General features: G+C 61.3%; 39 protein-coding genes and 1 tRNA gene (2 of these 40 only partly in view). 18 read left to right on the top strand and 22 right to left on the bottom strand.

Going from position 1 to position 57,671, the window contains the following annotated elements:
* The 4 genes from AC2A1F_RS01295 to AC2A1F_RS01280 all read left to right on the top strand — a co-directional run.
* Positions 1–269: the 3' end of an acyl-CoA dehydrogenase family protein gene (locus tag AC2A1F_RS01295; RefSeq protein ID WP_484208140.1), read on the top strand. Its footprint begins 910 nt before the window's first position; only the last 269 of its 1,179 coding nucleotides appear in the window; its start codon lies off the left edge, out of view; it ends in the stop codon at positions 267–269.
* An 83-nt stretch (positions 270–352) separates the two neighbouring features.
* A complete protein-coding gene (locus tag AC2A1F_RS01290) occupies positions 353–1,585 on the top strand; it encodes a CoA transferase (protein ID WP_484206975.1) in 1,233 nt (410 codons plus the stop codon).
* Positions 1,586–1,701: 116 nt separating this feature from the next.
* The gene (locus AC2A1F_RS01285; RefSeq protein ID WP_484206974.1) at positions 1,702–2,916 is read left to right on the top strand and encodes an acetyl-CoA C-acetyltransferase; all 1,215 of its coding nucleotides are present in this window, start codon (positions 1,702–1,704) and stop codon (positions 2,914–2,916) included.
* A complete protein-coding gene (locus AC2A1F_RS01280) occupies positions 2,913–4,082 on the top strand; it encodes an acyl-CoA dehydrogenase family protein (protein ID WP_484206973.1) in 1,170 nt (389 codons plus the stop codon). Before AC2A1F_RS01285 ends, AC2A1F_RS01280 begins: the two co-directional genes overlap by 4 nt.
* A 122-nt stretch (positions 4,083–4,204) precedes the next feature.
* On the opposite strand, the gene AC2A1F_RS01275 is transcribed toward AC2A1F_RS01280, so the two are convergent.
* The 3 genes from AC2A1F_RS01275 to AC2A1F_RS01265 all read right to left on the bottom strand — a co-directional run bounded on the left by AC2A1F_RS01275 (position 4,205) and on the right by AC2A1F_RS01265 (position 6,400).
* Complete coding sequence (locus AC2A1F_RS01275) at positions 4,205–4,636, bottom strand: DNA polymerase III subunit chi (protein WP_484206972.1); 432 nt, start codon at positions 4,634–4,636, stop codon at positions 4,205–4,207.
* Complete coding sequence (locus tag AC2A1F_RS01270) at positions 4,636–4,803, bottom strand: DUF2256 domain-containing protein (protein ID WP_484206971.1); 168 nt, start codon at positions 4,801–4,803, stop codon at positions 4,636–4,638. The genes AC2A1F_RS01275 and AC2A1F_RS01270 overlap by 1 nt, the downstream gene beginning before the upstream one ends.
* Before the next feature lie 136 nt (positions 4,804–4,939).
* Positions 4,940–6,400, bottom strand: coding sequence for a leucyl aminopeptidase (locus AC2A1F_RS01265; protein WP_484206970.1), 1,461 nt, complete (start codon positions 6,398–6,400; stop codon positions 4,940–4,942).
* A gap of 102 nt (positions 6,401–6,502) precedes the next feature.
* On the opposite strand from AC2A1F_RS01265, the gene AC2A1F_RS01260 reads away from it, so the two are divergent.
* The 5 genes from AC2A1F_RS01260 to AC2A1F_RS01240 all read left to right on the top strand — a co-directional run bounded on the left by AC2A1F_RS01260 (position 6,503) and on the right by AC2A1F_RS01240 (position 13,422).
* The gene (locus AC2A1F_RS01260; RefSeq protein ID WP_484206969.1) at positions 6,503–8,779 is read left to right on the top strand and encodes an LPS-assembly protein LptD; all 2,277 of its coding nucleotides are present in this window, start codon (positions 6,503–6,505) and stop codon (positions 8,777–8,779) included.
* Positions 8,780–8,905: 126 nt separating this feature from the next.
* Entirely contained in the window at positions 8,906–10,264 is a 1,359-nt protein-coding gene (locus AC2A1F_RS01255; RefSeq protein WP_484206968.1) for a peptidylprolyl isomerase, read from the top strand.
* A gap of 109 nt (positions 10,265–10,373) precedes the next feature.
* A complete protein-coding gene (gene yghU / locus AC2A1F_RS01250; RefSeq protein WP_484206967.1) occupies positions 10,374–11,240 on the top strand; it encodes a glutathione-dependent disulfide-bond oxidoreductase in 867 nt (288 codons plus the stop codon).
* A gap of 89 nt (positions 11,241–11,329) precedes the next feature.
* Positions 11,330–11,404, top strand: a tRNA-Gln gene (locus tag AC2A1F_RS01245).
* A gap of 269 nt (positions 11,405–11,673) precedes the next feature.
* Positions 11,674–13,422: a hypothetical protein gene (locus tag AC2A1F_RS01240; RefSeq protein WP_484206966.1), complete on the top strand. Its 1,749-nt coding sequence runs from the start codon at positions 11,674–11,676 to the stop codon at positions 13,420–13,422.
* A 235-nt stretch (positions 13,423–13,657) separates the two neighbouring features.
* Here the strand turns inward: AC2A1F_RS01240 and AC2A1F_RS01235 are convergent, their stop codons facing one another.
* Both AC2A1F_RS01235 and AC2A1F_RS01230 read right to left on the bottom strand, forming a co-directional pair.
* Positions 13,658–15,433, bottom strand: coding sequence for a sensor histidine kinase (locus AC2A1F_RS01235; RefSeq protein WP_484206965.1), 1,776 nt, complete (start codon positions 15,431–15,433; stop codon positions 13,658–13,660).
* 121 nt (positions 15,434–15,554) lie between these two features.
* Positions 15,555–16,217: a LuxR C-terminal-related transcriptional regulator gene (locus tag AC2A1F_RS01230; RefSeq protein WP_484208139.1), complete on the bottom strand. Its 663-nt coding sequence runs from the start codon at positions 16,215–16,217 to the stop codon at positions 15,555–15,557.
* A gap of 323 nt (positions 16,218–16,540) precedes the next feature.
* Here AC2A1F_RS01230 and AC2A1F_RS01225 point away from each other — a divergent pair, with 323 nt between their 5' ends.
* Positions 16,541–21,766: a beta strand repeat-containing protein gene (locus tag AC2A1F_RS01225; RefSeq protein ID WP_484206964.1), complete on the top strand. Its 5,226-nt coding sequence runs from the start codon at positions 16,541–16,543 to the stop codon at positions 21,764–21,766.
* 40 nt (positions 21,767–21,806) lie between these two features.
* Here AC2A1F_RS01225 and AC2A1F_RS01220 read toward each other — a convergent pair whose 3' ends face one another.
* Positions 21,807–23,789, bottom strand: coding sequence for a S41 family peptidase (locus tag AC2A1F_RS01220; RefSeq protein ID WP_484206963.1), 1,983 nt, complete (start codon positions 23,787–23,789; stop codon positions 21,807–21,809).
* 421 nt (positions 23,790–24,210) lie between these two features.
* On the bottom strand, positions 24,211–27,273 hold the full coding sequence (locus tag AC2A1F_RS01215) for a type ISP restriction/modification enzyme (protein WP_484206962.1): 3,063 nt from the start codon (positions 27,271–27,273) through the stop codon (positions 24,211–24,213).
* 411 nt (positions 27,274–27,684) lie between these two features.
* Between AC2A1F_RS01215 and AC2A1F_RS01210 the strand changes: the two genes are divergently transcribed.
* From AC2A1F_RS01210 to AC2A1F_RS01200, 3 genes are read left to right on the top strand one after another with little or no spacing between them, the layout of a single operon-like run.
* Positions 27,685–29,277 carry a flavin monoamine oxidase family protein gene (locus AC2A1F_RS01210; RefSeq protein ID WP_484206961.1) on the top strand — a complete coding sequence of 531 codons (1,593 nt, stop codon included), beginning with the start codon at positions 27,685–27,687 and terminating at the stop codon, positions 29,275–29,277.
* Between the two features lie 12 nt (positions 29,278–29,289).
* On the top strand, positions 29,290–29,748 hold the full coding sequence (locus AC2A1F_RS01205; RefSeq protein WP_484206960.1) for a c-type cytochrome: 459 nt from the start codon (positions 29,290–29,292) through the stop codon (positions 29,746–29,748).
* A 25-nt stretch (positions 29,749–29,773) separates the two neighbouring features.
* Positions 29,774–30,328 carry a RidA family protein gene (locus AC2A1F_RS01200; protein ID WP_484206959.1) on the top strand — a complete coding sequence of 185 codons (555 nt, stop codon included), beginning with the start codon at positions 29,774–29,776 and terminating at the stop codon, positions 30,326–30,328.
* Positions 30,329–30,342: 14 nt separating this feature from the next.
* On the opposite strand, the gene AC2A1F_RS01195 is transcribed toward AC2A1F_RS01200, so the two are convergent.
* The 6 genes from AC2A1F_RS01195 to AC2A1F_RS01170 form a co-directional block, all read right to left on the bottom strand.
* Entirely contained in the window at positions 30,343–30,795 is a 453-nt protein-coding gene (locus AC2A1F_RS01195; protein WP_484206958.1) for a tRNA (cytidine(34)-2'-O)-methyltransferase, read from the bottom strand.
* A 472-nt stretch (positions 30,796–31,267) separates the two neighbouring features.
* Complete coding sequence (locus tag AC2A1F_RS01190; RefSeq protein WP_484206957.1) at positions 31,268–32,890, bottom strand: alpha-amylase family glycosyl hydrolase; 1,623 nt, start codon at positions 32,888–32,890, stop codon at positions 31,268–31,270.
* A complete protein-coding gene (locus AC2A1F_RS01185) occupies positions 32,887–34,707 on the bottom strand; it encodes an alpha-amylase family glycosyl hydrolase (RefSeq protein ID WP_484206956.1) in 1,821 nt (606 codons plus the stop codon). Before AC2A1F_RS01185 ends, AC2A1F_RS01190 begins: the two co-directional genes overlap by 4 nt.
* Positions 34,704–36,149, bottom strand: a complete 1,446-nt coding sequence (locus AC2A1F_RS01180; RefSeq protein WP_484208138.1) for a tryptophan halogenase family protein — start codon at positions 36,147–36,149, stop codon at positions 34,704–34,706. Before AC2A1F_RS01180 ends, AC2A1F_RS01185 begins: the two co-directional genes overlap by 4 nt.
* A gap of 183 nt (positions 36,150–36,332) precedes the next feature.
* A complete protein-coding gene (locus tag AC2A1F_RS01175; protein WP_484206955.1) occupies positions 36,333–39,134 on the bottom strand; it encodes a TonB-dependent receptor in 2,802 nt (933 codons plus the stop codon).
* Positions 39,135–39,358: 224 nt separating this feature from the next.
* Positions 39,359–40,051 carry a DUF6445 family protein gene (locus AC2A1F_RS01170; RefSeq protein WP_484206954.1) on the bottom strand — a complete coding sequence of 231 codons (693 nt, stop codon included), beginning with the start codon at positions 40,049–40,051 and terminating at the stop codon, positions 39,359–39,361.
* Positions 40,052–40,162: 111 nt separating this feature from the next.
* Here AC2A1F_RS01170 and AC2A1F_RS01165 point away from each other — a divergent pair, with 111 nt between their 5' ends.
* The 3 genes from AC2A1F_RS01165 to AC2A1F_RS01155 all read left to right on the top strand — a co-directional run bounded on the left by AC2A1F_RS01165 (position 40,163) and on the right by AC2A1F_RS01155 (position 44,265).
* Positions 40,163–41,191 (top strand): LacI family DNA-binding transcriptional regulator, encoded by a 1,029-nt coding sequence (locus AC2A1F_RS01165; protein ID WP_484208137.1) that lies wholly within the window; start codon positions 40,163–40,165, stop codon positions 41,189–41,191.
* Between the two features lie 169 nt (positions 41,192–41,360).
* Complete coding sequence (locus AC2A1F_RS01160; protein WP_484206953.1) at positions 41,361–42,887, top strand: MFS transporter; 1,527 nt, start codon at positions 41,361–41,363, stop codon at positions 42,885–42,887.
* Positions 42,880–44,265 carry an alpha-amylase family glycosyl hydrolase gene (locus tag AC2A1F_RS01155; protein ID WP_484206952.1) on the top strand — a complete coding sequence of 462 codons (1,386 nt, stop codon included), beginning with the start codon at positions 42,880–42,882 and terminating at the stop codon, positions 44,263–44,265. Before AC2A1F_RS01160 ends, AC2A1F_RS01155 begins: the two co-directional genes overlap by 8 nt.
* Before the next feature lie 29 nt (positions 44,266–44,294).
* Here the strand turns inward: AC2A1F_RS01155 and AC2A1F_RS01150 are convergent, their stop codons facing one another.
* Entirely contained in the window at positions 44,295–45,086 is a 792-nt protein-coding gene (locus tag AC2A1F_RS01150) for a helix-turn-helix transcriptional regulator (RefSeq protein WP_484206951.1), read from the bottom strand.
* Positions 45,087–45,177: 91 nt separating this feature from the next.
* Here AC2A1F_RS01150 and AC2A1F_RS01145 point away from each other — a divergent pair, with 91 nt between their 5' ends.
* On the top strand, positions 45,178–45,942 hold the full coding sequence (locus tag AC2A1F_RS01145; protein ID WP_484206950.1) for a phytanoyl-CoA dioxygenase family protein: 765 nt from the start codon (positions 45,178–45,180) through the stop codon (positions 45,940–45,942).
* Here the strand turns inward: AC2A1F_RS01145 and AC2A1F_RS01140 are convergent.
* From AC2A1F_RS01140 to AC2A1F_RS01115, 6 genes are all read right to left on the bottom strand, one after another.
* Positions 45,905–46,756 (bottom strand): class I mannose-6-phosphate isomerase, encoded by an 852-nt coding sequence (locus tag AC2A1F_RS01140; RefSeq protein WP_484206949.1) that lies wholly within the window; start codon positions 46,754–46,756, stop codon positions 45,905–45,907. The genes AC2A1F_RS01145 and AC2A1F_RS01140 overlap by 38 nt on opposite strands.
* A gap of 3 nt (positions 46,757–46,759) precedes the next feature.
* Complete coding sequence (locus AC2A1F_RS01135) at positions 46,760–47,656, bottom strand: ROK family protein (RefSeq protein WP_484206948.1); 897 nt, start codon at positions 47,654–47,656, stop codon at positions 46,760–46,762.
* Complete coding sequence (locus tag AC2A1F_RS01130; RefSeq protein ID WP_484206947.1) at positions 47,649–48,935, bottom strand: MFS transporter; 1,287 nt, start codon at positions 48,933–48,935, stop codon at positions 47,649–47,651. Before AC2A1F_RS01130 ends, AC2A1F_RS01135 begins: the two co-directional genes overlap by 8 nt.
* Positions 48,911–50,179 (bottom strand): MGH1-like glycoside hydrolase domain-containing protein, encoded by a 1,269-nt coding sequence (locus AC2A1F_RS01125; protein WP_484206946.1) that lies wholly within the window; start codon positions 50,177–50,179, stop codon positions 48,911–48,913. The genes AC2A1F_RS01130 and AC2A1F_RS01125 overlap by 25 nt, the downstream gene beginning before the upstream one ends.
* A complete protein-coding gene (locus AC2A1F_RS01120; RefSeq protein ID WP_484206945.1) occupies positions 50,176–51,411 on the bottom strand; it encodes a glycerate kinase type-2 family protein in 1,236 nt (411 codons plus the stop codon). The genes AC2A1F_RS01125 and AC2A1F_RS01120 overlap by 4 nt, the downstream gene beginning before the upstream one ends.
* An 82-nt stretch (positions 51,412–51,493) precedes the next feature.
* On the bottom strand, positions 51,494–53,989 hold the full coding sequence (locus AC2A1F_RS01115) for a TonB-dependent receptor (protein ID WP_484206944.1): 2,496 nt from the start codon (positions 53,987–53,989) through the stop codon (positions 51,494–51,496).
* Between the two features lie 145 nt (positions 53,990–54,134).
* Between AC2A1F_RS01115 and AC2A1F_RS01110 the strand changes: the two genes are divergently transcribed.
* Positions 54,135–55,274, top strand: a complete 1,140-nt coding sequence (locus AC2A1F_RS01110) for an ROK family transcriptional regulator (RefSeq protein WP_484206943.1) — start codon at positions 54,135–54,137, stop codon at positions 55,272–55,274.
* 104 nt (positions 55,275–55,378) lie between these two features.
* Here the strand turns inward: AC2A1F_RS01110 and AC2A1F_RS01105 are convergent, their stop codons facing one another.
* Together AC2A1F_RS01105 and AC2A1F_RS01100 are read right to left on the bottom strand one after the other, a co-directional pair.
* Positions 55,379–56,068 (bottom strand): response regulator, encoded by a 690-nt coding sequence (locus AC2A1F_RS01105; protein WP_484206942.1) that lies wholly within the window; start codon positions 56,066–56,068, stop codon positions 55,379–55,381.
* Positions 56,065–57,671, bottom strand: partial view of a DUF4118 domain-containing protein gene (locus AC2A1F_RS01100; RefSeq protein ID WP_484206941.1) — the 3' portion only. 1,066 nt of this gene lie beyond the right edge of the window; 1,607 of the gene's 2,673 nt are visible here — the last part of the coding sequence; its start codon lies beyond the right edge, outside the window — the gene reads right to left on this strand; its stop codon occupies positions 56,065–56,067. Before AC2A1F_RS01100 ends, AC2A1F_RS01105 begins: the two co-directional genes overlap by 4 nt.

Below are 57,671 nucleotides of genomic sequence, written 5' to 3'. Positions count from 1 at the left end.
CCGATGCATGCGCGCGGGCCGACCGGGGCGAGAATATTCAGCGCAAGGCGGCGGCGGCCAAGCTATTCTCGTCAGAGGCCTGCGGGCGCGTGGTGGACCGTTGCGTGCAGGTGTTTGGCGGGGCGGGTTATCTGGCCGAATATCCGGCGGAGCGGTTCTTCCGTGATGCGCGGATTTTGCGGATTTACGAAGGCACGAGCCAGATCATGCAGTTGCAGATCGCCAAGAGTTTGTTGCGTGAGTTCGCCAGCGAAGGGGCGGTTTGGTGAACTGCCGAGGGTGCTCCTCCACCATGCTGCGCATGGTCCCCCTCCCTCCCCGCCTTCGCGGGGACAGGCTGGGGAGGAATTAGGTGTACCAACTGCTGGGCGGCCTATCAATTGTCGAGGTGTCGTCGTTCGTCGCCTCGCCCAGCGCAGGTCTTTACTGCGCGCAGTTGGGGGCCGAGGTGATCCGCGTCGATGACCGCCGCGGGGGGCTGGATTACAAGCGTTATATGCTGACGCGCGAGGGGCGGTCGCTTTCGTGGGAGAACCTGAACCGCGCGAAGAAAAGCGTGGCGCTGGATCTGCAATCACCCGAGGGGCGGGAATTGGCGGTGGAGCTGGCGCGCAAGACCGGGCAGGTCATCACCAACCTGCCGACAGACAGCTTCATGGCGCATGACCGGATCGCGGCGGGGCGGGCTGATCTTGTCTCGGTGCGGATCATGGGCTGGCATGATGGGCGGCAGGCGATGGACTTTACCGTCAACGCCGCCACCGGCTATCCGCTGATGACCGGGCCGGAGGAGTGGGACACTGATGCCGCTCCGCCGGTAAACCAGATCCTGCCGGCGTGGGATTTCATCACCGGGGCATATTGCGCGTTCGCCTTGCTGGCGGGGCTGCGGCACCGCGATGTAACGGGCGAAGGCAGCGAATTGCGCGTGCCGCTGGGCGACGTGGCGATTGGCACGGCGTTCAACGCAGGGGCTGCGCCCGAAATGCTCTATCGCGGGGCGGACCGGGAGCGGATTGGCAATGCCATATGGGGCGCGTTCGGGCGCGATTTCCTGAGCCGCGATGGCCAGCGCTTCATGATTGCGGTGCTGACAGCCAAGCAATGGCGGGCGACGGTAGAGGCCTTCGGGCTGACCGAAGATGTGGTGGCGCTGGAGGCCGAACTTGGGGTGAGTCTGGCGGACAGCGACCACTGGCGCTTTGTGCATCGGCACCGCCTGTTTTCGATGTTTCAGGAGGTGGCTGAGCGGTTCGACTATGCCGACATGGCCGCGCGCCTGACGCAGGCGGGGGCAACGTTTGAGCGATATCGCACGATGTTTGAAATGGCGCGCGACCCGGAACTTGTGGGTAATAACCCGCTGTTCGGTCCCTCGCCCGCCAATCCCAGCGGTTTTGAATATCCCGCGCCGCGCAGCTTTGCGAATATTCCCGGCCGAGATGCTGGAGACCCGGCTGCTGCGCCGTATCTGGGAGAGCATAGTGAGGTAGTGCTGGCCGAGCGGCTGGGGATGGCTTCGGGCCAGATCGCGGCGCTGATCGACCGGGGCGTGGTGGGGACGAGCGATCAAAATTCACAATGATCCAATCCCCAACCCCGCTCAGCCTGAGCTTGTCGAAGGCCGCCAAGGAGGCTTGTTCATCATGGGGCTTCGACAGGCTCAGCCTGAGCGGGATTTAGGGGAAGAGAGGTGAGAGCATGACCCTTCGTAGAGCCGCCATCGTCGCCCCCATCCGCACTGCTGTCGGCAAGTTTGGCGGGGCGCTTTCTGCGCTGACTGCTGGCGAACTGGGTGCGGTAGTCCTCAGGGCGCTGATGGAGCGTACACGGATCGATCCAGCGCGGGTGGATGATGTGGTCTTTGCGCAAGGCTATGGCAGCGGGGAAGCGCCGTGCATTGCGCACTGGTCTTGGTTGCTGGCGGGGCTGCCTGAAGCGGTGCCGGGGTATCAGTTGGACCGACGCTGTGGGTCGGGGCTGCAGGCCATCGTCAATGCGGCGATGATGGTGCAGACGGGGGTTTCCGATGTGGTGGTGGCGGGCGGCGTGGAGTCCATGTCCAACGTGGAACATTACACCACCGATGTGCGCAAGGGCGTGCGGGCAGGGTCGCTGACGCTGCATGACCGGCTGACGCGCGGGCGGGTGATGAGCCAGCCGGTGGAGCGCTATGGCGTGATCAGCGGGATGATCGAGACGGCGGAGAATCTGGCGAAAGACTTCGGCATCAGCCGCGAGGCTTGCGATGCTTATGCCGCGCGCAGCCATCAACGTGCGGCGGCAGCTTGGGCTGGCGGGTTGTTTGATGATGAGCTTGTGCCTGTGCCGGTGCCGCAGAAGAAGGGCGATCCGGTGCTGTTCGCGCATGACGAGGGCTATCGCGCAGATGCTACGGCGGAATCGCTGGGCAAGCTGCGTGCGCTTGAAGGTGGCGTCGTTACTGCGGGGAATGCCAGCCAGCAGAACGATGCGGCAGCCGCCTGTCTGGTCGTGGCAGAGGACAAGCTGGACGAGCTGGGGTTGGAGCCGATTGCGTGGTTTCATTCGTGGGCAGCGGCGGGGTGTGATCCATCGCGCATGGGCTATGGCCCGGTGCCTGCGACCGAGCGGCTGTTTGCGCGCAATGGGCTTTCATGGGGCGATATCGATCTGATCGAGCTGAACGAGGCCTTTGCGCCGCAAGTGCTGGCCTGCCTGAAAGGCTGGGGCTGGTCGGATGATGATGGTCGTCATGCCATGCTCAACGTCAACGGATCGGGCATTTCGCTGGGGCACCCCATCGGGGCTACCGGCGGGCGTATTCTGGCCAACCTGACGCGCGAGTTGCAGCGGCGCGGCGGGCGCTATGGGCTGGAGACGATGTGCATTGGTGGCGGGCAAGGGATTGCCGCCGTGTTTGAGGCGGCGCGATGATCCTTTCCCCCTATGACAGCGAAGACCATGGCGAAATCCGCGAAGGCGTGCGCAAATTGTGCGCGCAGTTTCCGGGGGAATACTGGCGCAAGCTGGATCAGGATCGGGAATATCCGACGGCCTTCGTAAATGCGCTGACACAGGCGGGTTGGCTTTCGGTGCTGATCCCCGAGGAATACGGCGGGTCAGGCCTTGGCCTTGGCGCGGCGGCGGCGATCCTTGAGACGATTCAGGCCGAAGGCGGCAATGGCGGGGCCTGCCATGCGCAGATGTACATCATGGGCACGATCCTGCGCCATGGGTCTGAGGCGCAGAAGCGGGCCTATCTGCCGAAAATTGCGAGTGGTGAGTTGCGGTTGCAGGCCTTTGGCGTGACCGAGCCGACCAGCGGGACCGATACCACCAGCTTGCGCACTTTCGCCCGACGCGAGGGCGATGAATACGTGGTCAACGGTCAGAAGATCTGGACCAGCCGCGCTGAACATTCGGACCTGATGCTGCTGCTGGCACGGACAACGCCCAAGGAGGACGTGGCCAAGAAGACCGAGGGACTATCGGTGTTCATCGTCGACATGCGCGAGGTGGTGGGCAAATCGCTGACCATCCGCCCGATCCGCACGATGATGAACCATGCGACGACCGAAGTGTTCTTTGACAACATGCGCATCCCGGCGGCAAACCTTCTGGGCGAGGAAGGCAAGGGTTTCCGTTACATCCTGTCGGGCATGAACGCCGAGCGCGTGCTGATTGCGGCGGAATGCGTGGGCGATGCCAAATGGTTTACACAGCGGTCGGTCGATTATGCCAAGGAGCGGCAAGTCTTTGGCCGCGCCATCGGAACCAATCAGGGCGTCGCCTTCCCCATCGCCAAGGCCTATGCCCAGATGCGCGCGGCGGAACTGATGGTGCGCGAGGCGGCGCGTATGTACGAGGCTGGGCTGCCAATGGGGGCGGAGGCCAACATGGCCAAGATGCTGGCCGCCGACGCATCGTGGGAGGCGGGCAACGCCTGCGTTCAAACGCACGGCGGGTTCGGCTTTGCCGAGGAATACGATGTGGAACGCAAGCTACGCGAGACGCGGCTCTATCAGGTGGCGCCGATCAGCACGAATCTGATTCTGGCGCATCTGGCGGAACATGTGCTGGGGTTGCCGCGTAGCTACTGATCTTCGCGGAGGTATTGAGAGGGCGGCTTGCGCCATAGGAAGCGGGCGCCCGGGGCAAGCACACCTCATCCACACAAGCCCGGGGTGACGGGATACGGTGGGGGATGTCATGATGAGAAGGACTATGGCCCCTCTTTCCACTTGCCCCCTTCCTGCCGCCAGTAGTGACGCTCTACGCCTTCGCGGGTGCCGAGCATGCGCCAGCAGCTGCGGGCGTCGTCGATCCGGGCGGGGGGGAAGAGCAGGAACACGCGGTCAAAATCGCCATCGCGCCATACGCCATCGGCAAGGGCTAGGTATTTTGCGCCATTGGTGGGATCGGGCGTTGCGGAGAGCAGGACGGGCTGGCGCGCGGCGTGGGGTTGATCGGCGTGGCCATTGGCGAGGAAAGTTTCGGGCAGGCGTGTCCACAGGGATTCGCTGATGCGTTTGCGCTGGGCGGAGTCATAGGAGACGACGAGCAGGCGCTGGTCTGCGCCAAGCGTATTGCGCGCAATCAGGGGGAGGACCTGTTCGGCGGGGTCATTGGTGAGCTGGTAGAAATCGACGCGCATCAGGTGCTCTTCCCCTCCCCCTTTGGCCCTTTCCCGCTGCGGCAGCGGTCGGAACAGAACTTCACATTGTCCCAGTCCCGCTCCCACTTCTTGCGCCAGGTGAAGGGTAGGCCGCAGGCGGCGCAAGTCTTCGTGGGTAAATCAGACTTGCGGCGCATTTTGGGCATTTTTGATTGATCCCTTCGGGATGCGCCATCCGCATCCGCGGCTTGCGGGCGGCACCGGCCCGCTCCCCAGGCCCGGCCACCCAGAGCCGACCTGCGAGGGTAGCCGGGCCGGGGGAGCGGGCCGGTGCCGCTGAGCTTATGCTTCCAACACGGTGCGGACGTACTGGTCGAGCAAGCGCACGCCGTAGCCCGTCGCGCCCTTGTCCCACGTCTGGCCGGGCTTGTCGGCCCAGACCATGCCCGCGATATCAAGGTGTGCCCAGGCGACGCCCTTGTCGATGTAGCGCTGCAAGAACTGCGCGGCGGTGATAGAGCCGCCGTAGCGGGGGCCGACGTTCTTCATGTCGGCGATGGGGCTGTCGATCAGCTTGTCGTAAGCCGCGCCCAATGGAAAACGCCACAGCTTGTCACCGCTGGCCTTGCCTGCGGCATCAAGTTTTGCCGCGAGGGCATCGTCATTGGTGAACATGCCGCCATATTCGTGGCCGAGCGAGACGATGATGGCACCGGTCAGTGTGGCCAGATCGATGATAGTTTTGGGCGCATATTCCTTTTGCACCCACGTGAGCGCATCGCATAGCACGAGGCGGCCTTCGGCGTCGGTGTTGATCACTTCGACCGTCTGGCCCGACATCGAAGTGACGACATCGCCGGGGCGCTGGGCATTACCATCGGGCATGTTTTCAACCAGACCGCACACGCCGATCACATCGGCCTTGGCCTTGCGCAGGGCAAGCGCCAACATGGTGCCAGCCACGGCCCCTGCCCCGCCCATGTCCCACTTCATGTCTTCCATGCCAGCAGCGGGCTTGATCGAGATACCGCCGGTATCAAAGGTGACGCCCTTCCCCACGAAAGCGGTGGGTTGGGCCGCTTCGGCACCCTTCCAGCGCATGGCGAGCAGCTTGGGTTCGCGCACCGAGCCTTGGGCAACGCCCAGAAGCGCACCCATGCCGAGGTCGGTCATTTCCTTGAGGCCGAGGACGAGGATTTCTACGCCGGTGCCTTCGAGGCGAGCCTTGCAGCGTTCGACGAAGCTTTCGGGGTAGATCACGTTGGCGGGTTCGGCGACGAGTTCGCGGGTGAATTCGATGCCTTCAGCCAGCGCCGATTCGGCCTCCCACGCAGCAGCAGTGCCTTCGGGCGCAGCGACAGCGATCACTTCGGTGAGCGAGGGCTTCTGATCATCGGTCAGTTTGGTGCGATAGACATCGTGCCGCCAGCCGCGCAGGCGTGCGCCGAACAGGACCGACGCTGCTTCTGCGCCGGTCAGGCCTGCACCTGAAAAATCAATGGCAAGCGCAGTTTCGCCCGAGGTAAGATACTTGGCGGTGAGCGCGGCTCCTGCCTTTTCAAGGTTGGCGGCACGATCATCACCAGCGTCGGCGCGGCCGGTTCCGGCCAGCGCAAGGCGTTTTACGCCGCCGTCTGCGGCCATAAAGGCTTCATAGGTCTGTCCAGCCTTGCCGGTAAAGCGCGCCACGGCAGCGCCATCGCGCACCACCGCATCAAGATCGGCCGGCAGCGCATCCTGCGCAACGAGGCGCGCGACGAGGCGGGGCTGCGGGGCATCGGCGGTGCGGAAAACGACCTTCATTCGGAACTCCTGTGGGTAATCGTGCAACGCTTCGACGCAAGGTGCCAAGAAGCGGTAAATGTGGAATTGCAGTTAGGGTGCACTGGTGCGATAGGCAAGCGCATGCAACCCGCCCGGCGGCCGCAGCCGCAAGCCCCTTATCGACGCTTGCGCCCAGCGCACATGTCCGCCGCCTCCTTCATCGTGGCGTTGGCATTGTCGGCACACCCTGCGCTTGCGCAAGATGCCCCTATGGCCTCGGCACCCGGGGAAGAGCCCTCGGTTGACGATGTGATGCGGTTCGAGGCGGACAAGGTTCGTTACGACAGCAAAGGCGAAAAGGTCTTTGCCGAAGGCAATGTGGTCCTGCGGCAGGATGCGCAGACCGTTCGTGCCGACAATGTGACATGGGACCGCGAGAGCGGCCAGATTCTCGCCAGTGGCAATATCCGTTTCGTCGATGATGATGGGAACATCGTCTATACCGATCAGGTTGAACTGACCGACAAGTTCAAGGCCGGTGCGATCGAGGATCTGCTGGTGGTGCTGCGCACAGGCGGGCGGCTGGCTGCAGAACGCGGAACGCGCGACGCAAACGGCAACATGACGCTCGAATATGCGGCCTATTCCGGCTGCGCGGTGGAAGACGAAAAGGGCTGTTCGAAAAAGCCGAGCTGGGAAGTGACGGCGGCGCGCGTCTATTTTGATGCAAAAGAAAAGCGCGTGAAGTATCGCGGTGCAACACTGCGTATGTTTGGCATTCCGGTGCTGCCGTTGCCCGGGCTTGGCCATACGTCCGATTTTCGCGCCGAAACCGGCCTGCTGATCCCCGACTTCCGGCTGGGCGCGGCCAACGGGGCTGAAATCAGCGAGACCTGGTATTGGCGCATCGCTGACAACCGCGATTTGTCGGTGACAGGCACGTTCTATACCGGTTCGCTGCCGATGCTGACGGCCAAATACCGGCACCTGACCAATCTGGGCGCGTTCCAGATCACCGGATATGCTACCCGATCCGGGCTGATCCCGCTGGGCGCGCCGATCAATACCGTGCCGGTTGGCGAGCAGCGCTTTCGCGGCTATATCGAATCCAACGGCAAGCTACAGTTTTCGCCCGAATGGAGCCTGACCGGCTATGGCCGTCTGGCATCGGACCGCACGTTCCTGCGCCGCTATGACATCAGCCGCGATGACCGATTGCGTTCTTCGCTCAATCTCGAACGGATTGATGATGACAGCTATTTTTCGCTGGCCGGGTGGGTGACGCAAACGGTGCGTGTAAACGATCCGCAGGGCATGGTGCCGTTGGCGTTGCCCTTGGTCGACTATCGCCGCCGGATCACGGTGGACGGAATACCGGGGCGGCTGGAATTGCAAGCCAACAGCCTGGCCATCGTGCGCACAGCAGGGCAAGACAGCCAGCGCGCTTTTGCCAAGGCGCAGTGGGACATGCGCACGATCACCGGGCTGGGGCAGGAAGTGACTCTAACCGGGCTGGTGCGCGGCGACGTGTACCACAGTTCCGATAACGCGCTGACCGCAACCGATACGTATCGCGGCCTTTCCGGTTGGCAGACGCGCGGGATCGCTACCGCTGCGATTGATGTAAAGTGGCCGTTCATGGGCACGTTCTTTGGCGGCAATCAGGTGCTGACCCCGCGCGTGCAGATTGTGGCAACACCGGGCGTGCGCAACTTCGAGATTCCGAACGAGGATTCGCGCTCGGTCGATCTGGAAGACACCAACCTGTTCTCGCTCAACCGCTTTCCGGGATACGACCGGATCGAGGACGGGGTGCGCGTGGCCTATGGCTTTGACTGGACGTTCCAGCGGCCGGGGCTGAAAGTTATGACAACGGTGGGGCAAAGCTATCGCCTGTCCAACCAGAACGCGCTTTTGCCGGATGGCACGGGGCTGACCAACCGAGCTTCGGATTATGTTGGCCGCACGGTCGTCCGATTTGATGATGTCATCAAGTTCACGCACCGCTTCCGGCTGGACAAGGACAGCTTTGCGCTGCGCCGCAACGAATTTGACGCCACGATCGGCAACCACCGCCGCTATGCCGAAGCGGGCTATCTGAAGCTCAACCGCAATATTGCGAGCACGTTCGAGGATCTGCAGGACCGGGAAGAGCTGCGCTTTGCCGCGCGCACGCCGATCACGCAGAACTTTTCGGTGTTCGGATCAACGATCATCAACCTGACCAATCGTGATGAAGACCCGACGCGGACATCGGACGGCTATCAGATGTTGCGGCACCGGCTGGGCGTGGCGTGGACCGACGATTGCCTTGATCTGTCGTTCACCTGGCGGCGCGACTATGTGAACATCGGCGATGCCGTGCGTGGCAATTCGTTCCAGATTTCGCTTTCGCTCAAGAACCTTGGCGTGAAATGATGGGTGATCTATTGCCCTTTTGCGTCTGATGCGCCACTCAGCCTGCGTTAAGCCGTCCCGTACCAGAAGGCCGGAATTGCCAGAGGCTGCATCACACGCGCCCGTTCGACAGGACCAATTTCACGCATGATGTCCAAGCTGACCAATACCCGTAAGGCGCTGAAGCGCGCAATCGGATCATCGACGATGTCCGCCGCAGCGCTGACTTTGTGCGCATCACCCGCGCTTGCGCAAGGTGCCAATGCGCCGCTCAATATCCCTGAAAATCCGGTAATCTTCGGCACGAACGATCCCAACGTGCGGCGTGCCACGGCGATCATCAATGGCGAGATTGTAACCGGCACCGATGTGGAGCATCGGCTGGCTCTGATCATTTCGGCCAATGGCGGCAAGATTGATGCCGAGGAGAAGGAGCGCCTGCGCATGCAGGTGCTGCGCAACCTGATCGACGAGACGTTGCAGATTCAGGAAGCCAAGGCATCTGACGTGCCGGCCGAAGACGCGCAAGTCGATGCGACTTATGAGCGCGTGGCGACGCAGAACTTTGGCCAATCGCCCGAGGCCATGGCCAAGTATCTTGAGCGCATCGGATCGGCCCCGGCATCGCTGAAGCGGCAGATCCGGGGCGAACTGGCGTGGCAGAATCTGCTGCGGCGCAACGTGCAGCCTTTCGTCAATGTTTCCGAAGGCGAAGTGCAGGAACGACTGCAAAGGCTACAGGCCGAAAAGGGCACCGAGGAATACCGCATCGGCGAAATCTTCCTTGCGGCAACCGACGTGAATCAGGCGCAAATTCAGGCGAACGCCGAAAAGATTGTTGAACAGCTGAAAGAGGGCGGCAGCTTTGTCGCCTATGCTCGCCAGTATTCGCAAGCCTCTACCGCAGCGGTGGGTGGCGATCTGGGTTGGATCAGGCTGGCGCAGTTGCCGACCGAGCTGGCCACAGCAGCCACCAGCATGGCGCCCGGTCAGCTGGCCGGGCCAATTGCGATTCCCGGCGGGTTTTCGATCCTGTACCTGATCGACAAGCGCCAAGTGCTGACCGCTGATCCGCGCGATGCGCTGCTTAGCCTGAAGCAGATCTCGATTGATTTCCCCAAGGGAACAAGCAACGATCAGGCCACGAAACTGGCAGCAAACTTCGCCACCATGGTCAAGGCGATCAAGGGTTGCGGTGATGCCGAAACGCAGGCCACCAAGATCGGCGCATCGGTTGTAGCCAACGACCAGATCAAGGCGCGCGATCTGCCCGGTGCCTTGCAGGATACACTGCTGAACCTGCCCGTGGGGCAAACCACGCCACCATTCGGGTCAATCGAGGAAGGCGTGCGCGTGCTGATGCTGTGCGGCCGGGATGATCCGCAAGTGGCCAATGGCCCGAACTTTGACGAGATGATGGCCCAGATCGAGGATGACCGCGTGAACAAGCGCGCGCAGACTTATCTGCGCGATCTTCGGCGTGATGCGGTGATCGAATACAACTGACAGGTGGTGCTAACTGCCGTTGGATGATGGGGTGCGGTTGCGCTTGCGCTGGGCGGCCAGTGTCGGCATTATAGTATGCAACACTAACTATTATTCGGAGAGCCTCGCCATGTCAGAAGACTATGTCCCCCCCAAGGTCTGGACCTGGGACAAGGCCAATGGCGGCGCTTTTGCCAGCGTGAACCGGCCCGTGGCCGGCCCCACCAGCACGCGCGAACTGCCGGTGGGCAAGCATCCGTTCCAGATTTATTCGCTGGGCACGCCCAATGGCCAGAAGGCCACGATCATGCTGGAAGAACTGCTCCAGTTGGGCATTGTCGAGGCTGAGTACGACGCGTGGCTGATCAAGATCTTCGAAGGCGATCAGTTCACCAGCGGCTTTGTGGATATCAACCCCAATTCGAAAATCCCTGCGATGGTGGATCGATCCGGTGCAGAGCCGGTGCGCGTATTCGAATCGGGGGCGATTCTGATGCATCTGGCGGAAAAGTTCGGCGTGTTCCTGCCGTCTTCCGGCCCGGCGCGCGCAGAATGCCTGTCATGGCTGTTCTGGCAAGTGGGCAGCGCCCCATTCATCGGCGGCGGATTTGGCCATTTTTACAACTATGCACCGTTCAAGATCGAATATGCGATTGATCGCTATGCGATGGAGACCAAGCGCCTGTTCGATGTTGCCAATCGCCGCCTTGCCGAAAGCCGCTATCTGGCGGGCGAAGACTATACCATTGCCGATATCGCGACGTACACGTGGTTCGGCAATATCTACCGCGGTGAAGCCTATGGCGATGCCGCCACGTTTTTGTCGATGCACGAATACGAACACGTCGGCCGCTGGGTGGGCGAGATCGATGCGCGCCCCGGCGTGTTGCGCGGACGCCTGGTCAATTCCAGCAAGGGACTGGCAGAGCGCCATGATGCCAGCGATTTCGACACGCTGCCGCCAGAAACGCTGAAAGGCATCGTCAAGGGATTCTGACCTGTTCGAAAGGGGTGAGAGGAAAGGCGGGAAACCCCACTCTTGCCCCTTGGCATCTGCGCGCGCCACGTTATAAGCGCGCGCTCTGCTGGGGCGTCGCCAAGTGGTAAGGCAGCGGCTTTTGATGCCGCCATTCGCAGGTTCGAATCCTGCCGCCCCAGCCAGAATTTAGCTACATTGCTGATTTCACTGGCTCACGCTGTTGGGCCCGCTCCAATGGGTACACCAGACTGTGCCGACGTGCTGTGCGGCGCGAATTTCCATTCTGCGTCGGTCAAATTGCTGGGCAAAGGCGGGCCTGCTCTGGCATACAGCCGCTAAGTGATATCGGTCTACATCAGCGCTTCGGGGAATCTTGCCGCCACAGCTGAGGCGCTTGTTACGGATATCAAACGCCTTCTTTTTCGGTCAGCCTCTATGGTGGAAACATAACATGCTGTCTCGCCGCTTGATGATGGCTAGTGGTGCGGCAGCGCTGGTTGCGCCTGGCGCTTTCTCGCCCGGCCCCCTCCCCGGATCATCACAGCCGCAAGCACAGGCCCGTGGAGGGGCAATCCCGCGTGATCCCGCCATGGCTGCGTCCGCGCCGCCCGTGGGCCTTGGCGATACGATCTTCATTGCCGATGATCCTGAAGCTTTGTGGCAAAGCGCCGGATTGCATACTGTGCGGGTGTTCCTGCGCAAGGGTCCTTGGGCGGTGATCTGGTATCTGCAGGTGGCGTCCCCGGTGGATGGCCAGCCCTTTGATGTGGTGGTGGTAGAGCGGCAGCGCTGGACCAATCTGGCAGCGGAGACCCCTGCGGTCAGCTATCAGGCGAGCGTGTTCGATCGCAGCTTCCCGCTCTATGGCCATGGCGACTTCCAGCGCTGGGTCATCGCATCGCGCACCTGGCCTGTTTCCGACCGTGAATTGAACCGCTGGCAAGCCGAGGGCCGGTTGCTGCCGTGGGGCATCGGGCCCAAGCTGCAGGCGCCATCGCAATGGGCCTATATGGACCCGATCCCCAACTATACTCCACTGGACAAAGGTGGCCTGACGCCGGCCATGGGGATGACGGGACTGCGCGATGACGTGGGGCCGATTGTCCACCGGCAGGCGCGCTACATCATGGAACGCAGCGCAGAGCTGCGGCGCATAGCCATGAATTACGGGCTGAGTGCGGCATCGGTCCCGTGGCATGTGCGCGGGACCGATGGATTGCCGCTGCTGCTAGACACACCGAATATGCCGCTGAAGGTGCAGCAATATTACCAGAATTATCCCGAAGAGAGGATTATCAGCGTCAGCCCCGGGATGGGTCATGCATGGAATATCGATAATGCGCACCGCCCGTGCCCATCGTTCATTCCGGCTTTGCTATCCGAATTGCATCCATTTTTCGTTGAGGAGCAGGTGTTTTCCGCCTGCACCGCGCTGAATACCGTTGGCCCCGATTATCGCGGCGCCAGCGGCAAATGGGTGGATCAGGGGCAAGGGCGTGATTGGGCGTGGTCAATGCGTGATCTGCTGTTGGCCTATGCCTTGCTACGATCCATGCCGGCTCTTGATTGGTTGCCACCCGCAGAGCGTTTTGATGCAATCCTTTCTGCCAATCTGGACCGTGCGGCAAACGCACTCGCGGTGCCGGGGATGGGCCAATTGGGGATGTTCTGGGAAGGCGATTCCAGCGATAACTCCCCCAATCCGACATTCTGGCCATCGATACAGGCGCAGCAACGGCCCGGCGTTTATACCGGATCGATCGCCAATTATATTGCCTATACGCTGGATTGGGGGCGGCGGTTGCATCACGATCCGCGTTGGTCGCAATTGCAAATCGCCTTTGCAGAGCGGTTTCAGGCTCGGCGTTTTCTGGCAAGCGGGCCTTATTGCTTCCTCAATCTGCCAGCGCGGCTGGAAGGGCGCTGGTTCAGCGATTGGCAGCAAATGGCGCAAACAGTCGGCCTTCCTGCGGATATAGCGCGGCAACCATGGTACAGTTTTGACAAGCCGCTGAATGATCCGCGCGTGTATGAATATGCCACCGAGTATCCCGCAGCGTTCTACAACGGCCTGAAATTGGCACAGGCAACGGGGGCAACCAATGCCGACGTGGATACCGCGATTGCGCTGTTGGAGGCGCAGATGAGCAGGGGCGGCACGGAAAGCTGGCCAGCCTTTGCCATGCGCCACGCCCGGTAAGGGGGCCTCCTTTGGAGATTCTGCAGACTTATGGGAAACGGTCAATCAGCGCCTAGCGGATCGTCAGGTCCGAACGCACGTCGGCCGCCAGAAAGCCAAACAGACCTGATGCGGCGAACTTTCGATCCAGATGACCAGAGGGGCTGGTCATTCAACGGCCGCATTTGAAAGCGATGCAATAACATTTTTTTGGGGGTTTGGCCCCGTGCCCAGCGGGTGTGAAGCGTCAAGTTCATCAAGCTGGTTGCGCCGAATCTCCTGGTGCGGGCGCCAGCAGTTTGCCCACCATTTCACCCAGATCATCGATATTGGTCGGCTTCCACAGCACGGGAATCTTCGATGATGACATACTCCGCAGCGTCTCTGGCGAACCATCGCCGGTTATGAAGATGGCTGTAATGCCCGGCCACTTGTGCATGGCAAGTGCGACTGCGGCGTCCCCACGCTGCCCATCAGACAGGTGCCAGTCGGATATGATCAGGTCTGCGGGCCTATCCTCCAGCCCTTCAAGTTCGCGCAACGAACCGACCGAGCGGACCTCTGCTGCGATCAGGCCCAACAGATCTGCCAAAGCAACACGTGCACCTTCATCGTCGTCCACCACGACGATGCGCAGATTTGCAAGAGCCTGCCGTCCGGCAGCCCGCGCCGGTCGTGCGGGGTGGGACATGCGCACTTCTGCCAGCAACGGCAAATCAATGAAGATCGCAGCACCGCAGGTCCAGCGTGGATCAAGGCCCAGGCTTCCCCCAACAAGCCGCGCCATCTCACGCGAGACGGCAAGACCAAGGCCCATTCCTTGCGCCTTTCCGCGCGCGACGGCACCTTGCACGTAGGGCAGGAAACAGGCTTCGGCATTTTCGCCAAAGCCCACGCCATCGTCGATCACATAAAGCCGCACCCGGTTTCCCATCCGGCGAGTCAGTATCAAAAGCCGTTCGCCCTGCGCGTGAGCGCAGGCATTGTGCAGCAGGTTGCGCAGGATCCTTGAAAGCAGGTGCGGATCGGTGCGCACCCGGTATGAACCGCCAAAGGCCTGCAGCCTGATGCCGGCGTTGCGGGCAATGACTTCATGTTCTGCAGCAAGCGTCGTGATCAGCGGCCCCAGATCAACCGCACAGATGGCCGTCGGCATCGTCCCGCTTTCCAGCCTGAGATGTTCGAGCATGCGATCCAGCAGCGCATTTGCTTCCTGAAAGGCCTGCTTCACCCCGTCTTCGGCGCGGGCGCGCAATTGTGCCTTCGGATTCATCGACAGTTGCTGGAAAAACAGCATGGCAGCTTGCAGAGGCTGGCGCAGATCGTGGCTGGCGGCGGCAATGAAGGTGGTGCGATCATCACGCGCTTTTTGCGCCTGTTCCAGTGCCACCGCCAGATCTGCCGAAGCTTCTTCTGCCTTCAGGCGGGATTTGATTGCGCTGCGCACTGCATATTTCAGCGTCAGCGCCACTCCGATCATCAGCAGGCCATAAGCGGTCAGAAACAGCGCCAGCGATATGGCATAGCTGGAATCGCTCTGCAAAAAGAAGGCGGCGGTTGAGCCAAGCACGGCAACTACGGCAAAAGTGATGTTGCCGATGGCTTCTGCTGTGGTGATGACTTGCGCGCTGATCGTGGCACAGAAGAATACCACCATCAGCAGTTGCAACTGTTCGCTGGCATAAGGGAAAAACAGCCAGACTGCAGACGCCACGGCCAAATCGAACAGCGCTGTCACCACGTTCCCGGCCCGCGCCCAGACGGTTGCCAGTTCAAGATCATCAGGGCGGCGGATCAGCACGGTTAACGGCAGGGCGATTAGCAGCACGATGACAAAGCCCATGAAGCCGGTCCACAGCATCAGGTTTTCGGGCGGCACAACTGGCTTGAACAGCAAATGGACATAAACGAACGTGCCCGCGATGAGGAACGTCATCAGCCCGGCCACAGTGAACTCTATGCGCGACTCAGCAGCGCGAATGCGCTGATATTCTGTCGCCTGCCGTGGATGAGCCGTTTCCGGCTTGCTCATGCGATGCCCTCCGCCGCACCACGTTTGGCCTGCGTTTCAAACAGAAGCAACCACCCCGGCCATGCAGCTAAGCCTGATGGCTAGGCCATTTTACCGCTTGTCATTCTGCAGGAATGGATGATCAGCCGATCAACCCCAAGGCGCGCGCCCGCACACCTGCTTCGATGCGATTGGCAACGCCCAGCACGGCAATGATCTGCGCGACATGTGCCTTGACCGTCGCAGGCGATATCTCCAGTTCGCGGGCAATTTCCTTGTTCGAACGTCCTGCCGATACCTGCTCGAGTACCATGATCTGCCGTTCGGTTAGGTTCGCATGGCCTGCTTCTGCAAGCGGCGTGGATGATCCAGAAACCGGATTGGCATCAAGTGCAGAACGCGCAGCATTGGCATTGCGCATCGCCAATTCCCCGATGCCGCTGGGCAAATAGACCCCGCCTGCCAGGACCAGCCGCACAGCAGCTTCAACCACTGGAGGCGTTGAGGATTTGGGTAGAAAACCGTGCATTTGCAGATCAAGTGCCAGCATCAGATCCGCCTCGTCGGCCGAGCCTGAAAACAGCATAAAGCGTGCCTTCGGCAGGGCCGCTTGAAGCGCCTTGATCCCTGACCGGGCATCATCGCCGGGGATGTGAATATCCAGCAGGCACAACCCGATATCCGAATGTTTCGAAGCAATCGCCGTGGCATGCAGATAATCGTGGACGATGTGGACCGTTGCTTGAAAAGCATTTTCGATCATTAAGCCAATGGCACCTGCAACAATCGGATGATCGTCGCACACCAAAACTTCCACGTAATTTCCCCTGAATAGCGTGTCAGAAGCTATGTCGGCACGGCCAAAAACACAAGGTGACGATTGGTCTATTGTGATCAGGATCACCCGGATCGCACCATTATTTCGAAGTATTTCCAAAATAGCCGTCGGACAACGGCCTAAGCCATCTGGCTAAGCCGTCTGGCCGATGTGCTTCAATGCTGCATCGGCCAGTATTCTTGCCGACGAAACCCTTGCGCCGAATGGCGGGCCACTGCTGCCCCGCTTGCTGGCTGGGGGGCTGCCGAGCCTTTCGGTTATGGCACGGCAAGGTACAGGGGAACTGCATCATGATCACGCGCGCAAAGTCAGTTACGAAACTGGCCCATCGGCAGCACTCCAGCCAGCGCCTGATCGCTGTGCTCATGGCCGGAAGCGCGCTGACCCTGCCGGGCGCGGCGCTGGCGCAGAACTGGGTGGGTGGCACGAGCACGGATTACAACACGGCCACCAACTGGAGCACCAACACGGTGCCAACCAGCCCAGCCAATGTGGCGATCAACACCAACACCAACGCGCCGGTGATTGGTGCAGGCCAGAACAACACCGCCAGAGGGGTTACCGTTGGCGAGTCCAACATCGGAAGTTTGACCATCCAGCAAGGTGGCACGCTGGTGGTGGGTGATTCCGTCAACTTCGGAGTTTTGGCTGTCGGCGGCTCGCAGACAACAAATGCCGTTGGCGGCAATGGTACCCTTCGCGTTGTCGGCACGGGTTCGACTGTCACCGTGTTTGGCCCGCTCGAAATTGCGCGCAGTCAGGGAACCACCAGCCTCGTCGAAGTACTCGGCGGTGGACGCATCACCGCGCGCGAAACGAACGTCGGCATCGGTGCCGGCAGCAATGGCGTGCTGACGATTTCCGGGGCCGGATCGCAGCTCGATCTTGGCTCCAGTAACCTGACGCTGGGCAGCACTAACGCCAATGCAGGACGCGGCACGCTGAACATTCTGGATGGCGGCCGGTTTACCGGGAACGGGTCCGATACCGTTCGGGTGGGCAGCAGCATCAATGTGAGCGGCACCAATTCATCGTTTGTCAGCGCCTTTGGCATTGGCATTAACGGTGCCTTATTGGTCGAAAATGGCGGGTCCTTCAGCCATGGCACGATAACCGTGGGGGGCACGGCCACCGTGCGCAACGGTTCATTGTCTGCCACGACTACGCCCAGTTCAGGCGGGTTGACCATCAGCGCGGGGGGCACGCTGGCTGCTGAAAACAGCACGATCACAGTCGGCTCGAACTTCAGCGTGCGCGGATTGGCAACATTGACCGGCACCAGTCTGTCTGCCGGCGCCATAGGTGTGTTCCAGGACGGTGTGCTGAATATCGGCGCGGCTGACGGTGCCGCAGCGGCAGCGGCGGGCGCTGTGATCGCGCCGAGCATTATCCTCAACGAACCCAATTCGCAGTTGGTGTTCAATCACACCAATTCCAGCCTGACGGTTGGCGCATCCATCGGCGGTGCCGGACGATTACTGCATCGGTCTGGCACCACGGTCCTGACGTCGGCCAATTCCGGCGGAAGCAGGGTTAATGGCGGCGTGGAGATCAGCGGCGGCACCGTGCTTTCAAACGGGAGCTTTCGTGCATCCACTGTCGCTGTGCAAACTGGTGGCACGCTGGGGGGCAGCGGTACGGTCGAAGCTCTGGTCGCAGTCACCGATGGCATCATCGCGCCGGGTAGCAACGGAGTTGGCAATCTGACGCTGGGCAGCCTCACGCTGACCAGCGCGTCAGTGCTCAATTTTGAACTGGGCGCGCCCGGAAACCCCGGCGTTGGCAGTGACCTTATTACGCTCGGCACGATCAATGGGGGCGGCAATCTGACGCTCGATGGCACTTTGAACGTAGGTAATGCGGGCGGGTTTGGCGCTGGCCTCTATCGCCTGATCGATTATCGCGGCACGCTGACCAACAATGGCTTGGAAGCAGGCTCGCTGCCAGCAGGGTTCGCTGCCACAGGCTTTGAAGTGCAAACCTCGGTTGCGCGGCAGGTTAACCTGATCGTGACGGCGCCGGTTCCCACATCGTTCCCATTCTGGGATGGCAGCGCCACCACCGCCAATGGCATGATCGAAGGCGGCAGCGGCACGTGGACGGCCACTGGCACCAACTGGACCACCACCGCCGCCACCGCCAACGGGGCCTATAATCCGCAAGACCTGCTGATCTTCACCGGCCCCATGGCGGGCGAGAGCGAGCAGGAGCAGAACTTGCAACGGATCACCAGGCAAGTCGTCTCCGCAACCCCGTCGGCTAGCGCCGGAACGGTCACCGTGGATGGGTCAGCAGGCGCGATTACGCTGGAAAACGGCATGCAGTTTGCCGTTACCGGCTATACCCTGACCGGCGATGATATCGTGCTGGCGGCCACCGAACCTTGCGGCGAATGCTCACCCCTGCCGGGCCAGACCATCATCCGCGTGGGCGATGGCACCAATGCCAGCACCGGCTTTGTCACCACCATCGCATCCCGGCTTACCGGGGAATCCGGCCTGCTCAAAACAGATCGCGGCACGCTTATCCTGTCGGGCGCAAACAGCTACACCGGCGGAACCGAGATTGCCGGCGGCATGGTGCAAGGCACATCGGCCAGCCTGCAAGGCGCGATTGCCATTGGCAGCAGCGGCACTTTGCTGTTCACGCAAGAGCTTGACGGCGAATTCGAAACCGGTCTTTCCGGCTCCGGCGTCTTTGCTAAGCAGGGGGCTGGAAAGCTGCTCCTTTCCGGGAACTCGGCCGCGTTCGATGGCACCACCGTGCTGACCGGTGGAGAATTGGCGGTTGACGGAACGCTAGGCTCGGCGCTTTCAACACTACAGGCAGGCGCGGCTGCTACCCTGTCGGGCTCAGGCCGCATCGGCGGATCGGTTGCGGTCGATGATGCCATCGTGGCCCCCGGCGGCGCGTCTGCCCAGCAGGCCGCAGGACGGCTGGCTGCTGCAGCAGCACAAACCGCAAACCAGATTGGCTTGCTCACTATCGATGGCGATTTCTCGCTGACCGGTGCGTCCATTCTCGCCTTCCAACTCGGTGATCCGGCAGGCGCAGCAGGCATTGCCAGCGATCTAATCAACGTCGGCGGCAATCTCGTGCTTGATGGCACGCTGAACGTGACTGATGCGGGCGGCTTTGGTGCAGGCCTCTATCGCCTGATCAACTATGACGGTGCGTTGACCGACAACGGTCTTGGCATTGGTCTGACACCCGAAGGCTTCACCGCAGCAGACCTTACGGTGCAAACCTCTGTGGCCAATCAGGTGAACTTGCTGGTCAGCGCCCCGGTTACCAGCTTCACCTTCTGGGACGGTGCAAACACCGCCAGCAATGGCGCGGTCAATGGCGGCACGGCCACATGGCGCGCCGATACCACCAACTGGACCGTTGCCGATGGCAGCCGCAACGGTGTTGCCGATCCATCGCAATTGCTGATCTTTGCAGGCACCGCAGGCACAGTGACCGTGGACAACGCCGGCGGCGCAGTGCGCGCAACGACGGGCCTGCAATTTGCGACCAGCGGCTACCGCATCGAAGGCGGCGCAGTGGCGCTGGATGGAACAGTTGCCACAATGCGCGTGGGCGATGGGACGGCGGCGGGCGCAGGCTTTACCGCAACCGTTGCGTCATCGCTGACGGGCTCGGCGCGTCTGGAAAAGACCGATCTGGGCACGCTGATTCTTTCCGGCGCAAACACGTACGCGGGCGGCACCCGCGTTACGGGCGGCATTCTTGAGATTGCCAATGACGGCGCCTTGGGCGCGACTGCGAGCGCAGTAACGCTTGATGGCGGAACCTTGCGCAATACCGCCGCGCTCACATCTGCGCGGGGCTTCACCATCGGTACTGGCAGCGGCACAATCGACAGTGGAGCCAACGCGCTTGCACTGTCAGGCACCATCGGCGGCACAGGCACCTTGCGGTTGACCGGCACCAGTGCGCGCACCTTCTCGGGCAACAGCAGCGCCTTTGCCGGAAGCACCACGTTGGCCGCAGGCAGCCTTGCGCTGTCAGGATCGCTGGGCGGTTTGCTGACTGTCGCCGCTCCTGCCACGCTGACCGGCAACGGGCGTGCAGGCAGCCTTGATCTGGCGGGAACGTTTAGCCCCGGCGCTGCTTCGGGAGCCACCGGCACATTCAATGTCACCGGCGATCTGACCATCCGCGCCGGATCAACACTGCGTATTGATGTGGCCGCCAGCGGTGCCACTGACCGCATCGAAGCAGGTGGCCGCGCGCTGATCGAAGGCGGCACCGTGGCCGTTACTGCGCTTGACCCGGACGTGAACTATACCAACGGCACTGTCTATCGCATCGTTAATGCCGCAGGCGGGCGCACCGGCACTTTTGCAGGGCTGACTGAAACTTCGGCGTTTCTCGATTTTGCCTTGGGCTATGATCCGACCGGCGCGTTCCTGACCACCACAGTCATCCGTCAATTCCCCGATGTAGCGCAGACCTTCAACCAAAGCGAAGCGTCATCGGCGCTCAAGGACCTGGGCCGGGTGGCAGGGAGCGATGCGCTGGCCGTTTACAACGCCATCCTGATCCTTGACGCTGATCCCGCCCGCGCAGCCTTTGATGCCAGTTCGGGTGAAATCTACCCGACACTGCTGGCAGGCCGCCAGCGCGCAGGCATGGCGCTTGCCGGGCGTATGGCCGTCCGTGGGGCTGCCACAGGCGACGAAGGACTGGCCATGTGGGGCGGCGTTTTGGGTGAGCGCGCGAATGTCGATACAGATACTGATCTCAACGGCGCTTATAGCAACGCCGATAGCATCGGGCTGGAATCGGGCCTCGATTATCGCGGGCCTGACAATCGGTGGGCCTTCGGCATTGGCGGGGGCTGGCAGGATGGCAACGTGCATCTGCTGGCACGCGGATCGCGCGCAAAGACCGATGCCTGGCACATTGGCGGGTATGCCCGCTATGGCACCGGCGGCGCAGGGTTCAGCACCGTGGCCAGTGTCGCCTACGCCGATAGCGATGCTGCGGTCACACGGCAGATCGGCTTTGGCAGTATCTCCCGCACAGCCTCGGCCAATGTCTCCTTGCGCACCACCGCTGCCACTATCGAGGCGCGTTATGGCATGGGCGACGATGGGTTGGCGGCAGGGCCGCTGGTTAGCATAGACCATGTGTCGACCCGGTTGGGCCGGATCGCCGAAACCGGGGCCGCCGCGCTCAATCTTTCAGGCACAGGCAAGCGCGAAAGCTGGACACGCTATGGCGTCGGTGGCTTTGCACGTTATCGCATAGGCACAGGCTTTGCTGATCTGTCCGCGCGCTATGTCAACCGTAGCCGCCTGATCACCAGTGTCGATCTGGCAATGGCTGGCACACCCACGACCCACACTGTCCGCGCCGCGCAAGGCAATAGCGGCACCGTCCGCGTCGATGCCCGCACCGAGTTTGCCATCGGCAAGAATTGGGCCATCAGCGGCAATCTGGGTGGAGCCATCGCCAAGCGCGAAGGGCAGATTGATGGCAATCTCCGGTTGAGCTACCGGTTCTGACGCCGACTAAAGACGATGCGAGTCTTGGCGCACTTTTACTTCAGCGGTGCTGCAGTTCGTAGCTTTGGCGCATCAGGAACGGCTCGCCTGGCATGCGGGTCTGCTTGGTGATGCGCAGGCGGTTGCCATCGCGCGTCAGGATCTTGCGCGCGATGACGGGGCGGCCGCCCTCTTGCCCTTCCCCATCAAGCACGACGGTAAGCGCCAAGCCATCGGCGGATACTCGCGCTTCGGCCACGCGCCACTGGTCTGGCGCATTCTTGCCGCTGGTGGTGGCGAGCGTCAGCCCCGCAGCGTCAAACACCCAGGTCTCGGCTGAGCGCACGATCTTGCCGGGGCCATCGTCGAAGGTCCACGAGAGCACGTTGCCATCGCTTTGCATCAGCGTTGGCAGAGTTTCGCGTGTGTCCTTGGTATAGTCGCGGTAATCAAGCGTACCCGACCAGTCACCCGCCAGCGCCTTGGCCACCACCGCTGCGGTATCGGCCGGGACAGACAACAGGCCTTGCGCCACGCCTACCGTGCGGTCTCGCGCAGCCTGAAAATCGGCGACCGTAGGCACGACCAACTGGTCGGCTGCCACGCCCTTACCCGGCACGAAGCTGGCAATGGCGGTGCGGTTCCACGCTTCGGGCACGCGCACCTTGATGCCGCTGACAGGGAGTTTCAGCAGGAAAATGCGGCCCGCCGTTGGCCCTTCGGCGCTGCCGCCGCTGTCTTCGCCGATGACAGTAGCCCCGGCTTTTTCCTTCAGCTGCGCGATGGCCATGGTGGTGGCTGATCCCGCGCGTGGGCCGCTGAGGATGGTCAGACGCCCGGCAAAGCGGTTTTCGCCGACGGGCTGCTGTTCGAACCGGGTGTCGGAATCGCTGAGCTTGCTGCCGCTCATCACAGGGATGCGATCATACCAGCCATCAGGCGTGCGGGTGAACTGGGTGAGCGGCGCGTTGAACAGCGCTTCGGTATCTCCCCATGCGCTGATGTATTGCGGCAAATCGCCATAGCGCACCGCCTTCAGCCGCTGCGGCTTGGCCCACAGGAATGGCTTGTTGATCAGATAGCGCCCGAGCGCGAGCGGCACATCCTCTGACCCGCCACCATTGCGGCGCAGATCAAGGATCAGGTGTTCGGTCCCCGCCTCTTTCATGGCGGCAAAGAACCCGCTGAGGAAAGCGGTGGCCTGCACCGGATTGCGATAGTTGACGAACGTATCGATCCCGAGCCGCGCGACTTTGCCATTCAGCCGCCAGGTAGTGCTGCTATAGAATTCGCTGCGATACTTTGCACCCGGCGCGGCAAGGCTGGTCCATTGCACAAAGCGGATGGGTTTGAGGTTGGCGATGGTGGTGACGGTGCCGCCAACCGGCTTCCACGCAATCTGCCAGCTTTCGGGAAAGCCGAAGAGCGTGGGGTAATTCTCGTTGAAATCATCTCCCATCAGATCGCTGTCGTCGGCCAGCTTTGCGGCAATCGCATGATCGGTGGTGCCATCATAGGACACCAGCGGCGCAAGTTTCAGCAGCAGAGCGGGCACCGGGCTGCCGTTGATCGACACGATTTCGCTCCCCACCGGCGGCGCGCCGAACTGCGCATCGCTGGCCACCACGATCATCCGCCCCTCGATCAGCTGGAAGCGCAACGGCAAGTGCGTGGGGTTGGCGGTGCGGAATGCGGTGATCGCATCGGGCATTTCGGCCTTGGTGTGATCGCAATGGATTGCGGCCAGCAGGCTGGCGACCTCGGCATGGAGCGCAAGATCGGTGATCGGTGCGGCGGCGGCAGCTTCAAGCCGCGCGAAGGCCGCATCGATCACGGTCCTGGCACTGTATCGATAGAGGCCGGGATGCACGGTTTCCAGCGCGCGGCGCAGCAGGGCGACATCGCGGGTGGCCTCTTGCGCCGTGAGCACGCGCGGCGTGTAGCGCGCAGCGTCTGAGGCCTGTTCGGCAGCTTGGGCGGCTGCTGTAGCAACGGGAAACGGCAGGGCGAGGAGCGCCGCAGCGGCAAGGGTAAAGTGCTTCATCGGAATCGCTCCAGTCGGTCGGTGACCTGCCCCCTGTGGCCCAAGCGCCGGAGCAGCGGGTCCATGCCCGAACTTTGCAGATTAGAAAACATGGCGAATGGGATCGGTGCGCTTCGTGACAAAACATGTATGATCAGCGGACCTTTTTGCATCTTGCAAGCGCCATTTCATCAAGGAAAAAGGGTTTCGCGCCAAGGAGGCAGAGGGCGCAGAGATAGAGCGCGGAACCGCAGGTCTTATCACGCTCATGGCCTTGCGAAGGCCGCGTCTTCCGGTTTCATGAGACGGCTTCGCCGTTGCTCCAACCTCTTTGCGATCTTTGCTTTCATGCCGGCCTCTGCGCGAAACGCCTTCTCGGCTTGGACTTGACGGCAAGGTCGCCGCGATTGCCAAATGGACGTGACAACACGCCAGACGAAGGTCATGCGCCCTTCCCTCGGTCCAGCGTCCGCATGGCGTGGGTAATCGCGTTTGTCTCCACGCTGACCCGCACCACCTTGGCGAGCAGGGTGATCATGCTCTCCTTGTAGTCGGCGAAGCGGTAGGTGTTGAACTTTTCGCGGACGGTCGGGTCCTTGATCGTCTTTTCCTTGTGCTGATCAAGCACCCAGTCAATCGCACTGCGGTTGCCGAGGCGGTAATCCCATGCGCCCTGCGGGATGCCGGTCAGCTTGGTCTGCGCATCGACGATGACTTCGCCTGCTTCGGCCACGGCACGCAGGATCGGGCGCGCCATGGCGCCGGGCTTGGGTTCCTTGTCGGCCTCGACCCGCGTGATTGGCCAGGGCTTCACCTTCTCGTAGCCGATGTGCAGCTTCAGTAGCGCCTCGCCCCATGCCAGCCATTGGGCGAAATCAGGGTAGAGCGGCACACGCGGGAATTCGCGGCGCAGATCGTCGGCGTGGTGATCGCGGTAGAGCGGATCGTGGAGGACGGCGTAGCAGTAGGCGAAGATCGTATCGTGCGTGATTGCGTCATCGGGGTAGCGCGCGCGGAACTGCTTGAGCGCCCAGGGGGTGATGTTGTCGACACGTTCGCCTGAGGTGAGGTAGCGGTAGCGGGTGACGCCGGCGGTACCCCCATTGCCTGCCTTTAAAAAACCTAAGTCGAATATCTTCGCTGTAGCATGAGTGGCGAACTCATTTTGGGATGCAATCCCCAAGAACGCGATGGATGGATTATCTTCATTGGCCTTACTTAGTGATGGCCACTTATAGGTCATGCCGTTGAAGTGAAGGTCAAGATACAACCATTCTTTGATGAATGGTCGAAACTGCCCAAGCTGCTCCTTTTCTTTCGAATGAACTTTAACAATGCCCTTCTCTCGATAACGATCAAGCTCGCGGTCCCACTTGATGGACGGACCTTCCTTTCCGAGTCGAGCCGCCTCGTACCCGCTTACAAGCGCCTTTACCTTTTGGCGCAAAGACCGACGATCATGTGACCACACCCACTCATCGCGCTGCGTCTTAATGCCGTTCGATGAAACCCTAAAAATCGCCTCTACCTTCGCACCATCACGATCCAAAAGCCCCTTGGTGGGATCGGCGATCGGCAGGTAGCTGCTCCATTCCGCGCTCTCGCTCGACAGCCAGTTGCCCTTGGCGTCCGGGGTCATCGGCTCGACCTGCCAGCGGTCAAAATCCTCGACGCCATCAAGATAAGCCAGCTTCTCCGATGCAGTCTCGTCCTCAGGGCGGCGGGCGTAAAACAGCTTGAACCCCTTGGCCGCCTTGCGGCGCACCATGAACGCGATGGTCACGCCGGTCTGGATGCCAAACACATTGTGCTTGGTGCCGCTGAGCTTGGGATTGGCGCGCACGTCACCGCCCAGATCCATCAGCCAGCATTCGGCGAACTCCTCGGCGATGCTCTTGCGGAACCCGTCGAAGGCGACCTTCTCGATGAAATTGCGGTTGGTGACCATGGCGATCACCCCGTCTTCTGTCAGCCGATCCGATGCCCAGCGCCAGAAGCGGACATACATGTCTGACAGGGAATTGGTGTTCTGCGCGGTGCTGTGGTGGCGGTAGGTTTGGCCGATCCGTTCATCCACGCGGCGATAGGGCCGGTTGGGATTGCGCGCGTTATAATCCTGCTGCCACGCGTTGTAGGGCGGATTGCCGATGATCAGCTTGATCTTGCCCGAGTTTTGGCGCTTCACCCGCTCAAGGTTTTCATCGCTGGTGCCGCCGAACATGTCTGGCTGGTGCCCGGCGTAGATCGCAAGGCCCGCCGTATTGTCGAGCGTGTCGACGAAGACGAGGCCAGGGAACTCCTCATAGCCACCGTTGAGGACGGCGAACGTGTTCTCGATGTTCAGGTTGGCGACGTAGTAGGGGAGGATCGCCACTTCGTTCGCGTGCAGTTCGTTCAGGTATTTGGCCTTGAGCCGCGCCTTGCCCGCCCCCTGCATGTGTTCGAGCAGTTCGACGATGAAGGTGCCGGTGCCGGTTGCGGGATCGAGGATTTCGACGCCTTCATCAGCCAGCGTCTTGCCGAAGTGCTTTTCGGTCAGCCATTCGGCCCCGCGGATCATGAAGCGCACGATTTCACCGGGGGTGTAGACCACGCCGAGCCGGTCGGCGGCATTGGGGTCATAGGACTTGTAGAAGTCCTCATACAGCCGCTTGACGAAATCCTGCTTGGCACGCGGATCGGCAAGGCCCGCAGCAGCGGCACGGATCGCGCCATAGTAGGGGCGCAGCAGATCGGTGGTCGCCCGGCGAAGCGCGCCGGTAAAGAATTTGGCCTCCAGTTCTCCCAGCTTGATCGCGATGTTGTTTTCGCGGTGATACTGCGAGTTATCGAAGACGCTGGTGAAAATCTCCTCGGTCAAGATGTGCTGGATCAGCATCTTCCGCACGTCGTCGCGCGTAACCGCCGGGTTGATTGCCTGCTTGGCGTGTTCAAGGAAGGTATCGAGCGCGCGGGTGAATGCGGTGCTGCGGGCCTCGGCCTCGGCCATGGCCATTTCGAGCGCTTGGAGCACCTGCGGCAGATCGGCGCGGAACTTTGCAGAAGCCGCCTTGAATTCGCTGAGTTCAGGTGGTTCGTGCGCGTAGAAGGTTTCGATCAGCCTGAGGAGCGCTTCGTCATCCGACAGGGAAATGCGCATGACCTCGCGCCCATCCTGACGCAGGATGGCGGACTGGGTATCCTCGTAGATGATGTTGTCGTCAGGATAGCCTTTGGCGACCTTGTCGCGGATTTCGCGGTCAAGATCGTCCTTGCTGTCCTTGGCCTCCCAGTATCCGAAGGGCTTGCGCAGAATCTGCGGGATCAGCGCACCATCGACCGCGATGTTGTTTCCGCGTGGGCCGCGCCCCTCCCATTCATTGGTAAACACCAGATCGTGCGCGCGGCCAGTGCGTTCAAGCAGTTCGGCGAACGCCTTGCGCAGCACCCGTTCATTCAGGCTGCCGGTGACGCGATGCTGTTCGGCCAGCGTGCGCCGGTAGTGGTTGATATTAGCACGGCTCATGCAAGTTCCCCTGTTGCTGGCATGATTGGCCGTCCCGCAGGATGCTGGCAAGAGAGGATCTGGAGCCAGATCAAGTTGATGCGTGAGTGCGTGCTAAGCTGGCCAAGGAACGCGTAGCATCCATCCGCCAACCGGTGGCGCACTGAACGGCTCGATCTACGCGGATACGGCACCGATCAGGCAAATGGGCGGCTTCTGGTACGTGCGCGCTTCGGCACGCTTCTGATCAGCGAACAAGAAGGCCGGGTGAAGAGTGCTTTTCTTCACCCGGCATCCTGCCGAATTTTGCCATAAGGATCCGCCTTTCAAGGCAATCTGCGCCGTTCATCGTATTCGCCCGCGGCGCACAAGAGCGCAGTCACGAAACTTCCGGGCATACGCCGCCGGAACACACATCCAGAGGACTATTGGATGACACTTGAAGCAGCGCTGCCGATGAGCAAGCGCGATCTCCTTGCCCTCATCGGTCGCACCGGGGGGGCTGCGGCGATGTATTTTGCCATGTCCAACCTTGGTCAGGCCCATGCCTCCCCCTTCAAGGGTGTGCCTGTGCTTGATGGAGGAACCAAGGGTGCCTCGGTCCTGATCCTGGGTGCCGGGGTGGCCGGTTTGACTGCGGCTTATGAACTGCGCCGCGCCGGGTACAAGGTGCAGGTGCTGGAATACAACGACAAGGTCGGTGGGCGGTCGTGGACGCTGCGCGGGGGTGACACATACACCGAACTGGGCGGCGCGGTGCAGAACTGCGGCTTTGCCGAAGGGAACTACATCAACCCCGGCCCATGGCGCATCCCGCATAATCATTATGCCATCATGCATTACTGCCATGAACTGGGCGTGGCGCTCGAACCGTTCATGCAGTTGAATTACAACGCTTATATTCATTCCGCGAAGGCCTTTGACGGCAAGCCGCAGCGGTTCCGGCATATTCAGGCAGACTTCATGGGCCATGTCAGCGAGTTGCTGGTCAAGGCGGTGAAGAAGGATGCGCTGGCCGATACGGTGACCAAGGAAGACGGCGAAATCCTGCTGGAGGCGCTGCGCGAGATCGGCGCGCTCGACAAGGATTTCCGCTATGTCACCGGGCCAGCTTCGAGCGTGCGGCGCGGCTGGGCCAAAGGGCCGGGCGGCGGGCTGACCGCCGAACCGATTGCATCGGAGCCGATGACGTTTGAAACGGTGCTGCGATCGGGCATGTGGAGCCACATCACCGACAGCATGGACACGACCCACCACACCGCGATTTTCCAGCCGGTGGGCGGCATGGACATGATCCCGCGCGCCTTTGCCAAGAAGGTCGGCGACGTGGTGCGGCTGAACAGCAAGGTCACGGCGATCAAGCAGGACGAAAAGGGCGTGACCGCATCCTATGTGGACACGAAGACCGGCGAAAAGCTGACCGCGCAGGCCGATTGGTGCATCTGCACCATCCCGCTTTCGATCCTGAGCCAGATCGAGATGAACGTGGGCGCGGATATGGCAGCTGCGATTGGCACGGTGCCCTATGCCGCATCGCTGAAAGTCGGGCTGGAATTCAAACGCCGGTTCTGGGAACAGGACGAGCAGATCTATGGCGGGATCACGATGACCGACCTGCCGATTGGCCAGATCAGCTATCCCAGCACCAAGTATGGCTCGGCAGGACCGGCTTCGTTGCTCGGGGCCTATGGCTTTGGCGCCTTCGCGTTCGAATTCACCTCGCTTCCCCCGGCAGAGCGCGTGGCGCGCACGGTGGAATGGGGCAGCCGCATCCATCCGCAGTACAAGGACGAATTCCTCAACGGCATTGCCGTGGGGTGGCACCGCGTGCCGTGGACGCAAGGCTGCTTTGGCCAATGGACCGACGAGATGCGCGCCGAGCATTACAAGAACCTGTGCCAGATCGACGGGCGCATCATGCTGGCAGGCGAACATGCGTCCTATATTCCCGCCTGGCAGGAAGGCGGCATTACGTCGGCGCTCGATGTCATCGGGCGGCTGCACCAGCGGGTCATGGCGGGCTAAAGGGGCTTTACGATGAAGCAGGGATCGATGGTTCTGGGCGCAGCAGCAGCGCTGGCGCTGGGTTGCATGACCGCATCGGCAGTGGCGCAGACGGCAGCAGACGCTGCAGGGCGTGGCGGAAAGCCGGGTTCGGCCTTTGCAGGCGACGCAGACGGGGCGTTTCAATCGCCATTCAAGTTTGGCGAACCCGATGGCGAGAAAATGTATCGCCGGGTCTGCGCCGGATGCCACATGCCCGATGGCAAGGGCGCGCAAGGTGCAGGCTTTTATCCGGCGCTGGCCCGCAATCAAAACATCGCATCGGGCGATTATGCGGTTTATGTCGTGGTGAAGGGCATGCACGGTATGCCCGGCGTTGGCCGGATGATGACGGACGAGCAGGTGGCCAGTGTCGTTAATTATGTGCGCACCAATTTTGGCAACAAGTATCGTGACAAGGTGACTGCAGCGCAAGTGAGCGCGGTGCGCTGAGCAAGATCAGTTTAGAGGAAAGGATATGACGATGATGAAGCTCCCCAAAACCCTGCAGGCTGCAGCGCTGCTGACCGCATCCATGCTGGCCGCTGGGCTGGGTGCATCGGCTGCCCATGCCGGCACCATCGTGCGCCACACCAATCCGGCACCCGCGATTATCTTGAGCGGAGTGACCGTGCCTGCCGATGCCGAATGGCTGATGCTCAGCGGGCAGCTTGCCAGCCCGATCGATCCCGCCAAGACCGAAGGCATGGAAGCCTATGGCGATACCAAGACGCAGACGGTCAGCACGTTCAAGAAGATCGAAGCAGCATTGGCCAAGCAGGGCTACGCGATGTCCGATGTGGTCAAGCTGACCGTGTTCGTGGTGGGTGATCCCAAGCTGGGCGGAAAGATGGACTTTGCCGGGTTCAACGCCGGATATCGCGAATTCTTCGGCACGGCGGCCAATCCCAACCTCGTCGCACGCTCGACCGTGCAGGTGGCGGCACTGGCCGGGCCGCAGTTCCTGATCGAGATCGAAGCGACGGCGGCCAAGGTTCCGGCAGCGCCGATGGGCAAGAAGAAGAAAATGTAATTTTACAGGGGCGGTTAGCGCGGCAGGCCATTGGTCTGCCGCAACGCCTCTCCCAGGGCGACGGCAGAAGCAATGGCCAGATTGAGCGAGCGCACTTCTGGCCGGATCGGGATCAGCACCCGCGCATAACAGGCCTGCGCGACCGCAGCAGGCACCCCTGCACTTTCCTTGCCGAACAGCAGCACATCATCAGGCCGGAACGTGAAGTCATACAGCGGCTGGCTGCCCTTGGTGGTGAACAGGATCACCCGCTGCGGGCCAAGGCTGGCGCGGAAGGCCGCGAAATCGGCATGGCGCGTGACATCGACGTGATCGATATAGTCCATGGCCGTGCGCCGCACGCGCCGATAATCCCAGACAAAGCCCATCGGCTCCACCAGGTCCACCGGCGTGCCGAAGCACGCGCCAAGGCGCAGGACAGCGCCGACATTTCCGGCGATTTCGGGCTCATAAAGGGCAATTCGCATCGGCGCTGATTGGCGGCACGGGGCGCTTGGCGCAAGCCTGTTCGTGCCATTGGTCAACGGCTGCAAGCGCGTCTCAACTACAGATAGCGTAGGCTGCTGCCTTGGGGATCGAGCATCAACGGGACAGGGCGCGGGCTTCTTCGGGTGTGGCCGCAACAGCATGGGGCAGACAGGTTTCGGGCGCAAAGATTTGCAAACCGAGCAGGCCGGCCCAGTGCCGCCTGAATCCCCAGTTCCGGGCCGCATCTTCGGGAATCGCCGCGCAATTGCGGGCACATCTGCGTTTGGTCGCCATGTTGCCGAGGCGCAAATCCACGTGCGGGATGCGCATTATCCCGCGTCAGGCTACCATTGGCACATACCTTCGCCATCGACAGCTCCTTCTCGGAAGACATCGTACAAAATGGAACATACTTCTGTTACAGTTGGCTGGCGGACGGATGCCCCTTGTTAGGTCGGGCGCTCCTTGGCTTCAACCGCGCAGCACTACCGCGCCGAAAGCGGGAAGGTTTTGGGCACTGGCGCCATTGACGCACATCAGAACGCTGCCGACACGGGCATGGGTAGGCACCGCAATGGCCGTTTTGCCGAGATTGAAGAGGCAACGGATCGTCTCGCCGGGCACGGTGCGCTCGATCAGCAGAAAGTCCGCCTCAGTATCGCAACGGGACACCTCGCCAATCGCCAACGCCGCATGCGCCTTGCGCAGCGCGATGCACTGGCGCGTGAAAGCCAGCAGTGATTGCGGATCGGCATCCTGCACATCGACCGCGCGGACCAGATTGGCCTGCCCCACCGGCAGCCACGGACTGTCCGATCCGAACCCGGCATCTGCTGCACTTGCCACCCACGGCATCGGGGTGCGGGCCCCATCGCGCGAGAGCGTCAGGGGCCAGTTGGCGATGGCTTCGGGGTCTTGCAACTGGGCAAAGGGAATGTCGACCTGTTCCAGCCCCAGTTCCTCGCCCTGATAGATGATCGCATTGCCGCGCAGGCACACCAGCAACAGCGCCTTGAGCCGCGCGAAGGCATCGCGATGTTCGGGCGATACCCAGCGCGACAGGGCGCGGGGTGCATCGTGGTTTTCGAAGGCCCAGCTTGGCCAGCCGGTATCGGGCGTGGCGGGCCATCCGGCAAGCGCGGCCTTGACCAGCCCCGGCGTCAGGCGTTCGGCATAGAGAAAATCGAAACCGTAGGCGGAATTGAGGTGCGTTTCGGCGTGGGTATAGGCCTTCATCTGCGCATCGGCCTCATCCCCGCCCACCTCGGCCACGGTGAAGATGCCGTCGTACTGATCGGTCAGCGCACGGATGCGTTCGATGAAGGTTCCGATATCAGCGTGCGACTGGTTGTAGCGCTTGAGCTGGAAATCGAACGGGCGGGTGCGTGGCCGGTCGGTAGCTGGGGCAGGCGGATTGTCGCGCAGAGCCGGATCGTGCATCGCAAAGTTCAGAGCATCGATGCGGAAGCCATCGACGCCGCGATCCAGCCAGAACCGGGCCACGCCCAGCAGCGCTTCCTGCACCGCGGGGTTGTGGCCATTAAGCTGCGGCTGGCTATCGAGGAAATTGTGCATGTAATACTGCCCGCGCCGGGCATCCCAGCGCCATGCTGGCCCGCCAAACACCGACTGCCAGTTCGAAGGTGGTGAGCCATCGGGCTTGGCATCTGCCCAGACGTACCAATCAGCCTTGGCATTGTGCCGGGATGATCGGCTTTCCACGAACCAGGCGTGCTCATCGGAGGTGTGGGCATAGACCTGATCAATCAGCACGCGCAGGCCCAGATCGTGGGCGCGGGCAATCAGCGCATCGAAATCGGCGAGCGTGCCGAAGATCGGATCGACATCGCAATAATCCGAAACGTCATAGCCGAAGTCCTTCATCGGCGAGGTGAAGAACGGCGAAATCCAGATGGCATCGACGCCCAACCGCGCCACATGATCGAGCCGTGCGGTGATGCCGGGTAGATCGCCAATGCCATCGCCATTCGCGTCCATGAAGCTGCGCGGGTAGATCTGATAGATCACTGCGCCTTGCCACCAGCGGTGCTGCAAGGTGGCGGTCTTCGGATCGAGCAGGGTATGCGTATTCATGGCTTCGAGGTTCCTGTGGCGCGGCACACCATCCAGCCGAATGCGGGCAGCGCAACGCGCACGCTGCCGGGTGCTGAAACTGCAGCAGGGCATGGGCCGGACAAGGCTTCAAGATGTTTCACGGTTGCGCCGATGGTGCTGTTAACAGTGATCGGATGATCGGCGGTGTTGAAGGCGATGAAGATCTCGGCGCGCGTTTCGGGATCGAACCGCGAGACCGAAAACAGCCCCGGCGTTTGCGCATAATCGCGCACGATCTGCTGACCGCGTGTCAAAGCAGGATGAGCCCCGCGTATGGCGCTGAGGCTGGCGATGGTGCGGAACAGCGGGTGCGCTTCATCGAAGTTGCTGCGGGCGGTGGTGGCACTTGTGCCAATCAGGGTGTTGTCGTTGTAGGATGGAACGCGCGAAGGGAACATGTCTTCGCGCGCGGCCTGATCACCGCCATCGCCGACAAAGCCCTGCTCATCGCCATAGTAAATTACCGGCGCACCGCGCAGGGTGAGCAACATGGCGTGGCCTAGCGTGACGCGGGCCAGCAGTTCGTCGGTGGAAATGCCGGGGCGGTCTTCCTTCACCAGCGTGGAAAACCGGGCCATATCGTGATTGCCAAGGAAGGTGGGTAGGCGGCGCGCCGCAGCCTCGCCTCCTTCGTAGAGCACATCGCCATCGAACAGCTCTGCCAGCATGACGGTGCCCTTGCCCTTGCCCAGAACATCGCGGACAGCGGCCTGAAAGGCGAAATCGAGCACGGCGGGCAACTGATCGCGCCGGGTATACTGTGCAATGTAACCGCTATCGGGTGTGGTGCGGTAAACTTCTGCGAACAAGGCAAAGTTTGGCAATTGCTGCGCGGTGGCGGCGGTCTTTATCGCAGGGATAAAGGCCTGCCAGAATCCGGGATCGACATGGCGCGCGGTATCGATGCGATAGCCGTCGATCTGGTAGCGGTCGATCCAGTCCTTGTAGATTGCGATCATCCCTTCGCGTACGCGCGGATGTTCGGTGAACAGGTCATCGAGGCCAGAAAAATCGCCGAAGCGGGCATCTTCCCCGGTAAAGGTAGAATCGCCGCGATTGTGATAGAACAGCGGATCGTTGAGCCACGCGGGCACTTTCACCCCGCGTTCGGCTGGCGGAACATAGGGCGTGTAGGCAATCGCCGGGTCGGTTAATCTGGCGAAGTTTGCAGCGCTGCTGTCCTGATCTCCGGCAAAGCCCGGATTGATCGCGGCTCCGGTCAGCCCGCCCTTGCGCGAATAGGGGTAATCGGCGCGGGAGCGATAAGCGTAGCCTGCTGCCTCGCCTTCCGCGTAGCGGATCACATCGGCGGTGTGATTGGTGATGATGTCGATATAGACCTTCATCCCCATGCCATGCGCGGCTGCGACCAGCGCCTGAAATTCGGCCTCAGTGCCCAGATGCGGATCGGGGCGGGTAAAGTCGGTTACCCAATAGCCGTGGTAGCCCGCGCTTTCCTGTCCCTTCGGACCCTGCACCGGCTTGTTCTTGAAGATCGGCGCGACCCAGAGCGCGGTGATCCCGAGCTTCTGCAGATAGGGGAGCCGTGCCTGCAAGCCCTTGAAATCGCCGCCGTGGTAAAAGCCCTTGTCCGCCGGATCGAAGCCAGTGGTCAGGCGGTCGCCCTTGAGGCCGCCTCGGTCATTCGACGGATCACCGTTTTCGAACCGGTCGGGCAGGACGAAATAGATAAGTTCGTCAGCAGCATCGCGAGCGCGATAATCGGAAACGGGTTGCGCCGTTGCCGCACTGGCGCCCAGCAGCGCTGCACAAAGCCCGGAGATGAGGCTTCTCATGCTGCAACCCCGCGCATGATCTGTTCAAGCGCTTCGATATGGCGGGGCATCTGCCGCACTTCTTCCACCAGCTCCGCCTCGGTCAGGCCCAGCAAGTCGTGCAAGTCAGCCGCACTCAGCGCATCGGCCATCGGGTTATAGCCGCTCGCTTCCACGCCTTGCCCGGCAAGCACTTGGAACCAGCCCACTTCGGTGAACAGTTCTTCGTGTTCGCGATGGATGAAGCCGCTGGCGCGCCACAGCGCCAGTTTGCGCTGCAGCGTTTCGGGCAGGTCCATCGCGCGCATCGCATCCCAGAAGGGTTCGCCCACCCGTTCGTTCGCCCAATAATGCAGGACGATGAAATCGCGGATGCGGGTCCATTCAAACTGCGCTTGCGCATTGAAATGATCGACCATGGCCGGATCGGATTTGCCTGTGGGCAGCATCGTCAGAAACCGGCTGATTGCGCTCTGCACCAGATGGATGCTGGTGGATTCGAGCGGCTCCATGAACCCGGCGGCAAGGCCAATGGCCAGGCAATTGCGGTTCCAATGCTTTCGCCGCATGCCCGTGATAAAACGTATCGGGCGCGGATCGGCGAGCGGTTCTCCATCGAGATTGGCGAGCAGGATCGCCGCCGCCTCGTCATCAGACATCAGCGCGCTGGCATAGACATGGCCGTTGCCGATGCGGTGCTGCAGCGGGATGCGCCATTGCCACCCGGCCTTGCGCGCCGACGAACGCGTGTAGGGCGTGAAATCACCCCCGCCTGCACACGGCACTGCCACGGCCCGGTCACACGGCAGATAGTGCGTCCAGTCATCAAACCCGGTTGCCAGCGCGCCTTCGATCAGGAGGCCGCGAAAGCCGGTGCAATCGATGAAGAAATCCCCGGCAATCCGGCGGTCGCCATCAAGGACCAGTGCGGTAATATCGCCGCTCTCACCATCGCGCTCAACCGACTGGATCAGCCCTTCGGTGCGAACAACGCCGCGCGCCTGCGCATGGCGGCGCAAGTAGGCGGCATAGAGCCCGGCATCGAAGTGATAGGCATAGGCCAGTTCCGGCGATTGCGGCGTGCGGCGGCCCCGCTGCATCCGCATTGTGCGCGCGGCCAGTTCGTTCAGCGAATAGCGTTGCAGCGGTTTGGCAAAGCCCAGTTGTTTGGCGCGCAGCCAATAGTGCTGAAAGGGCAGGAGCCCCACTGGACGCCCGATGTTGCCAAAGGCATGCATGTAGCTGTGGCCTTCGTGCCGCCAGCCTGCAAACTCGATGCCCAGTTTAAACGAACCGTTTGTTTCCCTCAGGAATTCTGCTTCATCCAGACCAAGCGCTGCGTTGAACAGGTGGATCTGCGGGATCGTCGCCTCGCCCACGCCGACCGTACCGATTGCCTCGCTTTCAACGAGTTCGATGCGTGTGCCCGCAGGGGCAAAACGCGAGAGCGCAGCGGCCGCCATCCAGCCGGCCGTTCCGCCGCCCGCTATGACAAACCGTCTGCCGCCATTTTCTGGAGTGCCCACAAACCTCTCCCGCCAGTTTGCGGTATCGTTGCCTTGGCGCACGTGCGGATCAAGCCCGTCTTTCTGTGCCAAACGTTGCGACGGACCGGAAGGGCCGATCCGTCGCTACACAACGGGTGTTCAGAAGCGGTAGGAAGCGCCCAGCAGATAGGTGCGGCCATACCGTTCATAGTCGATGATCTGCGCGGGATCCTGATTGGCGAAGTTGATGAAGGGCTCGTCCGTCAGGTTCAGCGCCTGCAAGGTCACAGACAGGCCATTCAGAGCGCTGCCTTCGCCAAAGCGATAGCCGATCTGCGCATCGAAAATCGATTCTGCAAAAGTCTGGCGGAAATCGCGGCTGGCCGAGATGCCGATGAATTCTGCCAGATAGCTTGACCGGTAACGGTGGCTGAGGCGCGATTCAAAGCCCGACTTTTCGAAGTAGACCGTGGAGTTGACTACCCACTTCGACAGACCCGGCACGGTGGCGGTGAAAGTATTGCCGGACTGGCGGTCGGTAATCGTCAGCTTGCTGCTGGTGTAGGATACGCTGGACTGGAAGCCGAAGCCTTCGAGCGCCGGAACCACGCTGCGGAACGGCAAGGCAAGGCTCGCTTCGAAACCATAGATGCGACCCTTGGCCGTGTTGTCAGGCCCGGAGACAAAGCCGGTTGTGTTGCTGCCGGTGGCCAGAAACGCCTGCTGCTGCGCCGGTGTAAGGCTCGGCACAAGGTAGGAGAAATCGCGGGTGACCGACGCATTCGGGTTCACGAAATCGTTGAGCCGCTTGTAGTAAGCTGCCAGCGACAGATAGCCTTCGCCGCCGAAGTACCATTCATAGCTGAGGTCGAGCCCATCAGACAGGTACGGCCGCAGGCGCGGGTTGCCGCCGCTACCGCTGAAAATGGTGTTGAGCGGAAGCAGCGGCGAATTGGAGACCGATGCGTTCTGCGATGCGTTCAACTGGTCCATGCGGGGACGGGCCAGGGTGCGCGCCGCGCCGAAACGCAGCTTCATTTCCTCGTTCAGCGCAAGGTTCAGGCTGAGGCTGGGCAGGACATTGCTGTACTTTTCACCTTCCGACACGGGCGTCTGCACGCTGCCAACGCCGCCGGGCGAATTGAAGCCTTGCGAGGACTGATCGGTGAACACCACTTGCACGCCGACATTGCCGGTCAGATCCATGCCGCCAAGCATGGTCTTGATATCGGCGCGGCTATAGCCGGTGAAGACCTTTTCCTTGACCGTCCAGTCGCCGGGGAACGGGAGGCTTGAACTTTCCACTCCGGTTCGAATGTAGGTGCCGTTGTTCAGCAGCACGAAGGGGTCATAGGCAACCTGTGGGCCAAAACCCAGGAACGCGAGAGAATTAGCCGACCCTAGCAAGGCTTCCTGTGGAATTGGCAGCCGGGTGGTTGCCCCGTTGGCCACGTTGGCCGAAGGGCCTCTCAGGCTCAGGAAGTTTTGCGTGATATCGCGCGCCTTGGTGCGATCAGCATAGGCAACGCCAACCACGAGGCGATCAATCAACCCGCTTTCGACTTTGCCAACCGCTTCCAGCTTGCCGGTCCACAGTTCGTCGCGGGTTTCGGTGTCGTTGATGAAGCCGGCCTGCACGATACCACCGCCCCAGCCGCGCGGATCGGTCAACTGGATAAGGTTGGTATCGGCATAGTTGATCACGTTGGTGAACGTGAAAGGAAAGCCCTTGTCGGTGCGGATCGCGGTGACCACGTCCGAAGGCGCGGTGGCATTGGCCGCATAGCTGAGGCCGGAATAGCTCTCGATCTGCTGCAGGCGGCGATCCGACATCGAGTAGGAAACGTCCGCCGTCAGGATCACATCATCGTTTTCGTACTTGGTGTTCCAACCGGCTGCAAAGGTGGTCGTGTCCTTGCGGTCGAAGTCATTGCGCACCACGGGTTGGACGCCGCTGAACGTGACGGAATCCGGGAATGCTCCACCGGAATTGGCCGAGATCGTGGTGCCTGCCCCCCAACCCGGATTGAACGGGAATTCAATGCCGCGCTGTGGCTGCTTTTCCTTATAATCGGCATAGAACACATCGATCGAGCTGTTCCATTCGCTGCTGGGCTGAAACTCCAGCGTACCGAACGCGCCCAGACGGTTGAGCAAGACCGATTTGGCAAAGGGCTTCATCCCGCCCAGCACGGTGAACCCGGCATCGTTGGGGTAGCCCCATGCGCGGAACCGCTCCACCTGGCTGGGGCTCGATTGGTAGGACAGGCCGAGCGCAAGGCCGATGGTGTCATCGGCAAACTGATCAACATAAGTGCCGGTAGCGCGATAGCCATAGCCGCGCACATCGGGGTTAAGCGAGCCGTCTTCGTTCACTTCGGCGCGGGCCGAAAGCGCCACGATGCGCTTCTTTTTGGACAACGGACGGATGGTGCGCAGATCGACCGTGCCGGCAAGGCCCTGCCCGATCAGGCCTGCATAAGGTGTCTTGTAGACAACGCCCTGATCGATCAGTTCCGATGGGTACTGGTCGTATTCCACCGCGCGGTTATCGCCCGAGGACACTACTTCGCGGCCATTGAGCAGCGACGAGGAGTAATCGGGGCCAAGCCCGCGGACCGAAAGGCTTTGCGCGCGGCCATCGATGCGCTGCACGGCAAGACCGGGCAAGCGGCCCAGCGTTTCGGCAATCGACACATCGGGCAGCTTCCCGATATCTTCGGCGGAGAACGCTTCGGCAATGCCGATCTGTTCCTTCTTCAGGTTTACCGCGGTTTGCAGTGCCTGACGAAAGCCGGTGACGATGATGCCAGGCTCTTCAGCCGTTGCTTCGGCTGCGGCCTCATCCGTCGCCGTGCCGGAGGCGTCCTGTGCAAGCGCGGCCATCGGCAGGCTTGCAGCCAAAGCCACGCCCAGCGCGACAAAGCTGATCCCGCCGGTAAGATTCTTGTGACGTGTCATTGTTGACCCCCTCAAAGCGTTGGCGCGTGCAACCGCAACCAACATATCCAGTCCCTGTTGGAGTGACGTTGGACAGGTGTTCCTCGTCATTCCTTGCCAAGACTTGATACGCCCCAAACGGGCCGGGCGGGAAGTTGGTATACGTATACGCAAACGATTGCGAGGCATTTTGCTGCAAGCAAAGGCCTGCGGTAACCAAATGAAAACATGGACTATAATAGCGATCAGCGAAGGAAGAGATTGAGCGTCAGCCGCCCTTTTCGAGGGTCCTTCTCGGGCACAAATCCTGCCGGAACATCGGCGCAATGGAGCGCATTGCCCCTGTAAATCACCATGCGGTTGAAGCGTCCGGCCACGGCAAAAATGCGTTCGAACAGCACTGAGTCTCCACCGATATATCCGGCCTCGGGCAGGCCATGATGGGTCACTTCCCGTTCAAGGCTCGTGCGGTATTTGTCCAGCCTTTCCGCATCGACCGACTCAAACCCGGTGGCGCGCTGGCGAAAGAAAGCGGTGCCGGTTGCTTCGGCTTGATCCAGATAGAGCAGCACGGCCAACCGCGATTCTTCAACCCCGTCGAAATGCGGGAAGCGCTGAATGGGTTTCAGATCGGCCGCCTGAACCGTCATCAGACTGAGAAAACACTCCAGAAACTGCGGCGGTCGGGACAAGCCAAAGGTTTGCTCAAGCAAGGGCAGCAGGGGCAGCACCAAAGGCATCGCTACTTGCTCCGACACGGCAGCGCGCACGCCGGGATAAAAGGGGCCGATGGGCCTGAAGTCATGCTGCGCGGCGATGTTCACCACGGTCTGCGGATCGGGCAAGGCTTGGTCAATGCACGCGAAGGGTTGCTGCTCGGTGCCGAACAGATCGGTCACAAGGCGGGCGTGAGGTGACAAGGCAAGAGGACTGGACATGGCCAGACCTTTTAGTGCCTGCGAAGCGATTGCGAAGATGGGGTGCTTGCACTACGCTTCTATCAGGCGAAAAACTGGTTGAAAAAAGCCGGTCGCCACTGGGAGGAAACCGTGGGCAGACAGCGTTCCCAAAAGCCGACAAGCTTTGATATCGCGCAGCTTGCCGGTGTGTCGCAGCCCACTGTCAGCCGCGCCCTGCGCGGAGACCGGGCGATCAGCCAGGCCACGCGTGAACGTGTGCAGCGGATCGCCAACGATCTGCACTACACGGTAGACAAGCACGCATCGGCCCTGCGCACGCAGCGGTCCAATACCATCGCCCTGCTTTTCTTCGAAGATCCCACGCCCGATGAAAGCATGATCAACCCGTTCTTCCTGTCGATGCTGGGGTCGATCACCCGGGCCTGCGCCAACCGGGGGCTGGATCTGCTGATTTCGTTTCAGCGGCTGGAGGACGATTGGCACGTCAGCTATCAGGACAGCAACAAGGCCGATGGCATCATCCTGCTGGGCTATGGCGATTACACCGTCTACGCGCCACGCCATGCGCAATTGGTGCAGCAGGGCACCCATTTCGTCCGCTGGGGATCGGTCAGCGATGATGCCAGCGGTGCAACCATCGGATCGGACAATGTGGGTGCCGGGCGGATGGCCGGGGCACACCTGATTGAGAAGGGCCGCCGCCGGATTGCCTTTCTGGGCCATGGTGATGGGCACTATCCCGAATTTGCCGAACGCTATCTGGGGCTGTGTCAAGTGATGCGCGAACATGGTCTGGAGGTGGATCCCGCCCTGCAGCGCGATGCGATTACCACAGAACAGGCAGGCCACGCTGCCATGAGCGATCTGCTGCAAAGCGGTGCGGTGATCGATGCGGTCTTTGCCGCAAGCGATCTTATCGCAGTCGGCGCCATGCGTGCGCTGGCCGAAGCCGGGATTTCGGTGCCCGATGAGGTCGCGATCATCGGCTTTGATGACATTCCCGCTGCCAGCCAGTGCTCTCCCCCGCTGACCACGATCATGCAAGACCTGAGCGCTGCAGGTGAACGCCTGCTCGAAGCAATGGTCGCCAAGATCGAAGGGCGGACCATGCCATCACCGCTTTTGCCGACACGGCTGATCGTGCGCGCCAGCACCTGAACTGACAGCCCCTGCACGACCTGCGGAACAAACGATTGCAAACATCAGCAGTCGTATTCGTATACATGTTGTCCGTCCCCGGCTTTCCTGCCAGCTTTTCGCCGAAGAATAACGGGTCACGCGCAAAAGCGGGCCCAATAACAACTGGGTAAGGGGAGAGCACTGCCAGATGGACAAGCCGCGTCAGAGCTTTCTGGGCCTGTGGAACATCAGCTTTGGTTTCTTCGGCATTCAGGTGGGTTTCGCCCTGCAGAATGCGAACATGAGCCGCGTTTTTCAGACGCTGGGCGCAAGCATGGACGATCTGCCCGCGCTGTGGATCGCCGCACCGCTGACCGGCCTGATCGTGCAGCCCATCATCGGGCACATGTCAGACCGCACGTGGACAAGGCTGGGGCGGCGCAGGCCCTATTTCCTGACCGGCGCAGTGCTTTCGGCCCTTGCTCTCCTCGCCATGCCGCTGACACCGCACTGGGGCGCGGCGCTGTTTCTGGCCGCAGCGATGCTGTGGTTGCTCGATGCCTCGCTCAACATCTCGATGGAACCCTTCCGCGCTTTCGTGGGCGATATGCTGCACGCCGATCAGCATGCTGCAGGCTATGCGGTGCAGACAGCCTTCATCGGGGCAGGCGCGGTCGTCGGGTCGATCTTCCCATGGTTTCTGGAGGTGCTGGGCGTTGCCAATACGGCCGCCCCCGGCAATCTGCCCGATACGGTGCGGCTAAGCTTCTGGTGCGGCGGCGCAGTGCTGCTGGGCGCGGTGCTGTGGACCGTGATCACGACGCGCGAATTCAGCCCGGCTGAACAGGCAGCGTTTTCCGGCCACGACGAAGCCCCGAGCGACCTGCCCGTGCGCGCGCTTGCAGCCAAATCCTATGCCTCAAGCGCGGCGTGGGCGGTGGCGGGCATCGCCGTGATCGCCCTTGTGGCCGTGTTGGACCTTGAAAAAGAGGTGCTGCTGCTCGGCGGATTGCTGGCGATCTATGGCGCGCTCAGCGCCATTGCGATCAGCCTTGCGCGAAAGGGGCGGACCAGCGGGATGCTGGCCAGCATTGTCGGCGATTTTGCCGGCATGCCCGATGTGATGAAGCGTTTGGCGCTGGTCCAGTTCTTCACATGGTCGGCCATGTTCATCATGTGGATCAACACCACGCCGGTGGTCACCCAATACACCTTTGGCAACAGCGATCCCGCCAGTGCCGCCTACAACGAGGGCGCAAACTGGGTGAATGTGCTGTTCACCGTCTACAACGGGGTCGCAGCCATTGCCGCGCTGTTCCTGCTGCCGGTCATGTCGCGCACGGTGGGACAAGTCAGGACTCACGCCATCTGCCTGACGATTGGCGCGGCCGGCTTCCTTGGCTTCTTCCTGCTGCGCGATCCGCAAGCCTTGCTGCTGTGCGAAGTGGGCATCGGCATTGCCTGGGCCTCTATCCTCGCCATGCCCTATGCCATCCTCGCTTCGAACCTGCCGCAGGCAAAGCTTGGCATCTACATGGGGCTGTTCAACATTTTCATCGTGGTCCCGCAATTGCTTGTCGCCACGGTTATGGGATCGTTGATGAAGGCCTTTTTCCCGGGTGAGCCGGTGTGGACGATGTTGTTTGCTGCAGCTGCCTGGATCGTTGCCGCCATTGCGATGCTGCGCGTGGCCGCGACTATCCCTGTCCATCGCACGGAGCTTTCCTATGCATAAGATGATCGCCTCGGCACTTTGCGCAGTGCTGGCCACCACATGCCCCGCCATGGCAGCGCCCGATACATGGGCACCCAAGCCCTATGTCGAACTGGAGCATCCGGCATGGACCAAGGATGCGGTGCTCTATCAGATCAACACGCGCCACTTCACGCCAGAGGGCACGTTCCGGGCGGCTGAAAGCCATCTGCCCCGGCTGAAGAAGCTGGGCGTCGATATCCTGTGGCTGATGCCGATCCATACCATCGGCAAGGAGAACCGCAAGGGCACGCTCGGCTCGCCCTATTCGGTGCAGGATTACTATGCGGTCAATCCCGAATTCGGCACGCAAGCTGACCTGAAGCATTTCGTGGATGCCGCGCATGCGCAGGGTTTTCGCGTCATTCTTGATCTGGTGGTCAATCATACCGCGTGGGACCATGCCTTGGCCAAACAGCATCCTGATTGGTACGAAAAGGACTGGAAGGGCGCTTTCCGGCCCACCCCGTGGTGGGATTGGTCCGATGTGATCGATCTGGACTGGCGTCAGCCCGGCGTGCGCAAGCATGTGGGCGAGGCTATGGAGTTCTGGGTGCGCGAAGTGGGCATCGATGGCTATCGCGCCGATGTGGCGGGCTATGTGCCGCTCGATTTCTGGGAAACCGAACGCAAACGGCTCGAAGCGATCCGCCCGGTCTTCATGCTGGCCGAATGGAAATCGTCGGAATTGACGCGGCGGGCGTTTGACGCGGTCTATTCATGGGATTGGCATGTCATGATTAAACAGATCGCCAATGGACAGGCCGATGCCACCACGCTCTATGGCTACTACGCTGAAAACGAGAGCGCCTGGCCCGCCGAGGCGATGCGCCTGACCTATATCGAAAACCACGACAGCAACGCGTGGGAAGGCACAACTGCCGAAAACTTTGGCCCCGCCCTCCCCGCCTTCGTCGCGCTTTCGTTTACGGGCGAAGGCCTGTCGATGATCCACAACGGGCAGGAAGTGTGCAACGAGAGGCGTCTGGCGTTCTTCGAAAAGGACCGCATCGATTGGTCAAAGGCCAATGACTGCGCGATGGGCAGCCTGCTGCAAAGCCTGATCGCGTTCCGCAAGGCCAACCCGGTGCTGGCCAACGGGCAATGGGGCGCGCGTATGGTTAAAGTGGAAAACGATAAGCCGCAGCAACTGCTTTCGTGGGTGCGCCGCAATGGCAGGAACAAGGTGCTGGGCCTGTTCAATCTGTCGGCAAAACCGGTGACTGCAAAACTGGCCGATGCATTGCCTGCGGGCACTTACACCGAATTTGGCAGCGGAAAAACCGTAACGATTGCCGCGCAGGACACCGTGGAATTGCCCGCATGGGGATATCGCCTGCTGGCGCAGCGTGTCAGGTAGACGAGTTTCAGCGGTTCGAGCAGGGCTACTCAGCGATCAGGGTCTATAATTCGTGCGCTGCTGCCTTCGCGCAATGCGCTGGGGCTGCAGCCCAGCATTTTGCGCACGAACTTGTTGAAATGCTGTGCATCTGGAATGCCGCACCGTTCGGCAACCCGCCAGATCGGCAGGTCGCTTGATGTGAGCAGAAACCGTGCATGTTCCGCGCGCCGCTGCAGCAGGCGGTGCATCACGGTGATACCAAACCGCTTGCGGAACACTCTGGTGATATAGGCTGGCGAGCGCCCTGCGGCAGCAGCAATGGCGTTCACTCCGATGGGTTGGGCGAAATGATTGTTGATATATTCGGCAGCGGCAGCGGCAGCATCGTTTTGCGGCAAGGGGTTGGACAGCCGGGCCACCTGCAGCAAAAGGTCTTGCACACCGATGCGCGCTGATTGGAAACCAATATCGTCGCTCGCAGTGGCGAACTGCCAGCTGATATGCGCAAACCGTTCGCGCAGGTGCACGCAACCGGCCAGATGAAGGCGGATGGGCGCAGTTGGCCCTTGTGCTTCGCCGATGTGAAAATGGATGCACCAATGCCGCCCCGGCTGCGGCAGGTGGTACATTGAAGGCTGGCCGGCCGGGCTGAGGGTCAAATCCCCCGGTGCAATGGCAATGGGTTCGCCAGCCAGCATCATTTGTGCAGCATAGCCATGAAGATGCAAGGCATGGGTGCGGCCAAGGTGAACGGTCGAGAAGTCACGATCGCTCAACACAAACTGCCCGGCGACTTCGACCGAGATCAGTGCTTCGAGCGGAAAACTCCAGGCATTCATGTTCGATTATTTACCACACGTTCCAGTCTACCCCAATTGTTGAACGCCAGAGAAATATTAAGCTTGCCTGAAATCATTCATAGGGTGAGCAATGATGCTGAATGCAGAACAGAAGCAATTTTACCAGACCAATGGCTATATTCTGGTGCCAGGCCTGCTCGACAGTGCCGAAGCGGAAGCATTGCGATCCGAGATGCACGCCGTCGCCACGCGCGAAGGGCACAGCGATGCGACGTGGGCCAGCGTGCGTGATGGCAGCACAGCGATCACTCATTGCCACGACGTTCATTTCCGCTCCGCACTGGTGACCCGCTTGCTGTCTGACCCCCGCCTGACCGGCATCGCGCAAGACCTGATCGGCCCCAACGTGCAGCTGCACCACAACAAGATGTTCATCAAGCCACCCGAAAAGGGATCGCCGTTTCCGATGCATCAGGACTATCCCTATTTTCCGCATCGTGATCATTCAATGATCGCTGTGATCCTCCATCTTGATGACGCGCCGGAGGAAAAAGGCTGCCTTTGTGTCTATCCGGGCACGCACAAGCTGGGTCCGCTGCCCGCCACGGGCGCCGACCATCACGTGTGCACGCAGACTTACCCCATCGACCGGGCCACTCCGGTTCCGGCCAAGGCTGGCGATGCCGTGTTCTTCCATTACCTGACCGTTCACGGATCGGGCCAGAACCGTTCAAACGAGGCGCGCACGACCTTGCTCATCCAGTTGCGCGACCCTGCCGACGCTCCCTTGAGCGAGCGCCACACATCGCGCGGGCAAGGCATGATGCTGGCAGGGATCGACCCGACCGCAGGCGCATTCAAGTTTGCATGGGAGGAACCGCGGCAACCGGCGTAATGCCAGCCTGCGCGACAAGAAACGTGCAATCGCTCGAAGCATCAGCGATGTCCGTTGCGTTGCCATAGAGCACGCTGCCCCGCCCGAATGTGCCGGCTTCAGTCACGATCTCGCCTGTCAACGGAATGGTCCACGTCGGCTGAGCAGGTATAGAGCCCACTGCGAGCTTGTGTTGCTGCTGGCTTGCATACCAGATCATGAAGTGATGGGCAGACACCAGCTTGTCGGGATGACAGCCCTCTACACAATTCACCTTACCACGCTGCGCTGCGGGGAACGGGCGCGCGTCGCTTGCCGCAACGCCTGCATCAAGATGAAGTTCGCGCGGACGTCCGTAATCATAGAGCCTGTAGGTGACGTCCGAATTCTGCTGAATTTCCACCAGTTCAACGCCTGCGCCGATGGCGTGCACGGTGCCGGGCGGGATGTGAAACCAGTCCCCTGCCCGCACAGGCACCCAATCCATCAACTGTTCAAGCGAGCCATCCAGCGCCGCCTCAGTCAGTTCGGCGGAACAAAGGGGCCGCTTCGTGCCGATACCAAGCGTGGCACCTTCCCGCGCGTTGGTGACAAGCCACCATTCCTCCTTGCCCCGCGCAAGCCCAAGCGCCTGCGCGCGGTCATCATCAGGATGAACCTGGATGGACAGACGTTCGGACGTGAAAATCCACTTGATCAACAGCGGAAGATCCAGTGTGGGATGCGCAAACCATGCTTCGCCTATGCGCTTGGCCCCATCGGCAAAGGCGCTGGGAAGATCATCGCGACCCCAAGGCTTTTCAATCAGCTGTCGCGTGAGCGGCTCTAACGGCATCGGCTAGGCCCCCACCCGTGAAACCGGCAGGTCTGCAGCGCATAGGATTGCCCCGGTTACGCCCGCATCCTGCGCCAACGCCGGTGCGCACAGATAGCCCGGCTGCGAAGTAGCGCGCGGACCATAGACGCCCAGCTGGCGCACCATGGCCTGCTGAACAGCAGCGATCAGCCCGCGCGCCTGGCACACTCCCCCACCCAGCACGATCCGCTGCGGCGACACGGTGAGCACAAGATTGCTGCAAAGCTGGCCGAGATATTCGGCAACAAGGCCAAGTTCGGCACTATCTGGCGCAAACTGATCGAGCGATGCTCTATAGCGCGCCATGATGGCCGGACCTGCCACAAGGCCTTCGGCACAACTATCGTGAAAGACGCAAGTTGATGGCGTGCGGTCGCCTTCCAGCCGATGCAGCGCAATGTGGCCCATTTCGGGGTGCAGCAGAGCGGGCAACAATTGCCCATTGCAGACGATGGCACCGCCAATACCCGTGCCAACCGTGAGGTAGATACCGATTTCGACATCGCGAAGCGCGCCAAGCCGAACCTCGGCCATAGCCGCCGCGCCCACATCAGTGACCAGTCGCGCCGGTGCGGCAATGCCTTGCGCCAAAGCCCCCATCAGGTTGAAGCCGCTCCAGCCGGGCTTGTTGGTATCGAGAATATGGCCAAAGTCCGGGTCCGCCCTGTCAACTACCACCGGACCGAAAGCGCCTACGCCAAGGGCATCGATGCGCACTTTGCCATTGTTGAAAAATGCGCAGGCGTCGGCAACGACAGACGCTGGATCGCGTGTAGGCACTGTGTGGCGATGGACAATCGTGCCGTCATGGTGGCCAATGGCAAAGACGGTTTTGGTACCACCCAGTTCGATGCCACCGATCATGGCGCGGTCATGCATGGGCACCCTCCGCCTGCATTTGCTGCATAACCCGCCGGATCATCGGACGTCCCGCCAGAAGCGCAATAACCGCGATCAGATAGAGCGCGGCCATCATTGTGAAGCCGGCGGCCAGTCCGGTGTGGACGGCAATGGCAGGCAGGGTGACGGTCGAAATGCCCGCCCCCAGAAAGCCCATCATCGTCATCAGCCCTGCCGCCGTTGCGCGGGCAGCATCGGGCATGACATCGTGCAGCGCGGCGTAGATGCAGCCATCGAACAGTCCTTTGCCAAAGCTGGTAGCGAACAACAACGCGCCAACAGTGACAACGGATCCTGCCAACGGGAACGGGAGCAGAAACAGCGCCGCCACGGAAAGGCCGAGCGCCAGCACGGTAAAGCGCCCAGTGGAGCTTTTGGCGGCAAATGTATCCGACAGCCAACCACCCACCAGCACCGAGAAAAACCCCGCCGTGGTAATCATCACCGGCCCGACCAGCGCGCTATCGGCAAGGTTTAGGCCCAGCACGTCATGGGCATAGGTGTTGCACCAATTGAGCACAGCCGAAGATGCTGCAGTGGCAAGGAAAAACACCCCGCACAGCAACAGCGCCGCTGGATTGGCCAAGATCAGGCGCAACGGTTCTTCGGCAGTCGCGATGCTGCGCCGTTGCGCAATGGGTGCATCGTCGCGCAGGGTGAACAGCAGGACCGCCAAAACAACGATGCCAAGCGCTGCAAACACCACGAACGGCATCGACCAGCCAAATTGATCGGCGAGCCTGCCCGCCGCCCATGCGCCAAAGCCGCCGCCTGCAAAAACGGCGGTCTGGTGAATGGCCAGCGCGCGGCTGCGCATCGCCGGTTTGTGCCATGCTCCGATCAATGCGGTAGCGGTGGGGTAATAGGTGGACTCACCCACCGCGACGAGCGTGCGCATGCCCAGCAACATGGCAAAGCCAGTGGCGATGGGCATGAAGCCCGTCGCCATGCTCCAGAACAACAACCCGAACAGGATCATGTTGCGGCGGCGCACGCTGTCGCCAATGCGCCCGAACAGGAACGCGCAGACAGCATAGGTCCAGAAGAACACGGTATCGATCACGCCCAACTGGATATCGCTGATGGCAAAGGCATCGCGCAGCAGGGGTTTGACCGCGTTGAGAATGGCCCGGTCAGCGGAATTCAGGAACGAGACGCACCACAACAGGCCGATCAACAGCCACGGATAGTGCGCCGGTGCCGGTTTGCGAAACAGGCCGGTGGCGCGCGCCATCACTTGCCGCACCAAGCCAGCCACATCGCAGCGGTCCACGAAAAGTCGTCGCCGCCCGAACCTTCGCCGGTTTCCGGGCTGAAGCTTTCGAAAAAGCCAAACTTTTCGATCAGGCGTGCGGAATCGGCGCGGATGCGCTCCGCCCAATCGGCATGGCCCTGTTCGGCAAGGCCCTGCGCCGCCATGTAGTTGACGACTAGCCAGATCGGCCCGCGCCAGTAGCGGCGATGATCGTATTCACGGCTGCCCGCTTCCAGACTGGGCAGCAAGTATTCCGCACTGGTGGTCAGCCGATCCAGCGCCTCCAGCAGCCTTGCCCGCTGAGCATCGCTGCCGACGCCTGCATAGAAAGCCAAGAAGCTGGCATTAGTGACAAGCCCCGAGCTTTCCAGCGTAGTGGCATCGCGCGAACAGAACGCGCCGGCCTCTTCGTTCCAGAGCCAGTCGATTCCGGCCTCGGACAACGCAATCCAGTCGCGGATATCAGCCGCGCCTTCCGCATCGCCGATAGCCTCGGCCAGAACCAGCAGATCGCGGTTGGCGCGCAGCAGTTCCATCGACATGCCGACATCGACCATCCGAAACGGCCCATGGTCTGCAATCTCACGATGGTCCCAGCCGCAATTCTTGCCGAACTGCAGGATGGCGACATAGCGGTCATACTCGCTTTGCTTTGGCCGCATGGCAGCATCGACATGGCCAGTATCGCGGCGCTGATACTTGCCCACACCGGTCGTATCGACACGCCCCAGCGCATCGTCCCACTCACTCGAATTGTCGCGCCCGGTTTCCCAGTTGTGCGTGACCATGACGAGGCCGTTGCCCAACGGATCGCGATAGCTGTGAAACCAGCGGTGGCTGCGCAGGCAGGCGTCATAGAGCGCACGCATCCGGGGATTTGCGGGATCTGCGCCTTCCTGTTCCCACAGCGCGCGCACGATGGTGGCCAGCACCGGCGGTTGCGTGATACCCGATGTCGGCGGGGTTTTGCCCGTTCCCCACACGCCGGGACCGGGGAAATAGCCATCATCGTTCTGGTGGAACACGATGTGCGGGATCATGCCATCGTCCCACTGGGCCGAAACCAGCGTTTCGATTTCCTGCCAGGCGCGGTCCCTGTCGAACGCGGCAAAACCCAGTGCCACAAAGGCCGAATCCCAGTTCCACTGAAACGGATAGAGGCCGTGCGTCGGCACGGTGTAGCCGCCGCGATCATTGCGCTGCAGGATATCGCGCGCCTGCTGGTCAAGCTTCGGATTGCGGCTCACAGGTGTTCTCCCACGGCGATCAGGCGGATATCGTTGACATTGGTGCGCGTGGGGCCGGTCATGATCAAACCGCCGATCTGGGCGAACAGATCATAGCTGCGGTTCGCTGCAAGCGCTGCTTCACATGCATCAGGCGCGGCGCGCGATGTGCGGTCGAAAAAGCCCCCGGCGTTGTCTTCGCTGCCATCAATCCCGTCGCTGTCACACGCCAGCGCGGCAATGGGGGCGTCTTGCGGCAAAGCGGCCATAAGCCCGGCCAGGTATTCAAGATTGGGCCCACCACGTCCATCGCGATTGCGCACGGTGACTGTAAGTTCGCCGCCCGATATCAGCAAGCACCGTCGGCCTGCTGCGGCATGCTCCAGCGCCAAGGCCGCATGATCCCGCCCCACGGCCGCATCGCCGCCCAGATCATCGCCAATGCGGATCACTTCCCAGCCCTTCTGCCGGGCAAAGGCAGTCGCGGCGTCAAGCGCGGTCAGGGCATTGGCGATCACGTGGACCGGATGGTTTGGCACGACCGGGGCCTGTCCTGCCATGACCAGTGCCCGCAAGGCGTCATCAACCGGCCAACTGCTGCTTTCCAATATCGCCAGCGCCCGCGCCGGATCAAACATGCTGGCCAGCGATGGGCCGGATGCCACCACCGCCGGGTCATCGCCCACCACGTCGGAAATGATGAAGCTGTGCATGTCATCCCCCGCCGCGCCCGCTGCGGCGGCAAGACGGCCACCTTTTACTTGCGACAGATGGCTGCGCACAAAGTTGATGTCGGCAATGGGCACGCCGGAGCGAACGAGATGACCATTGATCTGCGCTTTGCGTTCCAGCGTCAGCCCGGGCAGAGGATCGATCAGCAGCGATGATCCGCCGCCCGATATCAGGAACACTACGCGATCACCCCGGCGCGCCTTAGCCGCCAGTTCGCGAATGCGCTGTCCCGCAGCAAGGCTGGCCGCATCGGGCACCGGATGGCTGGCCTCGATCACGGTAATGCCGCCGGTACCGCCGCGCGCGCCATGGCCAAACCGCGTGACCACGCAGCCCGTCACCTCGCCCGGCAGGTGTTGTGCGGCCACTTCGGCCATAGCCGCCGCCGCCTTGCCGCAGCCCAGCACCAGCGTGCGCCCTTGCGGCGTGTCCCGGGGCAAGACACCTGCCAATGCTGCAGGCGCACTGGCCGCTTCAACGCCAGCCATGAAGATGGACAGCAATTCTTCGCGCAGCAGCATGACAGACCTCTATTGCGGCAGTGTCCGGGAATGGTGCGCAAGGACTACCGCTGCGGCAAGCCCACAGCGGTAGCAGGAGGCATCAGAAGTTATATGTCAGACGGCCCGTGATCCGGCGCGGCAGCACCGGGCGGCCCACAAAGAATGCGCCGTTGGCCGTCTGATTGGCGTCCTGACGCGGTGAACCTTCGGTCACGGCATCGGTATTGAACAGGTTGAACACGTTGACGCTGACCCGCAGTTCACCCGATGCCACCGGCACCTTGTAGCCTGCATCAAGGTTGGCAATGTTCCAACCGTCCAGCTCGATCAGGTTGTTCGATGCGGTGAAGTTCGGGCCAGTGTAGTTGGTGAACACCGACAGATCGAACGTGCCATCATCATAATAGAGCCCGGCATTGTAAAGCAGCTCAGGCTGCCGCTCCACCCGCTTGCCGATGTTGGCAGGCGTGGTGTCAAACGCGGTGAACTTGCTCTTCTGCAGCGTCACGTTGCCGTTGAAGCGCAAGTTCTGCACCAACCGCACGTCGATGGTGCCTTCTGCACCATAGGATTCCGCGCCGACCAGATTGACCCGTTCGATCAGGCCGCCCTGCCCATCGTTGACGAACAGCACCTGGCGGCGATTGTCGAGCTTGGTGTAGAAGCCCGAAACCGTCATGGTCAGACCCGATCGGCTCATCTTGAAGCCGACTTCGGCCTGCTTGATGATTTCGGCGGTGTAGCTTTGCGTGCCCGGAGATACGCTGGCATTGGCTGCCGTGCCAGTGGGCAAAGGACGGAATGCCGCAGACCGCAGTTCGGGGAAGAAGAAGCCGCGCGATGCGTTGGCATAGACGCTCATGTCGTCGGTCAGCTTGTACAGTGCGCCTGCGGCCAGAGCCCATTCGGTCACCTGCACATTGCCGGTCTGGAAGCCGCCATTACCCCAGATCACGTCACGCAGCGCGGTCGAGAGGTTCGCCGTGGTGGAATCTGTCACCACGGTCGACGTGCGCTCGCGGCTGATCGCCCCGCGCATATGCTCCACGCGGAAGCCGATATCAAGGTTGAACCGATCCCCGATCTTCATCTGATCGGCGATATATCCGGCGTACCGCTCTGCCTTGTGGCGATTGTTGACATATCCGGCCCCGGCATTGAGCAGGCCGTTGCGCGAAATGACAGTTTGCGCTCCACCGACCGGGTTTGTGATCGTCAGGTTCACCAAACGCGGCTGGTTGTTGAATTCCGCCAGGAATGTCGTCGTGACGTTAACGTCATCGGCGCTGGCATTACCGTAAAAGCCGCCAAGCGTGAAAGCATGATCGACCGAGCCGGTCTGCAGCTTCTTCGTCAGGTTCATTTCGGCGGTGAAATCATGCACCGGGCGGTCACGGTCGGTGAAGCGGTTGGCAAACAGCAGGAAGTTGGATGGCACCGCGCCACCGCCTGCAAAAGTGAATTGCGCATTGGCCAGTGTGCCAAGGTTGCGGTTGGTCAGAAAGCTTTGCAGCGTTTCGGGCACGTTAATCACGCCATCACCATCAGACCACAGCCCGAACTTGTGCTTGTAATCGCTGTACTTCACTCGCCCGTTGAGGCCCCAGCCGCTATCGCCGAAGTCTTTCTCAAAGGTCAGGCCGACCATCCCGCCCTTGGTCGAAACACCCTCGCCAATATCGGATGAAAACGCGCCATCGGGCGTGTTGAACCCAAGGCTGCCGGCAAAATTGTTCTGCACCGAATTGACGAGCTTGCCGTCATTTCCAGCCAGCCGCGAACGCGAAGGACCATCCAGCGGGATCGGCAGGTAGAACTGCACGCGGTCATTGATATACTGGCCCAGCAGCTTCACATTGCCGCTGCCATCGGGGAAGCGATATTCCAGATTGCCGCGGAACTGCCCGCCCTTGGTATCCAGATTGGTGCGGATCGGGCCTTTGTCGATGCGGTAGAAACCCGAAACGCCAAAGTAGAAATTGTTGCCGAGCGGACCGCTCAGCGCCACATCGCCGCGATAGCGGTCACGCTGCGCCACTTCCAGTTGTACCGTGCCTTCAAGCTGATCGCCGCCGGACTTGCTGATATAGTTGATCAGGCCAGCGACCGACCCGGGGCCGAACAGGTTCGAAACTCCGCCGCGCACGAATTCCAACCGGCTAATCCCCAGATCGTTGCGCGCGTAAACGTCATAAGCCGAGGAATTGAGCCCGAACGCGGACAGGACAGTCACCCCGTCATACATCAGCGGCGTGAACTGGTATTGTCCACCCGACGGCAGACCCCGAATGAAGATGTTCGCCGCCACTTCACCGCCGCCACCATCGGCCTTGATCGATGGGATGGTGTTGAGAATATCGGCCTGGCTGGTAACCCCGGCGCGCGCCAGCGCATCTTCGCCAAGCTGGCTGACCGCAAGCGGCGTATCAAGCGCGATGCGTGAACGGCTTGTGCCCGTTACGATGATTCCGGCGTTGGTTGCGCCTTCGGTTTCTGCGGTATCGCCAGCTTGGGCATTTTCCTGCGCCTGTGCGCATGTCGGGATCAGGGCCGTCAGCGAAATACCCGCCATGGCTGCTGTCAGAACCAGCTTCATCGAACCTCTCCTCACCTGATCGCCCTTGAGCGGACTCTCGTTGGAATCGGGACTATCACGCTCGCAGTGCCATTACAACCCACCATGAGTATTATAGTGGGTGAAAATGTTGCCAGCATGCGTCGCTTCTGCGATAAATGCCGCGATGACAGTGCAAACCCATGCAGAACGGTTCCAAAAGCCCTCCGATAGTGAGGCGAATATCCTGAGCTACGTGCTGCGCAATCGTGGCACGACCCAGCCCGAAATTGCGCGCAGTTGCGATCTTTCGCAGCAGACGGTTTCGCGTCTGGTCAATGAACTGGTGGATCGGGGCGCCCTTGCCCAAGGTGGCCGCAAAGCAAGCGGGCGCAGGGGGCAGCCCAGCGTTACCATCAACATCGCACCCGATTACGCCTATTCCCTTGGCATCGCGTTGATGACCGATGCGATGTCGGTCCTGCTGATGGATTTCGCCGGCAACGTGGTCGATTACGATTACGTCGAAATGCCGGTCATGACCCGCAAAGCCGTGTTTGACAGGTTGGGAGGGGTCAAGCAGCGCTTTCTGGAGCGGACGCCCAGCGCGCGCGAACGCCTGACCGGCGTCGGCATTGGCATTTCAGGCTACTGCCTCGATGGCAAATCGCGCTACAATCCGCCCCGCTCGCTTGATGATTGGGCAATGGTGCCAATCGACGAAGTATTCAGCGACGCCCTATCGCTGCCCGCGTGGGTCGAAAATGATGCCAATGCCGCAGCGATTGGCGAAAGTTTTCTGGGCGCAGGGCGCGATCACGCAAACTTTGTCTATGTGTTCATGGCGGCGGGCTTGGGTGGCGGTGTTGTCAGCAATCACCGCTTGATGCGGGGCACCCACGGCAATGGCGGAGAAATCGGCCTGATTCTGCCGTGGCGCCTTTTCCAGTTGCCTACACTGGAAACGCTGCTGCAATCGATCCGCAAGGCTGGCGTCGATCTTGATGGCATATCGAACATGGTTTCCGGCTTCGATCCCGATTGGCCGGGCGTGGATGAATGGATCGAAAAGAGCCGTGACCCCCTGTCGCTTATCGCATCGGCCATTGCTGCGTTGCTTGATCCCGAGGTCATCGTGCTGGGCGGCCGTCTGCCCAAGGCGCTGGCGCAAAAGATCATCCCCGCCATCGAACTGTTCGATGATGCCCGCCGTCAGGAGCCGCGCCCTTTGCCCAAGATCATCGTTTCGCAAACGCACGTCGATGCCTGTGCCATTGGCGCCGCAATCATTCCGCTGGAACAGAAATTCTTCGCCACCATGCTGTAGAGCCAGATGACGTTAAGTTGCACCGCCGGGATCGCAGATGGACGACTTTTGATGGTCGGCAAAGCGACCTGCACCATCCTGACCAGGTGCGCAGCGATCTTGCTTCAGCGAACATCCTGCAACCGGTATCCTACGCCAGGTTCATTGCGTAACAGCACGGGTTGGGATGGGTCGGGCTCAAGCTTCCGCCTTATGCTTCTGGCCGCAACGCGCAGATACTCGACATCGCTATCGTGGCCGGGGCCCCACACGGTGCGCAGCAATTGCGCATGCGTAACCACACGCCCGGGGCTTTTCGCCAGTTCTGCAAGAAACTCGTATTCCTTAGGCGTAAAATGGACCTCGTCTCCATCGCGCCGCACGATCCGCGCACCCAGATCGATTTCCACACCGCCAAAACGAACCATCGGCGTCTGCGTTTGCAATCCCAACCTGTGCCGCAAGGCAGTGCGTATGCGCGCAAGAACTTCTTCGCTATCGAAGGGTTTAGACACATAATCGTCTGCGCCCAGATCGAGTGCCGTAACTTTCTGATCCGTTGCATCGCGCGCTGAAACCACGATCACCGCGGTGCCCGTGGGCTTGATCAAGCCAATCAATTCCAGCCCGTCACGATCGGGCAAGCCAAGATCGAGCAGAACCACGTCCGGTTTCTCAACCTGCACGGCAAACAGGGCTTCACGCCCGGACCCTGCTTCAACCACGCGATAATCGGCCCGTGTCAAGCTGGCGTGCAGCAGGCGGCGGATGGCGGGTTCATCATCTACTATGAGCACGGTCACGCGCTTGTTCACAGGCCTTCCAGTGTGTCCGAGTGCAGAAACTTCAGGTGCTGGGCAGAAAACCGGATGCTGAACGATGAACCGGTGCCGTTTTTGTTGTTTTCGGCTGCAACTTTCAGCCCCATAGCCTCGGCAAAGCCTTTGACGATGGCCAGACCAAGGCCTGTGCCACCCGTGCGATCAGATCCTTCGATGCGCGCAAAAGTCTCGAATATCCGTCGCTCCTCACCTGCCGGAATACCCGCCCCGGCATCCTCCACAAACAGTATGAGGCTGTCAGGTTCAAGCTCTGCCCGCACGATCACGGGCGTGCCCGGCGCGCCATATTTGGCCGCGTTTTCAATCAGGTTTATCAGGCAGTGATGGAACAGCTGCGGATCGACCAGTACCAGCGGCAAGTCAGGCGATATCATGATGCGAGTGGGGTGGTCCTGCAGCGCGGCGCGCAGATCCTGCAGCGCAGTACCCACCGCTTCAGATAATTCTACAGGTTCTATCTTCTGGTGCAATGCACCCGCTTCGATCCTGACCATATCGAGCAGGTTCGCCACGAACCGGTGCAGCCGTTCGGCCTCGGCCCTCGCCGCGGCAAGCTGGCTAGTCTGTTCGGGCGAAAGCGCCCGGATTTCCTGCAAGGTCCCCAGAATCGTGGTGAGCGGCGTGCGCAGATCGTGGCTGACCGATGATAACAGCGCGTGCCGCAGGCGGTCCCGCTCGTGCACATGGGCAAGGTTCGACATCTCCTCTTCCAGCGCAATCCGGCCCAGCGCCAGCCCCGCCTGATCGAGCAGGCTGAGCAGCAAGGGCGTCTGGTCCGAACGGATCGGCGCACCAGCGTCTGCCCTTGAAATGCCGAACACCGCAGCAGCCGCCTTGCCTGCGCCCACCGGGTAGAACAGCCATTCCGATGCGGTCAGCGTGTCTGATCCCTGCCCCGCCGGCTTCCTGTTGTCGAACGCCCATTGCGCAGCCGCATTGTCGAGCATTTCCAGTTTGACGTCAGTTGGAGCGGCCGCCTGCACGCGCAGCCCGCGCTCATCGGCAAGCAGCAGGGCCGCGTTGGCATCAAGCAACCGGGCGATTTCACGGCACAGAACTTCGGCTAGTTCCTCGGTCGTGCTGATCCCGGTCAACTGGCGCGCAAATCCTGCCAGAGCGCTGTTCTGGGCCGAGCTGGCTTGCGCGATCAAGGCCTGTTCGCGCAGGCGCGAGGCCAGGCGGCTCGATACGATGGCTACACCCAGCAGGACCAGAACCGTGATGATGTTTTGGGGGTCCTGAATAGTGAACGTGTGCGTCGGCGGGATGAAGAAGAAGTTGTACGCAAGCGAGCAGGCAAGGCTGGTGACAATACCCGTGCGCATTCCATAGCGCGTGGCGGCGAACATCACCGGCAACAGATAGAGCAGGCCGATGTTGGTGATATTGCTGCGCTCGAAGATCACCATGCCTACCAGCGTGACCAGCACAGCCACTCCTAGAGACAAAGCATAGCCTGCCCAGCCACGGTTCTTTGCTGAAACGGCGCGGGTGCGCGGCCCGGCCTTGGCCGTCGCGGCTTCAAGCGGCACCACATGCACGGCAAGTCCGGGCGTGTCGCGCACCAGCCGGTCGA

The organism is Novosphingobium sp. HNCC26BN242, from assembly GCF_057180525.1.
The sequence above is the reverse complement of the archived record's forward strand: the minus strand, read 5'-3'. Positions and strand labels throughout refer to the sequence as shown.

Bases quoted from the DNA above. Each gene is read 5' to 3' on its own strand.
- AC2A1F_RS01285 (WP_484206974.1), top strand. From the start codon at position 1,702: ATGACCCTTCGTAGAGCCGCCATCGTCGCCCCCATCCGCACTGCTGTC.
- AC2A1F_RS01280 (WP_484206973.1), top strand. From the start codon at position 2,913: ATGATCCTTTCCCCCTATGACAGCGAAGACCATGGCGAAATCCGCGAA.
- AC2A1F_RS01275 (WP_484206972.1), bottom strand. From the start codon at position 4,636: ATGCGCGTCGATTTCTACCAGCTCACCAATGACCCCGCCGAACAGGTC.
- AC2A1F_RS01270 (WP_484206971.1), bottom strand. From the start codon at position 4,803: ATGCCCAAAATGCGCCGCAAGTCTGATTTACCCACGAAGACTTGCGCC.
- AC2A1F_RS01265 (WP_484206970.1), bottom strand. From the start codon at position 6,400: ATGAAGGTCGTTTTCCGCACCGCCGATGCCCCGCAGCCCCGCCTCGTC.
- AC2A1F_RS01260 (WP_484206969.1), top strand. From the start codon at position 6,503: ATGCAACCCGCCCGGCGGCCGCAGCCGCAAGCCCCTTATCGACGCTTG.
- AC2A1F_RS01255 (WP_484206968.1), top strand. From the start codon at position 8,906: ATGATGTCCAAGCTGACCAATACCCGTAAGGCGCTGAAGCGCGCAATC.
- yghU (WP_484206967.1), top strand. From the start codon at position 10,374: ATGTCAGAAGACTATGTCCCCCCCAAGGTCTGGACCTGGGACAAGGCC.
- AC2A1F_RS01240 (WP_484206966.1), top strand. From the start codon at position 11,674: ATGCTGTCTCGCCGCTTGATGATGGCTAGTGGTGCGGCAGCGCTGGTT.
- AC2A1F_RS01235 (WP_484206965.1), bottom strand. From the start codon at position 15,433: ATGAGCAAGCCGGAAACGGCTCATCCACGGCAGGCGACAGAATATCAG.
- AC2A1F_RS01225 (WP_484206964.1), top strand. From the start codon at position 16,541: ATGATCACGCGCGCAAAGTCAGTTACGAAACTGGCCCATCGGCAGCAC.
- AC2A1F_RS01220 (WP_484206963.1), bottom strand. From the start codon at position 23,789: ATGAAGCACTTTACCCTTGCCGCTGCGGCGCTCCTCGCCCTGCCGTTT.
- AC2A1F_RS01215 (WP_484206962.1), bottom strand. From the start codon at position 27,273: ATGAGCCGTGCTAATATCAACCACTACCGGCGCACGCTGGCCGAACAG.
- AC2A1F_RS01210 (WP_484206961.1), top strand. From the start codon at position 27,685: ATGACACTTGAAGCAGCGCTGCCGATGAGCAAGCGCGATCTCCTTGCC.
- AC2A1F_RS01205 (WP_484206960.1), top strand. From the start codon at position 29,290: ATGAAGCAGGGATCGATGGTTCTGGGCGCAGCAGCAGCGCTGGCGCTG.
- AC2A1F_RS01200 (WP_484206959.1), top strand. From the start codon at position 29,774: ATGACGATGATGAAGCTCCCCAAAACCCTGCAGGCTGCAGCGCTGCTG.
- AC2A1F_RS01195 (WP_484206958.1), bottom strand. From the start codon at position 30,795: ATGCGAATTGCCCTTTATGAGCCCGAAATCGCCGGAAATGTCGGCGCT.
- AC2A1F_RS01190 (WP_484206957.1), bottom strand. From the start codon at position 32,890: ATGAATACGCATACCCTGCTCGATCCGAAGACCGCCACCTTGCAGCAC.
- AC2A1F_RS01185 (WP_484206956.1), bottom strand. From the start codon at position 34,707: ATGAGAAGCCTCATCTCCGGGCTTTGTGCAGCGCTGCTGGGCGCCAGT.
- AC2A1F_RS01180 (WP_484208138.1), bottom strand. From the start codon at position 36,149: ATGGCGGCCGCTGCGCTCTCGCGTTTTGCCCCTGCGGGCACACGCATC.
- AC2A1F_RS01175 (WP_484206955.1), bottom strand. From the start codon at position 39,134: ATGACACGTCACAAGAATCTTACCGGCGGGATCAGCTTTGTCGCGCTG.
- AC2A1F_RS01170 (WP_484206954.1), bottom strand. From the start codon at position 40,051: ATGTCCAGTCCTCTTGCCTTGTCACCTCACGCCCGCCTTGTGACCGAT.
- AC2A1F_RS01160 (WP_484206953.1), top strand. From the start codon at position 41,361: ATGGACAAGCCGCGTCAGAGCTTTCTGGGCCTGTGGAACATCAGCTTT.
- AC2A1F_RS01155 (WP_484206952.1), top strand. From the start codon at position 42,880: ATGCATAAGATGATCGCCTCGGCACTTTGCGCAGTGCTGGCCACCACA.
- AC2A1F_RS01150 (WP_484206951.1), bottom strand. From the start codon at position 45,086: ATGAATGCCTGGAGTTTTCCGCTCGAAGCACTGATCTCGGTCGAAGTC.
- AC2A1F_RS01145 (WP_484206950.1), top strand. From the start codon at position 45,178: ATGATGCTGAATGCAGAACAGAAGCAATTTTACCAGACCAATGGCTAT.
- AC2A1F_RS01140 (WP_484206949.1), bottom strand. From the start codon at position 46,756: ATGCCGTTAGAGCCGCTCACGCGACAGCTGATTGAAAAGCCTTGGGGT.
- AC2A1F_RS01135 (WP_484206948.1), bottom strand. From the start codon at position 47,656: ATGCATGACCGCGCCATGATCGGTGGCATCGAACTGGGTGGTACCAAA.
- AC2A1F_RS01120 (WP_484206945.1), bottom strand. From the start codon at position 51,411: ATGCTGCTGCGCGAAGAATTGCTGTCCATCTTCATGGCTGGCGTTGAA.
- AC2A1F_RS01115 (WP_484206944.1), bottom strand. From the start codon at position 53,989: ATGAAGCTGGTTCTGACAGCAGCCATGGCGGGTATTTCGCTGACGGCC.
- AC2A1F_RS01110 (WP_484206943.1), top strand. From the start codon at position 54,135: ATGACAGTGCAAACCCATGCAGAACGGTTCCAAAAGCCCTCCGATAGT.